The organism is Rhizobium sp. BR 250, assembly GCF_047445855.1.
Classification (GTDB): Bacteria; Pseudomonadota; Alphaproteobacteria; order Rhizobiales; family Rhizobiaceae; genus Agrobacterium; species Agrobacterium tumefaciens_I.
The window spans coordinates 173,015-214,479 of the sequence record NZ_JARWKW010000012.1; the positions used below are offsets into that span (position 1 = coordinate 173,015).

43 protein-coding genes and 2 pseudogenes (1 of these 45 cut by a window edge) are annotated in these 41,465 nt (G+C 60.5%); 15 read left to right on the forward strand and 30 right to left on the reverse strand.

Annotated elements, in window-relative coordinates:
- The 5 genes from QD336_RS19200 to QD336_RS19220 all read left to right on the forward strand — a co-directional run.
- Positions 1–130, forward strand: the end of a protein-coding gene (locus QD336_RS19200; RefSeq protein ID WP_269343083.1) for a putative quinol monooxygenase. It extends 173 nt beyond the left edge of the window; the window shows 130 of its 303 coding nt (coding positions 174–303); its start codon lies beyond the left edge, outside the window; it ends in the stop codon at positions 128–130.
- A gap of 12 nt (positions 131–142) precedes the next feature.
- Complete coding sequence (locus QD336_RS19205) at positions 143–1,045, forward strand: NAD(P)-dependent oxidoreductase (protein ID WP_499171779.1); 903 nt, start codon at positions 143–145, stop codon at positions 1,043–1,045.
- Between the two features lie 21 nt (positions 1,046–1,066).
- Positions 1,067–2,062 (forward strand): DctP family TRAP transporter solute-binding subunit, encoded by a 996-nt coding sequence (locus QD336_RS19210; protein WP_499171780.1) that lies wholly within the window; start codon positions 1,067–1,069, stop codon positions 2,060–2,062.
- Between the two features lie 129 nt (positions 2,063–2,191).
- Complete coding sequence (locus QD336_RS19215; RefSeq protein WP_269343088.1) at positions 2,192–2,743, forward strand: TRAP transporter small permease; 552 nt, start codon at positions 2,192–2,194, stop codon at positions 2,741–2,743.
- A 3-nt stretch (positions 2,744–2,746) separates the two neighbouring features.
- Positions 2,747–4,027, forward strand: coding sequence for a TRAP transporter large permease (locus QD336_RS19220; protein ID WP_269343090.1), 1,281 nt, complete (start codon positions 2,747–2,749; stop codon positions 4,025–4,027).
- 24 nt (positions 4,028–4,051) lie between these two features.
- Here QD336_RS19220 and QD336_RS19225 read toward each other — a convergent pair whose 3' ends face one another.
- Together QD336_RS19225 and QD336_RS19230 are read right to left on the reverse strand one after the other, a co-directional pair.
- Positions 4,052–4,948 (reverse strand): LysR substrate-binding domain-containing protein, encoded by an 897-nt coding sequence (locus tag QD336_RS19225; protein ID WP_269343091.1) that lies wholly within the window; start codon positions 4,946–4,948, stop codon positions 4,052–4,054.
- 85 nt (positions 4,949–5,033) lie between these two features.
- Positions 5,034–6,230: an MFS transporter gene (locus QD336_RS19230; protein WP_269343093.1), complete on the reverse strand. Its 1,197-nt coding sequence runs from the start codon at positions 6,228–6,230 to the stop codon at positions 5,034–5,036.
- A 124-nt stretch (positions 6,231–6,354) separates the two neighbouring features.
- On the opposite strand from QD336_RS19230, the gene QD336_RS19235 reads away from it, so the two are divergent.
- Positions 6,355–7,209, forward strand: coding sequence for an AraC family transcriptional regulator (locus QD336_RS19235; protein WP_269343095.1), 855 nt, complete (start codon positions 6,355–6,357; stop codon positions 7,207–7,209).
- 69 nt (positions 7,210–7,278) lie between these two features.
- Here QD336_RS19235 and QD336_RS19240 read toward each other — a convergent pair whose 3' ends face one another.
- The 5 genes from QD336_RS19240 to QD336_RS19260 form a co-directional block, all read right to left on the reverse strand.
- The gene (locus QD336_RS19240) at positions 7,279–7,995 is read right to left on the reverse strand and encodes an ABC transporter ATP-binding protein (RefSeq protein WP_269343097.1); all 717 of its coding nucleotides are present in this window, start codon (positions 7,993–7,995) and stop codon (positions 7,279–7,281) included.
- Entirely contained in the window at positions 7,976–8,740 is a 765-nt protein-coding gene (locus tag QD336_RS19245; protein ID WP_499171781.1) for an ABC transporter ATP-binding protein, read from the reverse strand. The genes QD336_RS19240 and QD336_RS19245 overlap by 20 nt, the downstream gene beginning before the upstream one ends.
- Positions 8,737–9,744, reverse strand: a complete 1,008-nt coding sequence (locus QD336_RS19250; protein WP_499171782.1) for a branched-chain amino acid ABC transporter permease — start codon at positions 9,742–9,744, stop codon at positions 8,737–8,739. Before QD336_RS19250 ends, QD336_RS19245 begins: the two co-directional genes overlap by 4 nt.
- Position 9,745: 1 nt before the next feature.
- A complete protein-coding gene (locus QD336_RS19255; protein ID WP_004445147.1) occupies positions 9,746–10,609 on the reverse strand; it encodes a branched-chain amino acid ABC transporter permease in 864 nt (287 codons plus the stop codon).
- 119 nt (positions 10,610–10,728) lie between these two features.
- Entirely contained in the window at positions 10,729–11,901 is a 1,173-nt protein-coding gene (locus QD336_RS19260) for an ABC transporter substrate-binding protein (protein ID WP_499171784.1), read from the reverse strand.
- A gap of 332 nt (positions 11,902–12,233) precedes the next feature.
- Here QD336_RS19260 and QD336_RS19265 point away from each other — a divergent pair, with 332 nt between their 5' ends.
- Positions 12,234–12,605, forward strand: coding sequence for a hypothetical protein (locus tag QD336_RS19265; RefSeq protein ID WP_269343104.1), 372 nt, complete (start codon positions 12,234–12,236; stop codon positions 12,603–12,605).
- An 87-nt stretch (positions 12,606–12,692) separates the two neighbouring features.
- On the opposite strand, the gene QD336_RS19270 is transcribed toward QD336_RS19265, so the two are convergent.
- From QD336_RS19270 to QD336_RS19300, 7 genes are all read right to left on the reverse strand, one after another.
- A complete protein-coding gene (locus QD336_RS19270; protein WP_499171812.1) occupies positions 12,693–12,854 on the reverse strand; it encodes a GyrI-like domain-containing protein in 162 nt (53 codons plus the stop codon).
- Complete coding sequence (locus QD336_RS19275; protein ID WP_499171785.1) at positions 12,847–13,488, reverse strand: AraC family transcriptional regulator; 642 nt, start codon at positions 13,486–13,488, stop codon at positions 12,847–12,849. The genes QD336_RS19270 and QD336_RS19275 overlap by 8 nt, the downstream gene beginning before the upstream one ends.
- A gap of 213 nt (positions 13,489–13,701) precedes the next feature.
- Entirely contained in the window at positions 13,702–15,435 is a 1,734-nt protein-coding gene (locus tag QD336_RS19280; protein ID WP_499171786.1) for a M14 family metallopeptidase, read from the reverse strand.
- Between the two features lie 5 nt (positions 15,436–15,440).
- Positions 15,441–16,289, reverse strand: coding sequence for an ABC transporter permease (locus tag QD336_RS19285; protein WP_020811984.1), 849 nt, complete (start codon positions 16,287–16,289; stop codon positions 15,441–15,443).
- Between the two features lie 6 nt (positions 16,290–16,295).
- Positions 16,296–17,219 carry an ABC transporter permease gene (locus tag QD336_RS19290; protein WP_499171787.1) on the reverse strand — a complete coding sequence of 308 codons (924 nt, stop codon included), beginning with the start codon at positions 17,217–17,219 and terminating at the stop codon, positions 16,296–16,298.
- An 88-nt stretch (positions 17,220–17,307) separates the two neighbouring features.
- A complete protein-coding gene (locus QD336_RS19295; RefSeq protein ID WP_499171788.1) occupies positions 17,308–18,843 on the reverse strand; it encodes an ABC transporter substrate-binding protein in 1,536 nt (511 codons plus the stop codon).
- Positions 18,844–18,884: 41 nt separating this feature from the next.
- Positions 18,885–20,699, reverse strand: coding sequence for an ABC transporter ATP-binding protein (locus tag QD336_RS19300; protein ID WP_499171789.1), 1,815 nt, complete (start codon positions 20,697–20,699; stop codon positions 18,885–18,887).
- A 635-nt stretch (positions 20,700–21,334) separates the two neighbouring features.
- On the opposite strand from QD336_RS19300, the gene QD336_RS19305 reads away from it, so the two are divergent.
- Positions 21,335–21,628: a putative quinol monooxygenase gene (locus QD336_RS19305; protein ID WP_499171790.1), complete on the forward strand. Its 294-nt coding sequence runs from the start codon at positions 21,335–21,337 to the stop codon at positions 21,626–21,628.
- Positions 21,629–21,691: 63 nt separating this feature from the next.
- Here the strand turns inward: QD336_RS19305 and QD336_RS19310 are convergent, their stop codons facing one another.
- On the reverse strand, positions 21,692–23,593 hold the full coding sequence (locus QD336_RS19310) for a bifunctional sugar phosphate isomerase/epimerase/4-hydroxyphenylpyruvate dioxygenase family protein (protein WP_499171813.1): 1,902 nt from the start codon (positions 23,591–23,593) through the stop codon (positions 21,692–21,694).
- 121 nt (positions 23,594–23,714) lie between these two features.
- Here QD336_RS19310 and QD336_RS19315 point away from each other — a divergent pair, with 121 nt between their 5' ends.
- Entirely contained in the window at positions 23,715–24,407 is a 693-nt protein-coding gene (locus tag QD336_RS19315; RefSeq protein ID WP_400821040.1) for a TetR/AcrR family transcriptional regulator, read from the forward strand.
- Here the strand turns inward: QD336_RS19315 and aroQ are convergent.
- The 12 genes from aroQ to pcaD form a co-directional block, all read right to left on the reverse strand.
- Positions 24,382–24,825, reverse strand: coding sequence for a type II 3-dehydroquinate dehydratase (gene aroQ / locus QD336_RS19320; protein ID WP_499171791.1), 444 nt, complete (start codon positions 24,823–24,825; stop codon positions 24,382–24,384). The two genes, QD336_RS19315 and aroQ, sit on opposite strands and share 26 nt — an antisense overlap.
- Complete coding sequence (locus QD336_RS19325) at positions 24,822–25,691, reverse strand: shikimate dehydrogenase (RefSeq protein ID WP_499171792.1); 870 nt, start codon at positions 25,689–25,691, stop codon at positions 24,822–24,824. Before QD336_RS19325 ends, aroQ begins: the two co-directional genes overlap by 4 nt.
- Positions 25,692–25,761: 70 nt before the next feature.
- Positions 25,762–26,520: an amino acid ABC transporter ATP-binding protein gene (locus QD336_RS19330; protein ID WP_499171793.1), complete on the reverse strand. Its 759-nt coding sequence runs from the start codon at positions 26,518–26,520 to the stop codon at positions 25,762–25,764.
- 29 nt (positions 26,521–26,549) lie between these two features.
- On the reverse strand, positions 26,550–27,386 hold the full coding sequence (locus tag QD336_RS19335; protein ID WP_499171795.1) for a transporter substrate-binding domain-containing protein: 837 nt from the start codon (positions 27,384–27,386) through the stop codon (positions 26,550–26,552).
- 36 nt (positions 27,387–27,422) lie between these two features.
- The gene (locus QD336_RS19340) at positions 27,423–28,262 is read right to left on the reverse strand and encodes a transporter substrate-binding domain-containing protein (protein WP_499171796.1); all 840 of its coding nucleotides are present in this window, start codon (positions 28,260–28,262) and stop codon (positions 27,423–27,425) included.
- A gap of 43 nt (positions 28,263–28,305) precedes the next feature.
- Positions 28,306–28,956, reverse strand: a complete 651-nt coding sequence (locus QD336_RS19345) for an amino acid ABC transporter permease (protein ID WP_269343126.1) — start codon at positions 28,954–28,956, stop codon at positions 28,306–28,308.
- Positions 28,957–28,966: 10 nt separating this feature from the next.
- Entirely contained in the window at positions 28,967–29,635 is a 669-nt protein-coding gene (locus tag QD336_RS19350; protein WP_006316551.1) for an amino acid ABC transporter permease, read from the reverse strand.
- Between the two features lie 368 nt (positions 29,636–30,003).
- On the reverse strand, positions 30,004–31,065 hold the full coding sequence (locus QD336_RS19355; protein ID WP_499171797.1) for a 3-carboxy-cis,cis-muconate cycloisomerase: 1,062 nt from the start codon (positions 31,063–31,065) through the stop codon (positions 30,004–30,006).
- Between the two features lie 12 nt (positions 31,066–31,077).
- Positions 31,078–31,698, reverse strand: coding sequence for a protocatechuate 3,4-dioxygenase subunit alpha (gene pcaG / locus QD336_RS19360; RefSeq protein WP_499171798.1), 621 nt, complete (start codon positions 31,696–31,698; stop codon positions 31,078–31,080).
- A 2-nt stretch (positions 31,699–31,700) separates the two neighbouring features.
- Positions 31,701–32,441 (reverse strand): protocatechuate 3,4-dioxygenase subunit beta, encoded by a 741-nt coding sequence (gene pcaH / locus QD336_RS19365; RefSeq protein WP_077984025.1) that lies wholly within the window; start codon positions 32,439–32,441, stop codon positions 31,701–31,703.
- Positions 32,438–32,872: a 4-carboxymuconolactone decarboxylase gene (gene pcaC, locus QD336_RS19370; protein WP_404504479.1), complete on the reverse strand. Its 435-nt coding sequence runs from the start codon at positions 32,870–32,872 to the stop codon at positions 32,438–32,440. Before pcaC ends, pcaH begins: the two co-directional genes overlap by 4 nt.
- A 3-nt stretch (positions 32,873–32,875) precedes the next feature.
- Positions 32,876–33,673 carry a 3-oxoadipate enol-lactonase gene (pcaD, locus tag QD336_RS19375; RefSeq protein ID WP_499171800.1) on the reverse strand — a complete coding sequence of 266 codons (798 nt, stop codon included), beginning with the start codon at positions 33,671–33,673 and terminating at the stop codon, positions 32,876–32,878.
- Positions 33,674–33,767: 94 nt separating this feature from the next.
- On the opposite strand from pcaD, the gene pcaQ reads away from it, so the two are divergent.
- Positions 33,768–34,709, forward strand: a complete 942-nt coding sequence (pcaQ, locus tag QD336_RS19380) for a pca operon transcription factor PcaQ (RefSeq protein WP_499171801.1) — start codon at positions 33,768–33,770, stop codon at positions 34,707–34,709.
- A gap of 107 nt (positions 34,710–34,816) precedes the next feature.
- On the opposite strand, the gene pobA is transcribed toward pcaQ, so the two are convergent.
- The gene (gene pobA, locus QD336_RS19385) at positions 34,817–35,989 is read right to left on the reverse strand and encodes a 4-hydroxybenzoate 3-monooxygenase (protein WP_499171802.1); all 1,173 of its coding nucleotides are present in this window, start codon (positions 35,987–35,989) and stop codon (positions 34,817–34,819) included.
- 117 nt (positions 35,990–36,106) lie between these two features.
- Here pobA and QD336_RS19390 point away from each other — a divergent pair, with 117 nt between their 5' ends.
- Positions 36,107–37,030: a helix-turn-helix domain-containing protein gene (locus QD336_RS19390; RefSeq protein WP_269343141.1), complete on the forward strand. Its 924-nt coding sequence runs from the start codon at positions 36,107–36,109 to the stop codon at positions 37,028–37,030.
- On the opposite strand, the gene QD336_RS19395 is transcribed toward QD336_RS19390, so the two are convergent.
- A complete protein-coding gene (locus QD336_RS19395; RefSeq protein WP_499171803.1) occupies positions 37,000–37,761 on the reverse strand; it encodes an IclR family transcriptional regulator in 762 nt (253 codons plus the stop codon). The two genes, QD336_RS19390 and QD336_RS19395, sit on opposite strands and share 31 nt — an antisense overlap.
- Before the next feature lie 139 nt (positions 37,762–37,900).
- Between QD336_RS19395 and QD336_RS19400 the strand changes: the two genes are divergently transcribed.
- Genes QD336_RS19400 through pcaF form a run of 3 tightly spaced genes read left to right on the forward strand, consistent with a single transcriptional unit; the run spans position 37,901 to position 40,516 of the window.
- On the forward strand, positions 37,901–38,608 hold the full coding sequence (locus tag QD336_RS19400) for a 3-oxoacid CoA-transferase subunit A (protein WP_499171804.1): 708 nt from the start codon (positions 37,901–37,903) through the stop codon (positions 38,606–38,608).
- Entirely contained in the window at positions 38,605–39,300 is a 696-nt protein-coding gene (locus tag QD336_RS19405; protein ID WP_499171806.1) for a CoA transferase subunit B, read from the forward strand. The genes QD336_RS19400 and QD336_RS19405 overlap by 4 nt, the downstream gene beginning before the upstream one ends.
- A 10-nt stretch (positions 39,301–39,310) precedes the next feature.
- Positions 39,311–40,516 carry a 3-oxoadipyl-CoA thiolase gene (gene pcaF / locus QD336_RS19410; RefSeq protein ID WP_499171807.1) on the forward strand — a complete coding sequence of 402 codons (1,206 nt, stop codon included), beginning with the start codon at positions 39,311–39,313 and terminating at the stop codon, positions 40,514–40,516.
- Positions 40,517–40,671: 155 nt separating this feature from the next.
- On the opposite strand, the pseudogene uppM reads toward pcaF, so the two are convergent.
- Positions 40,672–41,221: pseudogene (gene uppM, locus QD336_RS19415) on the reverse strand (polysaccharide biosynthesis protein UppM); the annotation flags it as partial.
- 53 nt (positions 41,222–41,274) lie between these two features.
- Between uppM and QD336_RS19420 the strand changes: the two are divergent.
- A pseudogene (locus tag QD336_RS19420) lies at positions 41,275–41,465 on the forward strand (phosphomannomutase); the annotation flags it as partial.

Below are 41,465 nucleotides of genomic sequence, written 5' to 3' on the forward strand. Positions count from 1 at the left end.
GGTCTATGACAGTCGTCACGCTTTCGACAACCACCTGAAAACACCGCATCTCGACCGGTTTCGCGAGGCTTTTCCCGCTCTTATCGAAGAAGAGCTGCCGGTGCGCTTTTTAAACCGGCAATGGCTCTGAAAGATGGAAACGATGGCTGACATTCGCCAGATCGCCGTTATCGGAACGGGTATTATGGGTGCCCCCATGGCGGGGCGTCTGGCGGAGGCCGGTTTTTCCGTCAAGGCCTGGAACCGTAGCGCTGAAAAGGCTGCGATTCTGGCGGGAAAGGGCGTGCAGCCGGCGGTAACGGCTGCCGAGGCCGTGGCCGTGGCCGATGTCGTGCTCTGCATGCTGAGTTCCGGGCCGGTCTGCGACGAGGTTCTGCTCGGTGCTTCTGGTGTCGTTTCCACCATGAAGCCCGGTGCTATCCTGCTGGTGATGAGTTCCATTCCCGTCGATAGCGCGCGGGAACAGGCGGAGGCGGCAAAGGCTCATGGCGTCGCTTATGTCGACGCTCCGGTTTCCGGCGGTGAAGAAGGGGCGATCGAAGGAACGCTCGCCATCATGGCTGGCGGTGAACAGCGGGATGTGGATGCATTGCGGCCACTCCTCAATTGCCTCGGCCGCGTCACCCATGTCGGTCCGGTGGGTTGCGGCTCTCTCGCCAAGCTCGCCAACCAGCTGATCGTCGCCTCGACGATCTGCGCTGTCGCCGAAGCTTTGACGCTGGTTGAAGCGGGGGGAGCCGACCCGGCGCAGGTGCGGCAAGCTTTGCTTGGTGGCTTCGCCGATTCCACCGTTTTCCGCCAGCACGGAAAACGCATGGTGGAGGGGGATTTTCGCCCCGGCGGGCCGGCGAAATATCAGGTGAAGGATACGTCCACGGCACTGGCCTTCGCCAGAAGCCTTGGCCTCGGTTTACCGGTCGGCGAGGAGGTTGACCGGCTGTTCCGCTCCATGGTCGAGCATGGCGCGGGCGAGCTTGATCACAGCGGTGTGATCCTTGAAATTAAGCGCATGAATGCGTTCGGAGGAACGCTCGAAACCATCTAGAGACAACAAAGGGAGGAACACATGAAAATTTCAAAATTTTACGGGCTGGCTCTGGCCGCCACCATTCTGGTCGCATCGATTGCACATGCCGAGACGCTGACGCTTTCGACACCGGACGCGGACAATTCCGAAATCACTCTCGCGGCCAACAAGTTTGCCGAGATCGTTTCGAAAAAGACGGACGGCAAGCTCAAGATCAAGGTGTTTCCGAACGGTACGCTTTACGGCGGCGATCCCTCCGCGGGCGTCAAGCAGCTGGCCGGTGGCTCGCTGGACATGCTGTTGAACTCGACCTCGCTTTACGCGACGTTCAATCCGAAGTTCACGGCCATCGCCATTCCCTATCAGTTCCGCGATATCGACCAGCTCCGGGTCTATCTCGACAGCGATCTCGGCAAGGAGCTTTCCACCGATCTGAGCAAGATCGGCATTCTCGGGCTCGATCTCTGGTCGCGGCCGCTGCGCCAGATCACCAATTCCAAGGCACCGATCAAATCGCCAGCCGATTTGAAGGGCATGAAGCTGCGCGTGCCGAACAACCCGCTCTGGGTCGAATTCTTCGGCGCCATGGGGGCCGCCCCGACGCCGATGGCCTTTGCCGAAGTCTATAATGCGCTCCAGCTCAAGGTCGTCGATGGCCAGGAAAACCCGGTCAACGTGCCGGTCAGCGCCAAGCTTTACGAAGTGCAGAAGTATCTGACGATCAGCAATCACATTGCCGACGCTTGGGTGCTGGGCATGAACCCGGGGCGCTTCGAAGGTCTCGACGAGAACTTCAAGACCGCGCTTAAGGAAGCGGCCGTTGAGACGGAAGCTTGGAAGGCCCAGAACGACGCTGCCGATATCGACAAGTCGCTCGAAACGCTGAAGAAGAACGGCATGGAGGTCAACACGCTGACCGACGATGAGCGCAAGGCTTTCGTGGCGGTGGCGGCCGGCCTTTCGGCGAAGTTCTCCGCACTGGTGAAAGACCAGGCGTTCTTCGACAAGACGCAGGCTTTCCTTAAGACGAACTGACGTTTTCGCGCATGGAGGGCCGGATTTTGATCCGGCCTTCCCCGACGTCATGCAAGGTTGCCTTGTGGTTATGGCAGGGTGGCATTCGTTTTACCGGGTATCCGGTTTCAGCAGTGGAAGGGTATTGTCATGAACGATACGAAACCTTCGGTGCTCGGCACCATCATCAAACTCATCGCCGATGTAGCCGCAGGGGCGGCCTGTGCCGGCATTCTCATCGTCGTTCTTCTTCAGGTCATCGGCCGCCTCGTCGGCAGTCCGCTTCCCTGGACGGAGGAGGCGACGCGCTTTCTCTTCATCTGGATGGTCTTCCTCGGCCTTGCCGCCGGTTTTCGCACCGTTGAAAGCGCCCGTGTCGTAGTGTTTCTGGTGTTGTTTCACCGCTTCTTCCGGCGGCTGGCGGTGCCGATCTATGTCGGTTCATCCGTGTTCTTCTTCGGTATGATGGGCTGGACGGGCCTGACACTGGTGCGCCAGCAGATCATGATGAACGAGGCTGCCGCCACCCTGCCGATCCCGATGTGGGCCATCGGCATCGTGTTGCCGGTCTCCGCCATCATCGCTGTGCTCGCGATCATCGAATCGCTACGCAGCCGCCGGGAGCTCATAGCGCTTCCCGAGCTTGGCCTGCCGGCGGACGAGATCGCCCATGCCGATATCTCCATTTCAGCAGGACATTGATCCATGTCGGTCTTTCTTCTCATCGCCTTTTTCGGTCTCAGCATGCTTGGTGTGCCGCTTGCCATTGCGCTGGCGCTCGCCAGCGTCGGCACACTCTGGCTCTTCACCTCCATGCCCATGGACCTGCTGTCTCAGACAATGTTCTCGTCGATGAACTCCTTCCTCCTCGTCGCCGTGCCGCTTTTCATCCTCGTCGGTACCGTCATGGAGCGGGGGCGGGTGGCGGAACGCATCTTCGATTTCGCCGAGGCCATGGTCGGCTGGCTTCCCGGCGGGCTTGGCCACGTCAACGTCATCTCCTCGGTGATCTTCTCCGGCGTCTCCGGCTCATCCGTCGCCGATATCGCCTCGGTTGGGGCCATCGAGATCAAGGCGATGGAGCGCCATGGATTTCCGAAGGGTTATGCCGTCGGCATGACGCTCTGCACCTCGACGCTCTCCTCGATCATTCCGCCGTCGATTCTGATTGTGATTGCCGGCTCGATCGCCAATGTGTCCATCGGCACGCTGCTGATCGCAGGCCTGGTGCCCGGCCTTTTCATCGCCCTCGCGTTTCTGGTCTTCAACCACTTCTATTCGGTGCATTACGGCTACAATCCGCCGACCCCGTTTAATTTCCGTCTGGTCGTCGTCACCGGTTTGCGTGCCATCCTGCCGATGCTGACCCCGCTTATCCTGATCATCGGTATCGCCAGCGGCCTGTTCACGCCGACGGAAGCAGCAGCCATCGCGGTGGTCTATGTGGCGGTGCTGGGTGTGCTGGTCTATCGCACCCTGCCGGCGCGGGAACTGCCGGAAATCCTGATTTCCACGGCGCGCATTTCCGGCACCATCCTGTTCATCGCCGCCACCTCGCAGCTTGCCGCCTGGGTTTTCACCTTCGATGGGCTGCCCGAACAGGTGGCCGAGCTTTTGAAGGCCATGAACCTCGGTCCCATGACCGGCATGCTCGTCATCTTCGTCTTCCTGCTGATCATCGGCATCTTTATGGAAGCGATCCCGGCCATGTTCATCCTCATCCCGGTGCTGATGCCGCCGGTTGAGGCGCTGGGTATCGATCCGATCCATTTCCTGATCGTGACTGTCATGACGCTGACGCTCGGGCTGGTGACGCCGCCGGTGGGGGTCTGCCTGTTTGCGGCGGCACAGGTGGCGAATATGAAGATCGAGGATGTTATTCGCGGTTCGCTAGCGCCGATGACGGTGCTGACGCTCGCCATCTTCGCGCTGGTGCTTTTCCCGGTGCTGACGCTCGGGCCGATCAGGCTTATGGGGCTTTATTGACGAGAAAACGGATTGCCTGAAACCTCACACAACGCGACGGGTTTGCCACTCGTCGCGTTGTTTTCGCATCCACTCCAGAAACAGCGAGACCTTTCTCTGCCGCAGATGGGAATGCGGGCAAACGATCCATTGCGTGACGAGCCTTATACGCGGCGCATCCGCCACGGCCGGGACCAGCATTTTGTCTTGCAGCTCCCGCTCCATCATCAAGGTGCTTTCCAGTGCCACGCCGATACCGAGAACGGCGGCGTCAATTGCCATGTGGCTTCGGTCGAACAGGACACGCCGCCAGCGCTTTTCGGCTGTTACTCCGGCCAATGGAAACCAATGGTTCCATTGCGCCTGTGCCTTGACCGAATGGATCAGCCGCTCATTCTGCAGCTCTTCCGGCAGAAACTTTCCTGCTCCCTGATAATTCGGTGAACAGACCGGCAGGAATTCCTCCTCCACCAGCCCTTCCACGAATAGGCCCGGCCAGCGGCCATCGCCATGGCGCAATTCAATATCGACAAGCTCCTGCGAAAAATCGGTGGGCTCGTTGGTGCCGTCGAGGCGCACTTCCAGTTCCGGATGTTCTTCTAGAAAGGAGCCGAGACGCGGCAAAAGCCATTTGTTGGAGACGGTGGGTGTTGCCCGGACCGTCAGCGTGGTTATCGAGCGGAAGCCACGAATATTGTCGGTGGCGTCGGATATCTGTTCGATCTGGGCGGTGATCATCGAGAAATACCGCTCGCCCGCTTCGGTCAGCGTCACCTTGCGGCCGGTCCGCGCCATTAGCGTCGTGCCGAGCTGGCCTTCCAGCAACTGGATCTGCTGGGAAACGGCCGAAGGCGTGACGCTCAGTTCCTCCGCCGCCCGCGAAATGCTGCCTGCCCTTGCCGCAACGTGGAAAACGAGGATCGATTTTATCGGGATTTGCATGGTTAAGTCTTCGCTAAACGGATCAAGGTGGTCACCTGAATATCACAGGTGACCGCCTTGATGGAAAGCGTTGAACGCGAGGCTTTTAGCGGTGGCTCGGCAGTTTTGGCAGGAACACCGTGAGCAGGCCGAGGAGCGGCATGTAGGAGCAGATGCGGTAGACGAATTCGATGCCTTCCTTGTCTGCATAAACGCCCAGAACCGCAGCCCCGATGCCGCCGAAACCGAAGGCGAAGCCGAAGAACATGCCGGCAATCAGGCCGACCCGTCCCGGCACCAGCTCCTGCGCGAACACGACGATGGCCGAGAAGGCGGAGGAGAAGACGAAGCCGATGACGACGACCAGAACCGCTGTCCAGAACAGGTTCGCATAGGGCAACATCAGCGCAAAGGGAATGACGCCGAGGATCGAGAACCAGATGACGACGCGGGAGCCGAAGCGGTCACCGATCGGGCCACCGAAGAACACGCCCAGTGCCGAGGCGCCGAGGAAGAGGAACAGCAGAACCTGCGCATCCTGCACACCAAGGCCGAACTTGTCGATGGTGTAGAAGGTGAAGTAGCTGGACAGGCTGGCGAGATAGGCGTTCTTGGTGGCAGTCAGAACCACCAGCACCAGAAGCGTCATCATGACCGTGCCGCGTGCCAGCGGCAGGGCGCGGCTGACGGGTGCCTTGCCGACGGTTGCGCGCCGGTGACGGGTATACCAGACGCTGACCCAGGAAAGCACGCCGAAGCCGAGGAGTGCGATCAGCGAGAACCAGCTGAGGCTCGACTGGCCGAGCGGGATGACGATGAAGGCGGCGAGCAGCGGACCGATGGCCGTACCGGTATTGCCGCCCACCTGGAAGAAGGACTGGGCAAGTCCATGGCGGCCGCCGGATGCCAAGCGGGCGACACGGGAGGCTTCCGGATGGAAAATCGCCGAACCGACGCCGATGAGGCAGGCGCCAGCGATCAGCACGGCGAAGCTGTGCGCGAAGGCGAGCGTGATGAGGCCGGCGCAGGTGGACAGCATGGCAACCGGCAGGGAGAATGGCATGGGCCAGCGGTCCGTCACCATGCCGACGACCGGCTGCAGCAGCGATGCGGTGACCTGGAAGGCGAAGGTGAGCAGGCCGATCTGCATGAAATCGAGTGCGTAATTGGCTTTCAGCAATGGATAAAGCGACGTCAGCAGCGATTGCATGATGTCGTTCAGCATGTGGCAGAAGCTGGCGGCTGCGATGATTGAAAACGCCGTGCGTTGCGGGTTGAAGCCGGCGCTGGTGACGGTGGCCATGATGAATCCTCTCGAGATTCCCGCCCGATCAGCGGGAAACATGTCTTTCTTTCTTCCCGCTTTTATTCATATTGTTTCTGGCCTGCATTTGTGTTCTGGACGATTTTCTTTGTGAGTGGGCCAAATGGCAAAAATCAAATCGTTGACCTACGGCTCCTTCTCGGCCGAAGACCACGACTATATGCTGAACCTGATCGATGGCACCAACGAACCGGTGCTGGCGCTTTGCCGTACCTACTCCAAGGGGCACCGGGGCCCGATCCACAGCCATCGCAGGACGCAGATCTGGTACGCCCATCGCGGTGTGGTTCTGGTCAGCACCGCAGATGGCCGCTGGATGATACCGCCCGGCCACGGGCTCATTATTCCCGCCGGGCTGGAACACGAATCGGAGACCATCTCGACGGTGGAAATGCATTCGATCTACGTGCATCCCGATCTGTTTCAGGCCGAGGTGCCGAGAGTGGTGGAAATCACCGCACTTGCCTCCAGCCTGATTGCGGAGTTGCTGTGCGAAGAGCATCAGCCGGTCGCCTTCCATCGGCGAGGTCTGGTGCGGGCACTGTTGCTGGATGAAATCAACCGCTTGCCGGAACGCCCGCTCGGATTGCCGTTTCCCGGTAATCAGCGTCTTGCCGGATTATGTCGCGATTTCCTGAATAAGCCTGTGGCGCGGGTGGAAATCGATGACTGGGCCGCCGCCATGGGCATCAGCCGCCGCTCCTTCACGCGGCTTTTCCGTCAGGAACTCGGGGTGAGTTTTGTCACCTGGCGCCAGCAGGCCTGCATCTTCGCCTCCCTGCCGCGACTGGCCGCAGGGGAGGCGGTGACCAATGTGGCGCTGGATGCCGGCTACGAAAACATCCCGGCCTTCACCACCATGTTCCGGCGGATGCTGGGCAGCTCACCGCGTGCCTATCGCCAGGCGGCGCGACGGCGAGGCGGGGCCTTTCCAGATTTGGAAGAGGTTGGGGGCTAGGCTTTCCGATGCGCTCTCTTTTCTCATGCCTGTGACAGGCAAACCCCTTCTGGTTTCACTCCGATGCACTCAGTGCAGCCCGCCAACCCCGAGATGCGTATCGACAATATCCGGGTTCTCCGCCAGTTCGCTCGACGGCCCTTCCCAGACGATGCGGCCGCGTTCCATGATGATGGCGTGGTCGGCGAAGTCGATGGCCATCTGGATGCGCTGTTCGACGAGGAGAATCGTCATTTCGCCGGATTGGGCGAGTTTGGAGAAGGCGGCCATCAGTTCTTCGCAGATGACGGGGGCGAGGCCTTCGAGCGGTTCGTCGAGCAGCAACACGCGCGGCTGGCCGAGAATGGTGCGGGCGGTGGAGAGCATCTGCTGTTCGCCGCCGGAAAGTTGCGAACCGAGATTGCGGCGGCGCTCCTTCAGGCGCGGAAACAGCGTATAGGCTTCCTCGATGGCCGATTTCGGCCGGGTCTTGAGGCCGACGAAGAGGTTTTCCTCGACTGTGAGGGTGGGAAACACATCGCGGGTCTGCGGCACGTAACCGAGGCCGGCTTTGGCACGGGCAGCGCTCGGCAGAGCGGCGATGTCCTGTCCGCCGATGCGGATATCGCCGGCAAAACGTTTCGTCTGGCCGGCCAGCGTGGCGAAGAGGCTGGTCTTGCCGACGCCGTTGCGGCCGAGCACGGCAAAACGCGAGCCCGACGGCACGGAAAGCGACAGGCCCTCGATGACCCTTGTCGGCCCGTAACCGGCGGTGAGATTGACGATTTCAAGCGGCGCTGCGGGCATCGGCGTAACTTCCCAGATAAGCTTGGCGGACTTCCGCATTGCTGGTGACGTCTTCCGGCGAACCGTCGAAAATGACGGCGCCGGCAGCCAGAACGATGACGCGTCTGGCGAAACGGAAGACCAGATCCATGTCGTGCTCGATCATCAGGATCGCGAGGTCGGCGGGCAGCCGGTCGAGCGCCTGTTCGATGCGCGCCGTCTCAGTGGAAGGCACGCCGGCCGCCGGTTCGTCGAGAAGCAGAATTTTCGGGCGAAGCGCCATGGCAAGCGCGATTTCGATCAGCCGCTGCTGGCCATAGGCGATTTCACGCACCCTTGTTTCTGCAAGCGGCAGAAGGCCAAGCGTGCCGAGAATGTCGCGGGATTCGCTCATGACCGAGGGCATGGCGCGGTAACGGCCGAAAATCCGGCCCGTCTTGCCTTCCCGCTGGAGGATGGCGAGTGCGACATGTTCCTCGGGCGTCATGTCCTGAAACAGCCGGGTGACCTGGAAGGAGCGCACGAGGCCGCGCTTCACGCGCTGGCTGGCGCTGAGACCCGTCACGTCCTCGCCGGCGATGCGCGCCGTGCCTGCCGAGGGTTTGATATTGCCGGTGACGAGATTGACGAAGGTCGTCTTGCCGGCGCCATTCGGGCCGATCAGCACCGTGCGGTCTCCCGGCGAAAGCGACAGCGAGACATTGTTGGTGACGACGAGGCCGCCGAAATTCTTCTGCAGGCCGGAGACTTCGAAAATGGCACTCATTTGCGACCTCCACGGATGCGCGCAATGATCTGCTCACCCGCGCCATAAAGCCCGCGCGGTGCGAAGAGCACGACGGCAATCAGCAGCAGGCCGACTATGGTGAGCCAGTGGAACGGATTGGCGGCGGAAACGACATCCTCGAACCACATGAAGGTGACGGTGCCAATCAGCGCGCCGTAAAGCGAGCCCGCGCCGCCGAGCACCAGCATGACCAGCCCCTCGGCCGAAAGCGTGAAGCTGAGGCTGTCGAGGCCGACGACCTGGGTGGAAATGGCGTTGAGCGCACCGCCAATGCCGGCGACGATGCCTGATATCACGAACATCTTCAAAATCGTGCCGTTGACGGAGCCGCCCATGGCCTGAATGCGGACGCTGTCCTGCTTGACGCCGCGGCACAACATGCCGAAGGGCGAATTGACCACCACCTTGAGGGCGAGGAAAACGAGGAGCAGCAAACAGACGCCGTAGATATAGGCGGTGCAGCCGAAAAGATCGAATTCAAAGGTGCCGAACAGCGCGTCCGGGGAAACGCCTGATAGCCCGTCGCTGCCGCCGGTCCAACCGGATGCCTTGTTGGCCGCCTCGTGGAACAAATGGATGACGGCAATGGAGAGAACGAGCTGCGGCAGGCCGTGGGCGCGCAGCAGCACCGTGCCGGAAAGCAGCCCCGCCACGCCGCCCGCCGCCGCGCCGATCACGGTCATCAAAAGCGGATCGGTGATCTCGAAATGGGCAGCGGCGATGCCGGCCGCATAAGCGCCCGCGCCGAAGAGGGCGGCATGGCCAAGCGTTGCGACGCCGCAATAGCCGGTGACGAGATCGATCGACAGCACCAGGAGCGCAATGGCGATGATGCGGGTCAGAAGCGCCAGATTATCCGGAAACAGGTAATAACCGGCAATCGCGGCGGCGATGATGATGAGCGGTCCCGCAAGCGTGCGCAGCGGCGAGCGCGTCTTCGGAGTGTCTGCCGTTTCAGTCACGTCGTTCATGAGCACCGCCATCTCATTTCGCCCTTCCGAGAAGGCCGCGCGGGAACAAGGTGATGATCACGATGACCGCCAGATAAAAGAAGAATTCGCCATATTCCGGGGCGAGATATCGCCCGGTCGTATCGATGGCGCCGAGCAGCAGGCAGGCGATCAACGCGCCGGGAATGGAGCCCGCGCCGCCAACCGAGACCACCACGAGGAAAGTGACCATGTAGCGCAGCGCATAATAGGGTTCCACCGGCAGCAGCTCCGCGCCGATGACCCCGCCCATGGCGGCAAGGCCGACGGCAATGGCGAAGCTGACGGCGTAGATAATCTCGGTGCGTACGCCGAGTGCCGCCGCCATGGCGGCATTATCGACCGCCGCCCGCAGCTTGATGCCGAAGGCGGTCTTTTCGAAGGTGAACCACAGCGCGCCGGCCACGGCCAGACCGCAGGCAATGGCGAAGATGCGGTGGGTGGCGATGGTGCGGAAGCCGAGATCGGTGGGGCCGGCCAATTGTTGCGGCAAGGGAATGGTTTTGAGTGTCGGCCCGAACACAAAATTGGCGATGCCGATGATGCAGAAGGTGATGCCGATGGTCATCAGCACCTGTGTCAGCTCCGGCGCGCCATAGATGCGGCGATAGAGGAAACGCTCAAGCGGAATGGCGATGACGATGGTACCGACAATGGCGACAAGGATCGCCGCCGCATAACCGAGGCCGAGGCCATGGGCGGCGTAGGAGGCGAGATATCCGCCGATCATGGCGAAGGCGCCATGCGCCAGATTGACAACCCGCATCAGCCCCATCGTCACCGAAAGGCCGATGGAGATGATGAACAGGACCATGCCATAGGCAAGCGCATCGATGAGGATGCTGAAGACCGTCTGCATGCTGAAAAAACTCCTCCCGGTGCTGCAACGCCCGTCCGGGCCGGAACCGAACCGCCATAGGGGCGGTTCGACCGTTTCAAGAATGGCCGCTATGGTGGCGGCGAGGCCGGTGTCGCCGGTTATTTCGCGGCGGCGAGACCCGGATCGCCCTGCTTTTCGAAGGTCTGGACTTCCTTGTTGTAATAGCTGCCGTCATCCGCCTTGGCCACTTCGCGCAGATAGATGTTCTGCGTGATGTGGCGGCTTTCCGGATCGATGCTGACAGGGCCGCGCGGGCTTGTCCAGGAAAGACCCTTCACTGCGTCCACCGCCTTTTCCGCATCCTGTTTGCCGCCGGTGGCCTCGATCATCTTGCTGATGACATACATGCCGTCAAAGGCGCCAACTGCGGGGAAGGACAGTTCCTTGGGATTGCCGATCGCCTTGGCGGCGGCTTCCACGAAGGTCTTGTTCTCAGGCGAATCATGCGAGACGGCGTAATGGAAGGTCGTCTGCATGCCGAGTGCGGCTTCGCCCAGCGCCGGCAGGTCGGATTCCTGCGTGAGGTCACCAGGTGCGAAGAGCTTGACGCCTGCGGATTTCAGGCCGTTATCGTTGAAGGCCTTGACGAAACCGAGCGTGGTCGGGCCCGACGGCAGGAAGGCGAAGACGCCTTGCGCGCCGGAATCTTTCACGCGCTGCATGATCGGGCTGAAATCGTTGGTGGAAAGCGGCATGCGGATGGTTTCCACCACCTCGCCGCCGGCGGCGGTGAATGCCGCCTTGAAGGCGTTTTCGGCATCGACGCCCGGGCCGTAATCGCTGACCAGCGAAATGACCTTCTTCACGCCGCCGTCAAAGGCCACTTTGGCGATGGGGGTGGAGGTCTGCCAGGTGGTGAAGGAGGTGCGCACCACATAGGGGCTCTTGGTCACGATGGCCGAGGTGGCGGCATTCATGATGACCATCGGCACATTGCCCTGCTTGAGCAGCGGCGTGACGGCCATGGCATCGGGGGTGAAATAGAAGCCGGCGAGATATTGCACGCCTTCCTTCACCACCAGTTCCTGCGCCAGCGCCTTGGACTGAGCAGGATCCGCCTGCGGCACATCGCGATAAAGGACCTCGACCGTGTCATCGCCGACCTTGTTGCCGTGAAGGGCGAACCAGGCGTCAATGCCGGCCTTGAAGTTCTTGCCCTGCAGCGCAAACGGGCCGGAGAACGGACCGACCACGCCGACCTTGATCGTCTCGGCATAAGCAGCGGAACTGAAGCAGATGGCCGCGATTGCGGCGGTGATCCGTAATTTCATGATTTCCTCCCAATTGATCCGTGGCTCCCATCCACCGATCCAGTCTGCAAGATTGGTGAGTGCGATCATTAAAGTAAAATGAAATAAGGGCGGCAATAAATAACCTGACGGTTATCAATACCCCGTCGTTTTGTTCTACCCATGCCGGATCGAGCATAAGCGTCGCTCTGGCGATTCTCAAATCGGGCTGGCAATTCCTGCCGCGAAATCAGCTTCGGGCAAACTCGGCGCGCGATAGTGCCCATGCCGAGGCGAACCCCTGCCTTAACCAGTTCTAAGGGGATTGTTCGTAGTCTCGCAAAGCATATTTTGGAACTTTATTTGGTGTCTTGATGGGCGAATATCAGAACAAAGCTGTTGAGCTGATGCGAAATCGCGTCGGGGAAAATATGCTCAACAACAGGATCGAGCGTCGTGAAGGCTTCCTGCGCAAGGCGCTCACGCTTTATTATGCGATGGGCGGGACGGCAGGTGACATCCAGGCTGCGGTGAAGGATGCGGCGGCCGCGCCGGCGCCAACCATCGACGTGGCCGTCGGCGACGTCATGTACAAGCTCGCGGCGATCGGGCACGTTGCCGATCTCGATATTATCCAGGCGGGTTATAACAAGCTCGATGCGGCGAACCTGCATATTCTCAGCAAGGGCAAACAGCTGTTGCAGAAGCAGCGGGAACAGAAGCCCGCCATCACGCCGGCGAAATAGGCTTCCCTTTCTCTGTCTTTTGCTGGCTGCGATTAAAGATATGCCCCAACATCCGGTTGGGGCACAGGCTCTTGATCACCACCTGCCTCAGGTGGCGACTGGTATCCAGATTTCCACGATTCCCCGCCCCGTTTGTGGATCGAAGCGTCGGTCGTACAGCTCAAAATCAGGGGAGGGGGCGGTTTTCAGTCCGGCATCCGCCAGCGCCTTGTTCCAGATCGTATAAACCGTTTTGGGAAGATCAGAGATGTGGCCGTTGTGGACAAAAACCGCGTAGGATTGCGCGGGTCTTCAGTGCTTTGACACCGGCGAGATATTTGCAGTTGCCGGCTTCATCGGCAATGCTGCATACGCCGTAAGCAGCTCCGGCCACCGCTTCTTCGACCTCGCTTTCGCGTATATTGAAGCTCTGCCACAGGGCTGGAATGGCACCGTTGTTTTCCAGTGAACACGGGGTGCTGAGACCGACCACCATAAAGGCGTCGCACCGGCGCATTTCCGGCGGCTGGACTTCGATGAACATGTCTTTCTTCATTTTTAATGGCTCCATGAGATCAAGGGATGAGGTTGATCGGGCCTTGCGAACAGTGCTCGGTAATATGTTGAAATAATTCGCGAAGGCTCGCGTGAACGCCTCATGGGACCCGTATCCCGCATCAAGCGCGACAGCGAGGATGTCACCATCGCATCTTGCCATCGTTTTGGCCGCCTCGGATAGTCGACGAGCCCGAACATAGGACATGATCGACAGGCCGGTGGCGAGCTGAAACAACCGGCACATGTGATGTGTGCTGATCGCGCAGCGGTCGGACAGGGCTGTCAATGTCAGGTTTTTATGCAGATCGGTTTCGATCTGCCAGATGAGCTTGTCCAGGGCGGGCATGGGGTCTCCTGTGGTTCACGCCCGCACCATGCAAAACCGTTCCGCTTCCTGCTTGATCGGGTTTGACTTGTTATCGCGTGCGCGGCCAACAATACAGGAGGACCCTGAACCGGTCTGGGAACCGCTAGGCCGTTTTCATTCCCGCCGTTTCGTTTTCATGATAGCGCGCCCGGAAAAGCGGGCGCGCCGGCAGTGCCGTTTCCAGCAGAGATATCAGGCGACCTGTGGTGACAGAATTTCCTGCCAGGCCTCATAGGCGGAAAGAACCGTCTCCATCTGCGCGGTATGGCCGGTGATGAAATCATCGCCATAGATCGTTTCATCGGGATATTCGGTGATCAGCGTCATCGGCACGGTGTGGCGGTCGTCGATGGAGGACAGGCACGGGAAGCCGTTGATGATGCGGAAACCGGTTTCGCCGGCGTGGATTTCATAAAGCGCGATCTGGCGGTTATTGTAGTCGAGCAGGCCGGGAATCGCACCGAGATGGCGGGTTACCTTGTCGAGCAGGGCTTCCGCCTGGCTTTCCCAATCCGCATGGTGGCGGATGATGAGGAAGAAGCCCTTCGGCAACGTCCACATGGCGAAATTGCGCGGCACATATCCGGATAGAGGCCGGGTCCACTCGTGAGAGGGATAACCGTGCAGGTTCACATGCAGGCTCGCGCCGCTGATCTCCTGCGCCTTGAAGCGGATTTCCTTCTCGTTGAGATGGACTCCCGAATTTTCCCGCGTGCGATATTCGAGATCGTCGCCAAGTGCGGTGTAACGCGCCGCATGGTGCATGTGACGCGGATTGTCGACGCGCAGGCGTTGGTGCAGGGCGTAACCGTCAGGATTTTCCAGCGGCCAGATGGTGAAATGCGCGCCCTTGCGCCGCGCGAGTTTGCGGGCGGCACGGATTGCGCCGACGATGCCTGTGGTTTCGTTCGGGTGCTGACCGCCGCTCACCATCACGGCGGCATCGCTGCCGACGACATAACGGGCGGCAAGAATACGGCCGGAACGGGAGCGGGCATCGAAGGCCTCGCCGCCGATCTCTTCAAGCAGCTTCGCGAGCTGGCCTGCCGCAACCGGTTCGCTGGCCATATCGATCTGCTGTTCGCGGCCATCGAGAAAGGCGGTGGTGAGCGTGCGTGCCTCGATGCGGACTGAGACTTCGCCTTCGCTTTTGACGATTTCCGGCACGATCTGGCCGGGCTTCAGGCCCCGGTCACCCAGCGGCCGGCCGGATTTTTTCTGGAAGAACTCCAGGAGCGAGAAGTAGAAATCCTCATGCAGGGCTTCGCGCAGGCTGACGACCTCATCGCCGAGGGAGAGCGGCAAATCTTCGGCCGGATGCGCGACGCGGATGTTCAGTTCCTCGAAATAGGGCTCTTCATCGCCCCAGCCGTGGTTGACGACGGCATTGATCGCCGCTTCGAAAAGCTGCTCGTAATCCGTCTCCAGCCGCTCGCCCGTAGCATTACCGGCAGGCCGGAACCAGCCGGTTGGCGAGACATTGGTTTCGCCGACGATATCCGTATGAACCCGGTTTGGGGCGAGAACCTTCAGGGTTTCCTTCTTGCCGTTGCGGCTCAGCGCAACGTCATAGTGGAAGGCGTCATCTTCGCGGGCGATGAAATCGATCTTCGCATCGCCCACCAGCGCCGCCAGCGGATAGGCCTCCAGCCGGAAACGGTTGGCGGGGGCGTTCGCGTGCACGGGGTAACGCACCTCGATGGTGTCGACGCCATCCAGATTGATCTCTTCCAGAAAGGTGAAGAGAAGCGGCTTGTAGGCGCTGCGGATGCGAGCGCTGACGCCTTTTTTCTTTAGCCTCTCTTCGGCTTCGCGGCGGCTTTTGGCGTCATCGAAGGTCCATGCCTCAAAGGACTGGCCGGGCTCGGCATTGGCGAGAAGCGTATCCAGCGTGCGTTCGAAAGTCTGGTCGAAAATCTGGCTCATCTGGATTACCTCGAGGTTCTGCCTGTTGGGTCAAGGCTGTCGCGCAGCCAGTCGCCGAGAAGGTTGAGGCCAAGCACAGTCAGAAGAATCGCAAGACCCGGGAAGACGCTGACCCACCATGCCGTCTGCAAATAGGTACGTCCATCCGCCAGCATGCCGCCCCAGCTCGGAATGGTCGGATCAACGCCGAGGCCGAGGAAGGTGAGGCTGCTTTCAAGCAGGATGTTGTTGGCGACATTGAGCGTCATCAGCACGATGACGGGGCCGATGAGGTTTGGCAGCAGGTGCTGGAGAATGATGCGCCAGTCCTTCACACCGATGGCGCGGGCAGACAGGATGAATTCGCGTTCTCTCAGCGTCAGCACCGAGCCGCGCACGAGGCGGGCATATTGCACCCATTGCGAGACGATCAAGAGGATGATCGTGTTGGTGAGGCTGCCGCCGACAATGGCGATGAAGGTGATGGCCAGAAGAATGAAGGGCATGGCGAGCTGGATATCGGCAAAGCGCATGACCAGCATATCCCAGAAGCCGCGATAATAACCGGCGACCAGACCGACGGCGACACCGAAGATGACCGCACCGATGACCGAGGTGAAACCGACCAGCAGCGAAATCTTGCCGCCGGCGACAACACGGGCGAGCACGTCACGTCCGAGCGGATCGGTGCCGAGCGGATGGGCGGCATTGGCGAAGGGCTTGGCAAGGCGCGCCATCAGGTCGATCTTGTCCGCACCGCCCGGAAACAGCACGTCGGAAAAGACGACGGCAAGGCAGATGACGGTGGTGAGAAACGCGCCGAGGACGAATTCCAGATTGGTGAAGCGCGCGAGACGCGAGGTTTTGGCAGCCATCGTCACTTACTCCGTGCGGATGCGCGGATCGACAAGCCCATAGGCGATATCGACCAGAAGGTTGATGCCGACGATCATCAGCGACAGCACGGTGATGACGGCCTGAAGCACGGGATAGTCACGCGCGCCGACCGCATCGAAAGCCAGCGTGCCGAGGCCCGGCCAGTTGAAGACGCGCTCGATGACGACGATGCCGCCGAGCAACCCGCCAAATTGCAGGCCGAAATAGGTGATGAGCGGAATGGCGCAATTGCGCAGCGCATGTTTGTAGAGAACCTTGCTTTCGCTGAGGCCCTTGGCGCGCGCAACCATGACATATTGTGAACGCAGCGTATCGAGCATGGCGGTGCGCACCAGGCGGACATTGGTTGCCGTCAGGATCACACCCATCGTCACTGATGGCATGACGTAGCTGGCAAAACCGCCCATGCCGCTTGGCGGCAGCCAGCCGAGCGTGATGGAGAACAACAGCACCAGCATGGTGGCGAGCCAGAAATTCGGGAAGGACAGACCGACGAGCGAGAAGATGCGGATCACCTGATCGGCCGTCTTGCCGCGCGAGGTCGCGGCCTTGATGCCGAGCGGGATGGAAAGCGCGATCGAGACCGCCATCGAGATGAAGGCCAGGAGCAGCGTGGCGGGCAGGGCATCGGCAATCAGTCGCGAAACCGGCGTGCTACCGGTGAAGCTGCGGCCGAAATCGAGCGTCACGAGGCCCTTCAGGAAGCTGAAATATTGTACGAAGAACGGCCGGTCGGTGCCCAGCGCCGCACGGATGCGCGCCAGATCGTCTTCCGTCATGCTGCCGCCGCCCTGGAACATGGTGACGGCCGGATCGCCGGTGAGGCGGATGGCGAAAGAAACGAGAAGGGTGATGGCGATGACGACAAAAATCGCCTGCAGCAATCGCTTGATGAGGAAACCGGCCACGTTTTTTACCTTGCGAGGAAACGGGGGAAGAGAAATCCCGCCTTGCCCGCGAGAGGCGGACAAGGCGGCGTGTCAGAGGATCACCCGCCTATTCGACGGTCACGTCGGTCAGCTTCAGGCGGTTATCCGGCGGTGCGACAAAACCCTTGACCCGCTTGTTGATGCCGTAAATGGCATTGGTGTTGTAAAGCGGGATTTCCAGCGCGCGTTCGGCGGTATAGCTGCCGATTTCCTTGAGGATCTTTTCGCGCTCGGCACGGTCGGTCAGCGGACGCTGGGATTCCAAGAGCTTGTCGAGCTTCTCGTCCTTGTCATAGGGGTTCCACTTTTCACCCGAGTGGTACATGGAATAGGCCGTGTTGTCGTAATCGAAGGTCCAGCCGCCCCATTTCTGCTGGAACATCGCGCCGGTCTTGCCCTGCGGGATGATGTCGTTCAGCAGCACGTTGGTTTCATAGGGCTTGATGGTGGCGGTGATGCCGACCATGGAGAGGTAGCTGGAAATGACCTGTGCCACTTCGTTCATCGTCGCGTCATTGCCACGGATATCGATCTGCAGCGCCGCACCCGGCTTGACGCCGGCTTCTGCGAGAAGCTTTTTCGCGCCTTCCGGATCGTAAGGCAGCGGCTTCAGTTCCGGATCGTAACCGAAGGACAGCGCGCTCTGGAAGCTCGCGATCTCCGATGCCTGGCCGGCGAGGATCGACTTGACGATCGTGCCGCGGTCGACCGCCATGATGATCGCCTTGCGCACCTTCGGATCGGCGGTAATGCCGTCGTGGGTGTTGAAACGCAGCGCATCGACGGTCGGGCCGGGAACGCTGACGATCTGAAGCTTGGAATCGCCTTCGATAACCGGGATCATACCAATCGGGATGGTGGGCGGAATGACGAGATCGACGCGGCCGGCCTGCAATTCGGCAACGGCGGTCGCCGGCTCGGCGATGAAGCGATATTCCAGTTCGGAAAGCTTTGGCGCGCCGCCCCAGTAATCCGGGTTGGCTTCGAGCTTGATGTTGTTTTTCGGCGCGTAGGACACGAATTTGAACGCACCGGTGCCGACAGGGTTGAGGTTGAAATTGTCCTCACCCTTTTCCTGAATGTACTTGGGCGGAACGATCATGCCGCCGTAACCGGCAAGCTTGGTCAAAAGCACCGGATCGGGTGCCTTCAGCTTCATGTCGACGGTATAGTCGTCGATGACATCGACGCTTTCGATGGCAACATAGTTGGAGCGCTGCGGGCCCTTGGCACCCTGTTCGCCGAGAAGGCGCTCGAAGGTGAACTTGACGGCGGCGGCGTTGAAAGGTTCGCCATTGTGGAACTTGACGTTCTGGCGCAGCTTGAAGCGGATGCGCTTGCCTTCATCGAGCTCTTCCCAGGATTCGGCAAGGCCGGGCACAACCTTCAGGTCCGGGCCGCGATAGGTCAGGCCGTCGAAGATATTGGTGGCGACGGCAGCCCACTGCACGAGGAACGTGTCGATCGGATCCCAGCTGCCGGGGTCCTGCGGGCTGGAAATGGTCATCTTGCCGGCGGCGAAAGCCGGTGCGGCGGTAAAGGCCGTGGCGGCCATGGCAAGCGCGACGAACGTTGTCGTCATCCCCTTCTTGATTATTGTCATCTACCTGTTCCTCTTCAGATGGTTGCGGTTCTGGTTGTTATTCAGGCGCTCTTCGCGATGAAGTGGCCCGGATTGATTTCCTCATGAGCGAGAACGGCTCGCTCGTCGCCGACACGGCGCACGGGATTGGGAATCTCGCCCTCGAGCATGGGGATGCGGCGCTCGATGGTCGGATCGGCAACCGGCACGGCCGACAGCAGGCGGCGGGTATAATCATGCATCGGTGTTTCGAAGACCTGCCGGCGGCTGCCCATTTCCATGATCTGGCCAAGATAAAGCACGGCGACGCGGTGGCTCATCTTTTCCACGACAGCCATGTCATGGCTGATGAAGAGATAGGCGAGACCGCGCTCGGCCTGCAGGTCCATGAACAGATTGATGATCTGCGCCTGAATGGAGACATCGAGCGCCGACAGAGCCTCATCGGCAATGATGAGCTTCGGATCGGAAGCCAGCGCGCGGGCAATGCAGACGCGCTGGCGCTGGCCGCCGGAAAACTCGTGCGGATAACGCGCGGCATGTTCGGAGCCGAGGCCCACGCGTTCCAGCAATTCATCCACGCGCCGGCGTACGGCCTTCTGATCATTGATCAAACCATGGGTGTTGATCGGCTCGGCTATGGAAAAGCCGACCGTCTTGCGCGGATCGAGCGAGGCGAAGGGGTCCTGGAAGATATATTGCACTTCCTGACGCATGCGGAACCGCTCTGCCGACGACATCTGCGAATAGCTGCGGCCATTAAAGGCAATTTCGCCTGATACGGCCGTTTGCAACTGCTGGATGGTACGGCCGATGGTGGATTTGCCTGACCCGGATTCGCCCACCAGCGCCAGCGTTTCGCCGGCGTGAATATCGAAGCTCACCTTCTGTACGGCGCTGCAACGGTGCGTCGCCTTGCCGAACAGGTTCTTGCGGATATCGAAGCGCACGAACAGGTCCTTCACCGACAGCAGCGGCTTGTCGTCATATTTCGCGGTGTCCTGCACGCGCTCTTCACCGATCACCACCGGCTGGCCATCCTGCAACACGGTAAGCGGCAGGCGCTTCGGAAACTCTTCACCTTCCATGCTGCCGAGGCGCGGTACGGCGGAAAGCAGGGCACGCGTGTAAGGGTGCTGCGGATTGGCGAAGATATCCTTCACCGGACCTTCCTCAACCTTCTTGCCCTTCCACATGACGACGACGTCATCGGCCATTTCCGCCACCACGCCCATATCATGGGTGATGAAGACCATGCCCATGCCGAGTTTCTTCTGCAGGTCGCGCATGATGTTGAGGATCTGCGCCTGAATGGTCACATCGAGCGCCGTCGTCGGCTCGTCGGCGATCAGAAGCTTCGGCCGGCAGGCGAGCGCCATGGCGATCATCACGCGCTGGCGCATGCCGCCGGAAAGCTGATGCGGATAACGCTTGAGAAGTTCGGCGGCATCGGGCAGGCGCACCATTTCGAGAAGCTCGCGGGCTTGCGCCATGGCAGCCGTCTTGCCGAGCTTCTCATGCAATATCAGCACTTCGCAGATCTGATCGCCGATGGTGAAGACGGGGTTGAGCGAGGTCATAGGCTCCTGGAAGATCATGGCGATCTCCTTGCCGCGGATCGAGCGCATCTCTTTCTGCGAAGCCTTCAGCAAGTCCTTGCCTTCAAAGACGATTTTGCCGGTGGGGTAGGTCGCGCCCATCATGTCCGCAAGGCGCATGGTGGAGAGCGAGGTGACCGATTTTCCCGATCCGGATTCCCCGACGATCGCAACGGTGCGGCCAGGCTCGACGCGGAAGGAAATATCGTCCACGACGCGGCTGTTACCAAACTCGACGCTCAGGCCTTCGACGGACAGGAGGGAGTTTGCGGCAGTCATATCATCGTCTCCGGCATGGCCTGCGCGGCAATTCTGGCGCAGTCATCTGAAATGGAAAGGGGGAAAAGGTCGCGGGCAGGCATGCGCCGGGCGGCGTCATGCGGACAGGACGGGAATGTCACGAGGGGCTGCATGTTTCAGGCCGCTGTGCCGGCGGAAGGGGCCCGGCAATTCGAAGCCCGCAATGCCGCAGAAGCGCGGCTGATGACCTCACGGGTACCAGCCGGATAATTTGCGTCGGACGCAGATTCGACAATGCGCATGAAACTGTATTCTCCCCCACCCCTGTTTTGTGGAAAAAGCTAACAAAACAGAACAATCATGTCCAGAGTGTTGAACAATTTTTGTGTACTGCTCTACAAATGCGCAAGTGCATCGATTTTAAGCGCGGGTGTGCCTGAATGTGTGGGGCGCGCACCACGCTTCTTCAGGGCTTATTGTCGGGGAAGACTGTTGCCGGTCCGCGAGTGTCGAAGATAGGTGATGGCTCCGATATGGTCGACGTCATCCTCGGGTCAAGCCCGAGGATGACGGCGGAAGGATAAGCGGGCAAACTTTATCGCGATGTCGCAATGGAGGACGATTGTATCGTTGCCCGTGTCACAGGCGGATAATCAATAACAAGGATACCGAACATGACGAATAGAACGGGCGCGGTCAGATTATCCGGCTTCCTACGTTGCGCATCGGTGGAGGATATCCAGCTTGTGGAAACCTATCTTCCCGAACACATTCGCTTGACCAGAGCGGAACCCGGTTGCATTTCATTCGAGGTGTCCCAGACCGAAGATCCGCTGATCTGGCGGGTGGAGGAGCTTTTTGCCGATCGTCATGCCTTTGATTTTCATCAGCAGCGGACGCGGGCGTCTACCTGGTTTACGGTGACCTCCGCCATTCCACGCGACTATGAAATAACGACCTTGGCTTGAACGAAAACGGGCCGCAGCGGCATTTCTGCCGGCTGCGGCCCGATCGGATTTTGGTGCCGAGACTTATTCTTTCGGCATGCCGACCGGCGGCGCAAGGCGCCGTTGCGCGGCAATGCGGAAGGGGGCGTTCATGGCGCCATAACCGCCGTAAGCACCACGCCTTTCGATGATCTCGAAAAAGAAACCTTCCCCGAAGGTGCGGCTGTAGATCTGGAAATATTCGCCATTGTCGTCGCGGTCATAAAGAATGCTCGCGGCCCTCAGAGCATCGGAAAATTCCGGCTCCAGCCCGAAGCGGGCTTCGAGATCGTCGTAATAATTGCGCGAGATCGGCAGGGCTTGGAAACCGCGCGCCTGCATCGCCTTGGCCGTGGCGAAAATATCGTCGGTGGCGAAGGCAATGTGCTGGATGCTGGTGCCGAAACCCTCCGCCAGGAATTTGCCGGCGAAGGTCTTGCGGTTGTCCGCACCGTTCATGGTCAAGCGGAAATGCGGTTCCGGCACGCTTTCAATCGCCTGGCTGCGCACCAGCCCGCCCGGATCGACCACATCCACCATCGGCGTGCGGCGGGAGGAAAACAGCGAGGTGTAGAACAGAAGCCAGGTCAGCATTTCATCATAATGCGTTGTTTGCGCGAGATGATCGATGCGCGTCAGCCCGGTATCGCCTGCCGCCTTCTGCCCCTGCGTCGGTACGAATTCCTTGTCCCAGATGGAGGCGAGCGCCGGCGAAGCATCGAGGAAATAGATGACGCCGTTGCCCACGCCCTGAATGGCGGGAACGGCGACTTCACCCGTCTTGCGCGGTTCTGCGAAGGTCGGTGCGCCGAGGGCTTCGGCACGTGCCAGCGCCGCCTTGGCATCGTCGACCTTCAGCCCGAAGGCATAGGCATTGGTGCCGTGGATCGAATAGGAAGCACCGGCAAAGCTGTCGCCGTCATCGCTGGTATTGATGACGATGCGGATATCGCCCTGCGTATAAAGATCGACCGTGCGGTTGCGATGTTGCGCCGATTTTTCAAAGCCGAGCGTGGCGAGCAGCGCTTCCAGATTGGCCTTTTCCTCCGGCGCCGTGGTGAATTCGACAAATTCCACGCCCTGTGTCTCAACCCGTTCCGGCATGGCGGGCACGTCGATGTGGATATCGGGTTCGAGGCGGCGTACCTGGTCCATGAGGTTGATGAGCGAACGGTGGCCATCTTCAGCAAGCAGCCGGGCCGAGCCGCCGCGGAACTGGTCGTTGAAGATTTCCAGCGACAGCGGGCCGCTATAGCCGGTCGCGGCCACGGCGCGCATGAAATCCACGACCGGCAGATCGCCTTCGCCCGGCATGTTGCGGAAATGGCGGCTCCAGTAGAGCAGGTCCATGTCGATCAGTGGCGCATCGGCCAGCTGCACGATGAAGATCTTGTCGCCGGGGATTGAGCGGATCGAATTGGGATCGATCTTGCGCGACAGCGTGTGGAAACTGTCGAGAATGATGCCGACATTGGCGTGATCGGCACGACGCACCACCTCCCAGGCATCGCGATGATCGCTGATATGGCGGCCCCAGGCCAGCGCCTCGTAACCGACGCGCACGCCGTGTTTTGCGGCGAGTTCGCCAAGCTCGTGGAAATCGGTCGCCGCGCGGTCGATGCCGCCGAGCGACACCGGTGAGACATTCGAGCAGATCAGCATCAGGTCGGTGCCGAGTTCGCCCATGATATCGAATTTGCGCTGGGCGCGCTCAAAAGCGCGGGTCCGGTGCGGCTCCGGCATGCCCTCGAAATCACGGAACGGCTGGAAGAGGGTGATATCGAGACCATGATCGGCGGCCAGCGCCTTTACCTCGCGCGGGGAGGCGTCGTAGGTCAGGAAATCATTCTCGAAAATCTCCACGCCGGAAAAGCCGGCCTTGGCGATGGCCGCCAGCTTTTCGGGGAACTCGCCGCTGATGGACACGGTTGCAATGGATGTGCGCATTGGCATGCCGTGTCTTCCTGTGTCATAGCTCGCCATATTGCCTTCCTTTTCAGCCTTATGTACTAATTGGTTAATAAGCAGGGCGTGACCGCAGGCCGCCGCCGCATCGATGGAATGGATGATGACCAAAAGCGCGACTTCGAACGCAACCCGAGAAAGCCGGCAGGCGAAGCGTGATCCGGAAGGGGTTCGCCGCGACATTCTTTCCGTCGCCATGGAGGAGTTTTCGCAGAACGGCCTCTCCGGCGCGCGCATCGATGAGATCGCGGCGCGCACGCGCACGTCCAAGCGCATGATCTATTATTATTTCGGCGACAAGGAAGGCCTCTACAAGCGCGTGCTGGAGGAGGCCTATGCGCAGGTGCGCGGTGGTGAAGGCAACCTTGAGCTTGATGATCTGGAGCCTGTTGCCGCACTCGAGAAGCTCTGTCGCTTCACCTTCGAGCATCATCGCCGCAACCCCGCTTTCGTCCGCATGGTCATGACGGAAAACATTCACCACGGCAGGCACATCAGGGTTTCGGAAGCGATCCGCAACGTCAACCGGCCCGCCATCGAAATCATGCGTCGAATATTGAAGCGCGGGCAGGATGCCGGCCTGTTCCGGCCCGGACTGGATGCTCTTGAACTGCATTGGCAGATCAGCGCACTGTCTTTTTACAACGTCTCGAACACCGAAACCTTTTCGTTCAATTTTGGCGATACGCTTTTCAGTGAGGCCGGCCAGGAAGCGCTGTCCGCGCATGTGGCGGAGATGTTGCTGCGCTATGTGCTGAAGCCCGAACATATTACGCGGATCGGGAAAGACGGTTGATGAGGTGGCGTAACGCCACCCCGTAACCTTCGATGCCGAGGCCGGCAATCACGCCTTCGGCACGGGTCGACACATAGGAATGGTGTCGGAAGACCTCGCGTTTGTGGATGTTGGAAATATGGACCTCGATGACCGGCGCCTCGAAGGCGTTCAACGCATCGAGGATCGCCACCGACGTATGGGTAAAGGCGCCCGGATTGATGACGATGCCCGCGGACTTGCCGCGGGCTTCGTGGATCCAGTCGATCAGCTCATATTCCCGGTTGCTCTGGGCAAAAAACAGCTCGTGGCCGGCGGTTTCGGCGATCGCACGGCAATCGGCCTCGACATCGGCGAGCGTCTCGTAACCATAGATTTCCGGCTGTCGTTGGCCGAGCAAATTGAGGTTCGGACCGTTCAGGATTGTAAAAAGGCTCATGCCACGCCCTCCGCCATGCAAAGTTCGGTAAAATGCGCCGTCATGCGTTTCGCATCCGGTTCGCGGCCACAGAAGAGGCGGAATGCGCCGACAGCCTGAAACACGGTCATGCCGCCGCCGGGCAGGGTGCGGCACCCTTTGCGGGCCGCGGTTGCCAGAAGCTCGGTCACCAGCGGCATATAGACGATATCGGCGACCCAGTGCTTTGGTTCGATCAACTCGGCCGCAACCGGCATGCCGGGATGGGCGGGCATGCCCATCGGCGTGGCATGGATGAGGCCATCGGCAAAGGGCAGTGAGCCGGCCGGGTCTTTGACCGCGAAGGCGCGGTTTTCACCAAAACGGGCATTGAGCTCGTCGGCGAGACGTTCGGCTCTTGGAAAATCCCGGTCGAAGATATCGAGACGGGTTATATCGAGCTTCAATGCGGCATGGGCCACCGCAACGCCGGCCCCACCCGCGCCGACCAGAAGCCCCCGGTCGCGCTTTGCGTCCGGCAGGCCGCGTACGAAGCTCTCGTAAAAGCCGTACCAGTCGGTATTGTGGCCGATGCGGCGGCCATCCCGGAAGACGACGGTGTTGACCGCGCCCAGCATGCGGGCGTCGTCGGAGAGCTCATGCAGGTGCGGAATAACGGCCTGCTTGAAGGGATGGGTGATGTTCGTTCCGGCAAAACCGCGCGCCTCCAGCTCGTCGAGAAGAGCGGGAAGGGCACTCTGCGGCAGTTTGCGGGCGGTGACATCCACAAGCTCATAGGAATAGTCGAGGCCATGGGCCGAGCCCTCGCGCATGTGCAGCGCGGGTGATTTGGAAAGCTGGATGTCGGCGCCTATCAGGCCGACCTTGTAGGTGGTTTTTTCTGTCATGATCACGTGTCGCTCATCGGACGGTGTGGGAGAGGCGGGACGTGCCCGCCTGTCTGTGAGCGCGCGAACCTCAGTGGTGGGCGAGAATTTCGCCGAGGAACGTGCGCGTACGCTGGTGCTTGGGGTCGCGGAAGAATTCTTCCGGCGGGCCTTCTTCGATGATCTCGCCTTCCGACATGAAGACGACGCGGTCTGCGACCTGCCGGGCGAAACCCATTTCATGGGTCACACAGATCATTGTCATGCCGTCGCGGGCCAGCCCAATCATGGTGTCGAGCACTTCCTTCACCATTTCCGGGTCGAGCGCCGAAGTCGGCTCGTCGAACAGCATCGCCTTCGGTTCCATGCACAGCGCCCGGGCGATTGCCGCACGCTGCTGCTGGCCGCCGGAAAGCTGCGCCGGGTATTTGTCGGCCTGGTTGAGGATGCGCACGCGCTCCAGATATTTGCGTGCCGTCGCCTCCGCATCGGCCTTGGAAAGACCTTTCACGCGCATGGGGGCGAGGGTACAGTTTTCCATGATGGTCTTGTGCGGGAAGAGGTTGAAGCTCTGGAATACCATGCCCACTTCGCGGCGAACCGCATCGATGGCGCGGCTGGAATCCGACAGCGTGGTGCCCTCGACCGTGATCTTGCCCTCCTGGATTTCCTCCAGGTGGTTGATGCAGCGGATGAGGGTGGATTTTCCCGAACCCGACGGGCCGCAAAGAACGATCTTCTCGCCCTTGCGAACCGTCATGTTGACGTTTTTAAGCGCATGGTAGGCTCCATACCACTTTCCAACCCCTTCAAGGGCGATCAGCGGAGCCTGAGCGGCGGATTGCGACATGGAACTTTCCTTCATGCTTGGCAGCAGTTTCAGTTGACGGTGTAGGGGATGTCCGGAAGCGAGGCCGGGAACTCCGGAACCGGGCGCTTCATCCATTTGGCATAGACTTTTGCGAGGTCGCCATTGGCCTTGGCCTTGTCGAGCCAGGCGTTGAGCGCCTCGTTCCAGTCCTTTTCACCGGGGCGCGTGGCGGCGCTGTTGTAGAGGGTCACGAGGTCGAACTTCACCTCGTAATCCTTGCCACCGGCCGCCGCGAGGCGGTCACCATAAAACTGGTTGCCGCCGATCGCCTCGATCTGGCCCGACAGGATCGCCTGGATGGTGGCGGCGTCGTCATCGAAACGAAGGATATTCGCTTTTGTCCCCGCACCAGCCGTCAAGGCCGTATCCATCGGGCTGGATTTTGGTGCGCCAACGGTCATTCCGGTCAGATCGTCGAAATTGGCGATCTTCTTGTCCTTGGTGGCGTAAACCGACATGACGTTATGCGCGTAAGGCTGTGCATATTGCACGTTCTTGGCACGTTCCGGTGTCATCCCCATCGACGCGAACAGGGCGTCGACCTTGCCGGTGCGCAGCGACGGAATGCGGTTGGCGACGGCAAGCGGCACGAACTCCACTTTCAGGCCGAGATAATCCGCAAAACTCCGCGCCAGATCGGCATCATAACCTTCCTGGACGCCGCTGGAATTGATGAAGCCCCAGGGCGCATTGTCACCTTGAATGCCGATCACGATCTTGCCGCTGGATTTTGCTTCTTCCAGCGTTCTGGCCTCTGCGCCTGCGGGCGAAAGGATCGGCAGCAGGGCTGCCAATCCGACTGCGAGGGCTGTGCGCCAGGCAGTGTTTTTCTTAAAGATTCCCATTGGTCACTCCTCCCAATTTCAGTCTCGTCGGATCCTTCACTTCACGGTGAAAGGAATATCCGGCAGGCTTTCCGGGAAAGCGGGAACTTCGCGCTTCATCCACTTGTCGTAGATCTTGGCGAGCTGGCCATCGGACTTGATCTTGTCGAGGAAGGTGTTGATGGTCTCGTTCCAGTCCTTTTCGCCTGGACGTGTGCCGGCGCCGTTATACATCGTCGTCAGATCGAACTTCGATTCGTATTTGCCCTCGGCAGCCTTGTTCAGCCGGTCACCATAAAACATGTTGCCGCCAACCGCTTCGACCTGGCCGGAAATCAGCGCCTGGATATTGGCGGCGTCATCGTCGAAGCGCAGAATATTGGCCTTGGAACCCGCGCCGGCGGTGATGGCCGTATCCATGGCGCTTGATTTCGGCACGCCGACGTTGAGGCTGGTCAGATCGTCAAAGCCGGCGATCTTCTTGTCCTTCGGGCCGTAGACGGAAAACACGTTGCCGACGTAGGGCTTGGAATATTGGATGCTCTTGGCGCGTTCGGCGGTCATGGCCATGGTGGCGAAAAGCACGTCGACCTTACCGGTCAGAAGCGCCGGGATGCGGTTGGCCACGGCGAGCGGAACGAACTCCACCTTGACGCCGAGATAGTCGGCAAAAGCCTTGCCGATATCGGCATCGAGACCATCCTGCACGCCGCTGGAATTGACGAAGCCCCACGGCGAGTTGTCGCCCTGAATGCCGATGACGACCTTGCCCTTGGCCTTGGCTTCTTCCACCGTGCCGGCGAAAGCATCGGCCGGTGCGACGAAGGGCAGGGCGACGGTTACCGCGGCGAGCGCGAGTAGGGCACGGCGTGAGAATTTCGTGTTGGTAGTTTTCATCTTTTGCTCCTCCTTACAAAGCTGATGAGATGATTTTTGGTAATTAGCGGGACGCGGCCTGCAGCCGCTTTTCAACACCGGCGCCCCATAGCGAAAGCGGCCAGCAGATCAGGAAATAGATGATGCCGACGATGGCGAAGACGGTGAGCGGGCGGAACGTCTGGTTGGAGACGATCTGGCCGGCACGCGACAGCTCGACGAAGCCGACGATGGCCGCAAGCGAGGTGCCCTTGATGAGCTGCACGAGGAAACCGATGGTGGCCGGCAGCGAAATCTTGAAGGCCTGCGGCAGAACCACGTCCTTCATGCGCGATATGTAGTGCAGGCCGAGCGCATTGGCGGCCTCCGTCTGACCCTTCGGCACCGCCTGGATGCCGCCGCGCCAGATTTCGCCAAGGAAGGCGCTGGCATGCAGGGTAAAGGCGATGGCGACCGCAATCCAGGCATCGACGTTGAGGCCCGCAAGCGCCACGCCGTAATAAACCACGAAAAGCTGCATCAGGAGCGGCGTGCCCTGAAAGACGGCAATATATGCCGTGCTTGCGCGCTGGATCGCCGGGCTGTCCGCGACGCGGGCAAGCGCCACGCAAAGGCCGAAAATGCCGCCGCCGATAAAGCCGATAATGGTCAGGGCAAGGGTCCATTTCAGGCCTTGCATCAGGAAGAAAAGTTCGTTGGGACCGATGGATGCCATTGTCTTTTCCTCACTTGACCGGATAGCTGAAGGACGCACGCGAGATGAGCGCAAAAATGCCCATCATCAGCGAGGAAATGACCAGATAAAGCAGCGTGATCGAGAAATAGACCTCGAAGGAACGGAATGTATCCGCCTCGATCTTCTGCGCCACCGAGGTCAGTTCGTAAGCCGCGATCGACGTGCAGACCGAGGTGGTCAGCGTCAGCATGATGAACTGGCTGGTGAGCGAGGGATAAACCGCCCTCAATGCCGGCTTTAAGATGATATGGCGGAAGATCTGAGCGCGGTGCAGGCCGAGTGCCAGCCCCGCCTCCACCTGGCCCTTGGGAATGGAATCGACACCGCCGCGAATGATTTCAATCGCATAGGCACCGCCGTTGAGGGCGAGCGCGATGATGGCGGTGACCGTCGGGTTGAGCTTGATGCCAATCTGCGGCAGGGCGAAGAAGATGAAGAATATCTGCACCAGAAACGGCGTGTTGCGGATGGCTTCCACGAAGCCGATAACGAGCCCGCGCAGCAGCTTGAAGCGCGAACGGCGGGCAACGACGCCCAGAACGCCGATGACGGTGGCGAGCGACATGCCGGCAATCGCCAGGCCGATTGTCGCAAGACAGGCCAAAAGCAGCTCGGGCAGGCGTTCTATAACCGCCGAAAAATCGAGACTGTAAGACATACTTCCTCCCAACCCGTTCGGGTCCGAACAGGCGTTTCGCCTTGTCCGCATCGCTTTGGAACCTCGCGGTACCAAAGCCCTCCATTTGTCTGTTTCTGCCGCTGCTGGCTTGAAACCCTTGTCGGCGGCATGGTGTTAATCTTAATGTTTGTACCAGTTAGTTCATTTTTGTGTCAAGCGGTATGTCCGGTTAAAAAGCAGCTTTTGTGCTGTTTTTTCATTCTCTGGATTTCTGAATAAAGTCTTTTTTATCAATGGCTAATGCGAAGAATCGCAAGCGCTTTCCACGCGTCGCCACATCGTCTCCGGCCTGCCGCCCGGCAGTGCCCGGAAACCCCGTCTGCACATAAAATCGACCGGCCTTGCGGCTAGTTTTCGCCTGTGCCCAGCCTGTCTATCTGCTCGGCCAATCGCTCGGCGATCAGCAGCGAGGCACCCGTTGCCGTCACCATTTGCGGAAGCGACAGCCATTCCAGCATCCAGCTCGCGCCGGACCGTTCCTGCTCATGCACGAGCGACTGGTGCAGCGCGGAGATCTGCACGGCATTAAAGCGTGCGAGCGCCACCAGCGTTTCGGCATTGACCGGATTCTGCTTGTGCGGCATGGCGGAAGAACTGCCGCCGCCGGAGAGGCGGATTTCCGTACCGAGCTCGGCCATCAGCGCGATATCCTGCCCGAATTTGCCGAGCGCTCCGGTGACGAGTGAGAGAATATTGCCGAACTCGACGATGCCGTCGCGCTGGCTCTGCCATTGCGGCCTGTCGGCAAGGCCGAGCCGCCTGGCAAGATCGGTGCGGACGGTTCCGGCATTGTCACCGAGTTTTTCCAGCGTGCCGGCAGCACCGCCGAATTGCAGGGCAAAACCGTTCTGCGCGAAGGTTTCGAGCCTGAGAAGGTGGCGCTCGAGCGGCGCAATCCAGCTTACCGCGCGGTCGGCCACCGTTATTCCGATGGCGGCCTGCATGCGGGTATAACCGGTAAGCGCGTTATGGCCATCGCGGGAGGCCAGGTCGCCCAGGGTGTCGATGAGCCGGCCGAGCCGGGCGGCGATGATTTCGGTCGCAGCCTTCAGCCGCAGCATCAGGCTCGTATCGATGACATCCTGGCTGGTCGCGCCGAAATGCACTTTTTCCGCCGCCTTGCCGGCGACGGCTGCCCGCATCTGCCGGATAAGTTCGGGAACCACAACGCCGTCTTTCGCGACGCCCTGGCGAAGGGCGGTCAAATCGGCAGCAAAGTCCGAAAGCCCCGAGACGATCGCCTCCGCCACGTCCTCGGAAATGATGCCGGCTCCAACCTGTGCCTGCGCCAGAGCCGTCTCGAAACGGACCATGGCGTCGATATCCGCTTTTGCCGAAAACAGCTCGACGATCTCGCTGTCGCCGAAAAGGCCTGAGAGAAACGGATGCTCGAAGGGGGAAAGGCTCATCTTCCGTCTCGCTCAGATATCGAAGAACACGGTTTCGCCTTCACCCTGAAGGCGGATATCGAAACGGTAGACGTTGCCTTCCTCTTTTTTGGCGACAAGCGTGGCGATGCGGCTTTTCTGCTCGATGCGGGCAAGAACCGGGTCGGCCGCATTGGCCTCCTGTTCTTCCGGGAAATACATGCGGGTCTGCAGGCCGATATTGATGCCGCGGGCAACGATCCAGAAGGTGATGTGCGGCGCCATCGGCCGGCCATCGCGGAACGGCACCTTGCCGGGCTTGATGGTCTCGAAGACGAATTCGCCGGTATCCATGTCACCCGGCGAGCGGCCCCAGCCGATGAAATTCGGGTCGGCCTTGCCGCGGGTTTCGCTCAGGCTGTTGTAATAACCGTCGGTATCCGCCTGCCAGATTTCGATCAGGGCGTCCTTCAGCGCCATTCCGGCGCCATCATAGACCGTGCCGCGCACGCTGATGCGTTCGCCGTGGGCTTTGTCGTTATAAAGCGCACCGGAACCGAGATCCTTTTCGAACACGCCTTCGATACCGACGAAATTCGGCGTGCAGCCGATATGCACATAAGGGCCTGCCGTCTGCGAGGCGGTTTCCTTGAAATAGTTGAGCGGCTGAACCATGGTCAGTTGCCCTCCATGCGGTTTTCGAAAAGGGTCGAGCGGCGGCCACGCAGGACGATATCGAACTTATAGGCCAGCATGTCCATCGGCAGCGTCGCATTCATGTCGAGCGGCGCGATCAGCCTCTTGATCGCATCCTCATCCGGAATGGTCTTGACGATCGGACATTTCCAGATCAGCGGGTCGCCTTCGAAATACATCTGGGTGATCAGCCGTTGGGCAAAACCGTGGCCGAAGACCGAGAAATGGATATGGGCCGGGCGCCAGTCATTGACCCCGTTCGGCCAGGGGTAAGCGCCCGGCTGGATGGTCTTGAACCAGTAATAGCCGTTCTCATCCGTGATCGTGCGGCCGACGCCGCCGAAATTCGGATCGATGGCGGCGAGATAACTTTCCTTCTTGTGGCGGTAACGGCCGCCGGCATTGGCCTGCCAGAACTCCACCAGCGCGCCATCCACGCCACGGCCGCGCTCGTCCAGCACCCGGCCGTGCACCAGAATGCGCGGGCCGACGGGCATTTCGCCGGGGCGGGCATAGTTGAGGATGAGGTCGTTATCCAGCGGGTTGAGCATGCCATGGCCGAAGACGGGGCCGGTGATCTCGCTTTTCGTGCCTTCCAGCGAAATCAGCGCGCGCTGCGGTGAACGCAGGATCGAGGTTTTGTAGCCGGGCGCATAGGCCAGCGGATGGATATCGCGGTTGCGCGCGAAGAACGGTCCGGTTTCGGGCGGCTGGTTGCTCATTTCGTCTCCTCCCCATCGCCAGAATTATCAGGGGAACTATCGGCCTTCATGCTGGCGAGGGCAAGCTTGGCGATTTTGAAAGCATGGTTGGCGGCGGGAACGCCGGCATAGATCGCCACATGCAGCAGCGCCTCGCGGATGTCGGCTTCGGTGGCGCCGGTATTGGCGGTGGCGCGCACATGCATGGCCAGTTCCTCATCCTGACCGAGCGCGGCAAGCAGGGCAATGGTGACCATCGAACGCTCGCGCTTCGTCCAGTGATTTCCGGACCAGACGGTGCCCCAGGCGGCTTCGGTGATGAGCTGCTGGAAGGGCTGGTCGAAACCGGTCGTCACCGTCTGCGCGCGGTCGACATGGGCATCGCCCAGCACGGAGCGGCGGGTCTTCATGCCCTGTTCGAAACGTTCGTTTTTGTCGATATGGTCCGCCATCGGTCAATGCTCCGGCAAGGTCTTGAGAAAAATGGAGGCCGCCTGTGCGTAGACGAGCGGCTGTTCAAGGCAGGGGATGTGGCCGCAGCCGGCAATGGTGACGACGCGGCTCGCGGGGATGAGGCCCGCCAGCGACTGCACCAGTTCCGGCGGGGTGGAACCGTCCTGATCACCTGCAACACAGAGCGTCGGCACGGCGATGCGCCCGGCCTCTTCGGTATAATCCGCATCGCGGATGGCGGCGCAGGTGCCGCTGTAGCCGGCTTCCGGCTGTTGCGAGAGCATGTTGCGCGCGCCGGCATAGGCGGCATTCTCAGGCTGGCGGAAAGCGGGTGTGAACCAGCGCTCCATGACGGGGTCGATCAGCGAGGCGAGGCCATCGGCGGCGATTTTGTCGATACGGGCATTCCACATCTCAGTCGTGCCGATCTTGTGAGCGGTGTTGCTGAGCACCAAAGCGCGGACGAGATCGGGCCGGCGGGCATAAAGCCCCTGCGCAATCAGTCCGCCGACCGACAGGCCCCAGATGACGGCGCTTTTGACGCCGAGATGATCGAGAAGTGCGATCAGGTCACCGGCATGATCGTCGATGGAATAGGGAGCGCGCCCGACATCGGAAAGGCCATGGCCGCGCTTGTCGTGCAGCACATAGGCATAGTCATCGCCGAGCGCCTCGATCACCGCATCCCAGATTCGGAAATCGGTGCCGAGCGAATTGATGAAGGCAATCACAGGTTTGCCGCCGTCCAATCCCCTGACGCGATAATGGATCACAGTCTCGCCGCAGCGCAGAAAATGCATGGCATGCTCCTCCTATGAAGGATATTGCAAGCCGGTTCCGGTTAAGTAAAATGACATTATCGATGAAAATCATAACCTGTGGATTATATGAGCGATGGTCGATCAGCGTATCAAGTTCCGGCACCTGCAAACCTTCGTGGAGGTGGCGCGCCAGAAAAGCGTCATTCGCGCTGCGGAAATCCTGCATGTCAGCCAGCCGGCGGTGACGAAGACGATCCGCGAGCTGGAAGAGATTCTCGGCGTCTCGCTGTTTGACCGGGAAGGGCGCGGCATTCGCATCAGCCGCTATGGCGAGGTGTTTCTGCGTCATGCCGGTGCGACGATGACGGCGTTGCGCCAGGCGGTCGATTCGGTCTCGCAGGAGGCGGCGCGCGCCGGGCCGCCGGTGCGGGTCGGTGCTCTGCCCACGGTTTCGGTCCGCATCATGCCGAAGGCGATGGCCGGTTTTCTGGCCGAGAAGACCGGCAGCCCGGTGAAGATCGTGACAGGCGAAAACGCCGTGCTGCTGGAGCAATTGCGCGTCGGCGATCTTGATCTCGTCGTTGGGCGTCTCGCCGCGCCGCAGAAAATGGCGGGTTTTTCCTTCGAGCATCTTTATTCGGAAAAGGTGCGCTTCGTGGTGCGCGCCGGCCACCCGTTGCTGTCACCGGGCCTTTCGGTGTTCGACCATCTGCATGAATATCCGGTGCTGATGCCGACACGGCAATCCGTCATCGGCCCCGTCGTCGAGCAGTTTTTGATCGCCAACGGCGTGCCGGCTCTGCCGATCCGCATCGAAACCGTGTCGGATGCCTTCGGCCGCGCCTTCCTGCGCACCAGCGATGCGATCTGGATCATCTCGGAAGGTGTTGTGGCGGCGGATGTGGCCGATGGTATTCTGGCCATCCTGCCGGTCGAGACCGGTGATACCAGCGGCCCGGTGGGGCTGACGGTCCGCGCCGATACGCAGCCCTCGCTGCCGCTGTCGCTGTTGATGCAGGCCATTCGCGAGGCGGCGGGCGAGTTGCTGGATGGGAGGACGGAGGCCGGTTCCTGATACGAGGGGCGGCTGTGGGAAAATCTGAGAAGCTTTCCTCCGTCATGTCGGACTTGATCCGGCATGACGAACAAGCCGCTTGTCTCGTGCTGTTTGTGTCGATCCTCCTAATAAGGAAGTCCCACATAATTCTCCGCAAGCGCCGTGGAAGCGGCGCGCGATTGTACGAGGTAATCCAGCTCCGCCTCCTGAATACGCTGGCCGAAATCCTCCGTATCGGGAAAACGGTGCATCATCGTCGTCATCCACCAGGAAAACCGCACCGCTTTCCAGGCGCGGGAAAGCGCCCTCTGCGAATAGGCATCGATGCCGGCTTCAGACCTGTCACGATAAAACTCGATCAGCGCCTCGCTCAGATAATGCACATCGCTGGCCGCAAGGTTGAGGCCCTTGGCGCCGGTCGGCGGTACGATATGGGCGGCGTCGCCGGCCAGAAACAGCCGTCCGAACCGCATCGGCTCGCTGACGAAGGACCGGAGCGGCGCGATGGATTTTTCGAAGGACGGGCCGGTCACCATGGCATCCGCATGATTTTCCGGCAGACGGCGGCGGATTTCATCCCAGAAGCGCTCGTCGCTCCAGTCCTCCGGCCGGTCATCCAGCGAACATTGGATGTAATAACGGCTGCGCGTGTGCGAGCGCATGGAACAGAGCGCAAAACCACGCGGATGGTTGGCATAGATGAGTTCGTGGTTGACCGGCGGCACATCGGCGAGAATGCCGAGCCAGCCGAAGGGGTAGACCTTCTCGAATTCCTTGATCGCGCCTTGCGGCACGGATTTGCGGCTGATGCCGTGGAAACCATCGCAACCGGCGATGAAATCGCAATCGATCCGGTGGCTTACGCCGTCTTTCTGATAGGTGACATAGGGACTTGCGCCATCGAAATCATGCGGCTCGACATTTCCGGCGTCGTAAATGGTGACGAGGCCTGCCGCTTCGCGCGCATCCATCAGATCATGCGTCACCTCGGTCTGGCCATAGACCATCACACGTTTGCCGCCCGTCAGATCGAAGAGATTGATACGGTGGTCGCGACCATCGAAGGTCAGCGAAAACCCGTCATGCGGCAGGCCTTCCCGGTGTAGACGCTTATCCGCGCCGACCTTTTCCATCAGCTGCACGGTGCCTTCTTCCAGCACGCCGGCGCGGACACGGCCGAGGATATAATCCTTGCTGACCCGGTCAAGAATGACGGTCTCGACGCCGGCTCTCGCCAGAAGCTGGCCCAGCAGAAGCCCCGATGGGCCGGAGCCGATGATGACGACCTGTGTACGCATTGTTTCCTCCCGAACTTGTCTCCGGTCAAGAAATTGACCAAGGCGGGTCACAAGCTCAATGGACTTTCCGGTCCGTAAATTGCACAATCCGACCATCAGGCGGAGGAGTGGGGTGAGATGCGGGTAACTGCCAATGAAGGGCTTTACGGCGAAGAAGCCGCGCAGGGCACCGATTTTCGCTTCCATTGCGAGACGCTTTTTTCGCGGAGCAGTCTGCACCGCTTTGAAATCGGCCTGCACCGTCATGCCGCCTTTCTGCAAATCTTGTACATTTTTGGCGGTGAGGGCGATGCGTTGCTGGAGGGTCGCATCGAGCCGATCCGCCCGCCGGTCGCCATCATCGTGCCGCCGGGTTTCGAACATGGCTTCCGCTTCTCACGCGATATTGGCGGGGTGATCGTCACCATGCTGCCGGGTGCCTTGCCGGCATCGGTGCAGGCGCTTTTGCTGCGGAATTTCCAGCAGCCGGTGCTTCTGCCCCTGCGGGATTTTGCTGACAAAGAAGGCCTACGCAGCGGTTTCGAACGGATTTCCACGGAATATGAGGCCCGCGAGATCGGTCGCGACGCGATGATCGAAGGCCAGCTCGCCACTGTGGTTTCGCTTCTGTCACGGGCGGCGCGGCCGCTTCTGGAAACCAGCGGCGAAGGCCTTGCCGAACAGCGTTTTGAACGGTTGCTGTCGCTGATTGCCCGCCATATTCGCGAGCCGCAGAAAGCCGGGTTTTATGCAGGGAAGCTCGGCCTTTCCGAGACGCATCTCAACCGGCTCGTCCGTTCGGTCTCCGGCCTCAGCCTGCAAAGGCTGATCGCCAAGCGTCAGATCGAGATCGCCCAGCAGGAGCTGATCTTTACAGTCTCCAGCGTGCAGATGATTGCGGAAGGGCTGGGTTTTGCCGATCCCGCCTATTTCAACCGCTTCTTCAGGCGGGAGACCGGCATGACGCCGCGCGCCTGGCGTCTCGCCGAACAGCGCAAAATGGGCGATACCGGCGCGCGGCTGACACCGCCTCAGACCAGCATACGCGCCAGCTCCCGCTGAACGGAAAGAAGCGCCGGCAAATATCGCTCCACCAGATATTCCATCGAGGCGACCGAAGCGGCGAGCCCGACATTGAGGGCGGCGACCGTCTGGCCACGCACGCTTTTCAGCGGCACGGCGATGGAGCGAAGACCGATTTCAACTTCCTGATCGATCAGGGCATAACCGCGATGAGCGGTCACTTCGATTTCGGCGAGCAGGGCGTCCATGTCGGTGATCGTCTTTTCCGTGCGGGCGACCAGCCGGGAGGCTTCGAGAATGCCGCGCCGCCGCTCGGCTGGCTGCGCGGAAAGAAGGACGCGGCCCATTGAGGTGCAATAGGCGGGCAGGCGTGACCCCGGCATCAGCGCAATCGACATGACCCGCTGCTGGGCGGCGCGGGCGACATAAACGATTTCGGTCTCGTCCAGAATCGAAACGGAGGTGCTCTGGCCGATCTCCTCTGAGAGATGGTCGATGAGAGGCTGCACGATCTTCGGCAGCGGCATGGTGGCAAGGCAGCCGGTGCCGAGCCGCAGCACTTTTGGCGTGACGGTAAAGAACTTGCCATCATAGGCGGCATAACCGAGCTCCGAAAGGGTCAGCAGACAGCGGCGCGTCGTGGCGCGGTCCAGCCCGGTGATCTCGGCGGCATCGGAGATGGACAATCGCGGCCGCTCGGCGCTGAAGGCCTCGATCACCCGCAATCCCTTTGCGAGACCGCCCATCATGTCTCTTTCGCTGACGGCCATGCCTAAGCTCCATTTGTGCGATATACGAACAAAAATCATATAACGCACAAAACCCTTGCCGTCGAGGCAATTTCGGCTTTACCTCATGGCCACGCAGCCTTGCTGGTTCCATCCGCTCGGCTGGATGGAGGTTTTGAGAATGGACAAGACAATCAAGAGCGCGGAAGAGGCGCTTGCCGGCATCGGCGATGGTGCGACGATCATGATCGGCGGTTTCGGCGGCTCCGGCGCGCCCATCGAGCTGATCCACGCGCTGATCGACAAGGGGCCGAAGAACCTGACGGTCATCAACAACAATGCCGGCAATGGCCGCATCGGCATCGCCGCGATGATCGACGCGGGCATGGTCAGGAAGATGATCTGCTCCTTCCCACGCTCTTCCGATCCGCGCGCTTTTACAGATCGGTATCTGGCCGGCGAGATCGAACTGGAACTGGTGCCGCAGGGCACGCTTGCCGAGCGTATCCGCGCTGGCGGTGCGGGCATTCCGGCCTTCTACACGCCGACCGGCTTCGGAACGGAACTGGCACAAGGCAAAGTCATCGCGGAATTTGACGGCCGCTCTTACGTTCAGGAACGCTGGCTGAAAGCCGATTTCGCCATCGTCAAGGCCGAGCTTGGCGATACCTATGGCAACCTCACCTACAACAAGGCTGGGCGCAATTTTAACCCGCTGATGTGCATGGCCGCAAAGACCACCATCGCGCAGGTCTCAAAGATCGTCGCCGCCGGCGAGATCGACCCGGAGCATGTCGTGACGCCAGGCATTTTTGTGAACGGCGTGGTGGAAATCCCCGATCCGCAACAGGAAGAAGTTCTCATTCGTGCGGGAGTAGCCTACGCATGACAAAGACCATCGACAACCGCGAAGACATCAAGCTTTCCAACGCCCAGATCGCCTGGCGCGCGGCGCAGGACATCGAGGACGGCGCTTACGTCAATCTCGGCATCGGATTTCCGGAAATGGTGGCGCGCTACCAGCCGCCCGGCCGTCAGGCGATCTTCCACACCGAAAACGGTATCCTAAATTTCGGTGAAGCGCCGCCGGAAGGCGAGGAGGACTGGAACCTCATCAATGCCGGCAAGAAGGCCGTCACGCTGAAGCCCGGTGCGGCCTTCTTCCACCATGCCGACAGCTTCGCCATGGTGCGCGGCGGGCATCTGGATGTGGCGATCCTCGGGGCCTATCAGGTGGCGCAGAATGGCGATCTCGCCAATTGGCGCGTCGGCTCCAAGGGCGTGCCGGCCGTTGGCGGGGCCATGGATCTGGTGCATGGCGCCAAGCAGGTTTTCGTCATTACCGAACACGTCACCAAGAATGGCGAACCGAAGCTGGTTGAAAAATGCGCCTTCCCGCTGACCGGCGTCGGCTGCATCACCCGCATCTACACCAGCCATGCTGTGATCGACGTGGTGGATGGCCGTTTTGTGCTGCGCGAAAAACTGCCGGCAATGACATTTGAGGAATTGCAGGCCATGACCGGCGCGCCGCTGCATGTGGATGGTGCGGTAACCGATCTCGTCGCACCGGAACTTTGAGGAAACACCGATGACCGAAGCCTATATCTGCGATTATATCCGCACGCCCATCGGCCGCTTCGGCGGCGCGCTCTCCTCCGTGCGGGCCGATGATCTCGGCGCGGTGCCGCTGAAGGCGCTGATGGAGCGCAATACGTCCGTCGATTGGGAGGCCGTCGAGGATGTGATCTTCGGCTGCGCCAATCAGGCGGGCGAGGACAACCGCAACGTGGCGCGCATGTCGCTGCTGCTTGCCGGCCTGCCGGTTTCCGTGACCGGAACGACGATCAACCGGCTGTGCGGTTCGGGCATGGATGCCGTCATCGCAGCTGCGCGCGCCGTCAAATCGGGCGAGGCGGAACTGATGATCGCCGGCGGCGTGGAAAGCATGAGCCGCGCGCCCTTCGTTCTGCCAAAGGCGGAAAGCGCCTTTTCGCGCAATGCCGAAATTTACGACACCACCATCGGCTGGCGTTTCGTCAATCCGCTGATGAAGGCGCAATATGGCGTCGATTCCATGCCGGAAACGGGCGACAATGTCGCGGTCGATTATCAGGTCTCGCGTGAGGATCAGGACGCCTTTGCCGTGCGCAGTCAGCAGAAGGCGGCTGATGCGCAGGCCAATGGCCGTCTCGACAAGGAAATCGTTTCGGTGACGATCCCGCAGCGCAAGGGTGATCCGCTGGTTGTCGCCAAGGACGAACATCCGCGGGCGACCAGTCTCGAAGCGCTGGCGAAGCTGAAGCCGGTGAACAAGCGCGATGGCGCGACGGTGACGGCGGGCAATGCATCGGGCGTTAATGACGGCGCGGCCGCCCTCATCATCGCTTCAGCAGAAGCGGCGAAGAAATATGGCCTCACCCCCATCGCCCGCATCCTCGGTGGCGCCGCCGCCGGTGTGCCGCCACGCGTCATGGGCATCGGCCCGGCCCCGGCCTCTGCGAAGCTGCTGGCCCGGCTCGGGCTGAAGCAGGAGCAGCTCGATGTGATCGAGCTGAACGAGGCCTTCGCCAGCCAGGGTCTGGCGACGCTCCGCCAGCTCGGTATTGCCGATGACGACGCGCGGGTGAATGCCAATGGCGGCGCGATCGCGCTTGGCCATCCGCTTGGCATGTCCGGCGCCCGCATTGCCGGCACGGCAGCGCTCGAACTCTCGTTGACCGGCAAGCGGCTTGCGCTCGCCACCATGTGCATCGGCGTCGGGCAGGGTATCGCCGTGGCCTTGGAGCGGGTCTGACGGGATAGCGGCATTTGGTATCGGATAGGGGGCGAATGCCGCTGCCTCGATTTCCTCTTGAGTGACTACGGCTAGTCCGGCATTCGCTTGGCGATTTTCTCGTGTTGGTGCAGCCTCCCGCCTCATTCCCGTGCTTGTCACAGGAAGCCAGCCGACGCGCGTCCTTTCCTGAGTGAGGCGCTGCTGCGTCGCAAGCACCTGTGTATTCAGCTCATCGGAAGCACGATTGCTGACGAACTGGCCATTATTTTCCTGCAGGCCGTTTTCGCGACGGAAATCGGTCGCGCGCTTTTCGGCGGCAGGCACATTCTTGCGCATTTCCTCGAGTTGCTTCTTGAGATCGTCGACGACGCAACTGGCTGCTGTCGGAGGTCGTCTGGAACAGCTCGCTCTCGAAGGCCTTGACGATGGCGGCCTTGGAGACTGCCGCCGATTTTTTCCGCATCATTGGTCCAGACCGAAAGCGTCACGACGAAGGAACGCAGGTCGCGCTCAGCCGCCACCCGGTCGCCAAGTGAACGAAGCGCGCCGACCCGGTTGTCGCCATCGTCAGGTGCGGAAGAAAACATCGCCTTCAACTAGGCAAGCGGTGGTGGCGTTATGAATTCACGGGTCCGGATTGAGCTTCAACTCGTCCACCACCCGCGCCAGCACGTTGCGTGAAGTGATGGTGCGCAGCTTGCTTTCCAACTCGAGGATTTGTGTTATTCACATTATCGATTTGCACCTCAAAAGAATTTATGGAAACGGAGTTTGGTATGAGCCTGAAATTCGGAACAAGTGGCCTTCGCGGCCTCTCCGTCGATCTGAAGGGACAAGCCTCCGCCATTTATGCCACGGCATTTGCAAGGCACCTTCTCACATCGGGTCAGGCAAAAATGGGTGATCCCATTCTCATCGGCCGCGATTTTCGCGATTCGAGCCCGGATGTTTCAGCCACCTGCATCGC

Bases quoted from the DNA above. Each gene is read 5' to 3' on its own strand.
- QD336_RS19205 (WP_499171779.1), top strand. From the start codon at position 143: ATGGCTGACATTCGCCAGATCGCCGTTATCGGAACGGGTATTATGGGT.
- QD336_RS19210 (WP_499171780.1), top strand. From the start codon at position 1,067: ATGAAAATTTCAAAATTTTACGGGCTGGCTCTGGCCGCCACCATTCTG.
- QD336_RS19215 (WP_269343088.1), top strand. From the start codon at position 2,192: ATGAACGATACGAAACCTTCGGTGCTCGGCACCATCATCAAACTCATC.
- QD336_RS19220 (WP_269343090.1), top strand. From the start codon at position 2,747: ATGTCGGTCTTTCTTCTCATCGCCTTTTTCGGTCTCAGCATGCTTGGT.
- QD336_RS19225 (WP_269343091.1), bottom strand. From the start codon at position 4,948: ATGCAAATCCCGATAAAATCGATCCTCGTTTTCCACGTTGCGGCAAGG.
- QD336_RS19230 (WP_269343093.1), bottom strand. From the start codon at position 6,230: ATGGCCACCGTCACCAGCGCCGGCTTCAACCCGCAACGCACGGCGTTT.
- QD336_RS19235 (WP_269343095.1), top strand. From the start codon at position 6,355: ATGGCAAAAATCAAATCGTTGACCTACGGCTCCTTCTCGGCCGAAGAC.
- QD336_RS19240 (WP_269343097.1), bottom strand. From the start codon at position 7,995: ATGCCCGCAGCGCCGCTTGAAATCGTCAATCTCACCGCCGGTTACGGG.
- QD336_RS19245 (WP_499171781.1), bottom strand. From the start codon at position 8,740: ATGAGTGCCATTTTCGAAGTCTCCGGCCTGCAGAAGAATTTCGGCGGC.
- QD336_RS19250 (WP_499171782.1), bottom strand. From the start codon at position 9,744: ATGGCGGTGCTCATGAACGACGTGACTGAAACGGCAGACACTCCGAAG.
- QD336_RS19255 (WP_004445147.1), bottom strand. From the start codon at position 10,609: ATGCAGACGGTCTTCAGCATCCTCATCGATGCGCTTGCCTATGGCATG.
- QD336_RS19260 (WP_499171784.1), bottom strand. From the start codon at position 11,901: ATGAAATTACGGATCACCGCCGCAATCGCGGCCATCTGCTTCAGTTCC.
- QD336_RS19265 (WP_269343104.1), top strand. From the start codon at position 12,234: ATGGGCGAATATCAGAACAAAGCTGTTGAGCTGATGCGAAATCGCGTC.
- QD336_RS19275 (WP_499171785.1), bottom strand. From the start codon at position 13,488: ATGCCCGCCCTGGACAAGCTCATCTGGCAGATCGAAACCGATCTGCAT.
- QD336_RS19280 (WP_499171786.1), bottom strand. From the start codon at position 15,435: ATGAGCCAGATTTTCGACCAGACTTTCGAACGCACGCTGGATACGCTT.
- QD336_RS19285 (WP_020811984.1), bottom strand. From the start codon at position 16,289: ATGGCTGCCAAAACCTCGCGTCTCGCGCGCTTCACCAATCTGGAATTC.
- QD336_RS19295 (WP_499171788.1), bottom strand. From the start codon at position 18,843: ATGACAATAATCAAGAAGGGGATGACGACAACGTTCGTCGCGCTTGCC.
- QD336_RS19300 (WP_499171789.1), bottom strand. From the start codon at position 20,699: ATGACTGCCGCAAACTCCCTCCTGTCCGTCGAAGGCCTGAGCGTCGAG.
- QD336_RS19305 (WP_499171790.1), top strand. From the start codon at position 21,335: ATGACGAATAGAACGGGCGCGGTCAGATTATCCGGCTTCCTACGTTGC.
- QD336_RS19310 (WP_499171813.1), bottom strand. From the start codon at position 23,593: ATGCGCACATCCATTGCAACCGTGTCCATCAGCGGCGAGTTCCCCGAA.
- QD336_RS19315 (WP_400821040.1), top strand. From the start codon at position 23,715: ATGACCAAAAGCGCGACTTCGAACGCAACCCGAGAAAGCCGGCAGGCG.
- aroQ (WP_499171791.1), bottom strand. From the start codon at position 24,825: ATGAGCCTTTTTACAATCCTGAACGGTCCGAACCTCAATTTGCTCGGC.
- QD336_RS19325 (WP_499171792.1), bottom strand. From the start codon at position 25,691: ATGACAGAAAAAACCACCTACAAGGTCGGCCTGATAGGCGCCGACATC.
- QD336_RS19330 (WP_499171793.1), bottom strand. From the start codon at position 26,520: ATGTCGCAATCCGCCGCTCAGGCTCCGCTGATCGCCCTTGAAGGGGTT.
- QD336_RS19335 (WP_499171795.1), bottom strand. From the start codon at position 27,386: ATGGGAATCTTTAAGAAAAACACTGCCTGGCGCACAGCCCTCGCAGTC.
- QD336_RS19340 (WP_499171796.1), bottom strand. From the start codon at position 28,262: ATGAAAACTACCAACACGAAATTCTCACGCCGTGCCCTACTCGCGCTC.
- QD336_RS19345 (WP_269343126.1), bottom strand. From the start codon at position 28,956: ATGGCATCCATCGGTCCCAACGAACTTTTCTTCCTGATGCAAGGCCTG.
- QD336_RS19350 (WP_006316551.1), bottom strand. From the start codon at position 29,635: ATGTCTTACAGTCTCGATTTTTCGGCGGTTATAGAACGCCTGCCCGAG.
- QD336_RS19355 (WP_499171797.1), bottom strand. From the start codon at position 31,065: ATGAGCCTTTCCCCCTTCGAGCATCCGTTTCTCTCAGGCCTTTTCGGC.
- pcaG (WP_499171798.1), bottom strand. From the start codon at position 31,698: ATGGTTCAGCCGCTCAACTATTTCAAGGAAACCGCCTCGCAGACGGCA.
- pcaH (WP_077984025.1), bottom strand. From the start codon at position 32,441: ATGAGCAACCAGCCGCCCGAAACCGGACCGTTCTTCGCGCGCAACCGC.
- pcaC (WP_404504479.1), bottom strand. From the start codon at position 32,872: ATGGCGGACCATATCGACAAAAACGAACGTTTCGAACAGGGCATGAAG.
- pcaD (WP_499171800.1), bottom strand. From the start codon at position 33,673: ATGCATTTTCTGCGCTGCGGCGAGACTGTGATCCATTATCGCGTCAGG.
- pcaQ (WP_499171801.1), top strand. From the start codon at position 33,768: ATGGTCGATCAGCGTATCAAGTTCCGGCACCTGCAAACCTTCGTGGAG.
- pobA (WP_499171802.1), bottom strand. From the start codon at position 35,989: ATGCGTACACAGGTCGTCATCATCGGCTCCGGCCCATCGGGGCTTCTG.
- QD336_RS19390 (WP_269343141.1), top strand. From the start codon at position 36,107: ATGCGGGTAACTGCCAATGAAGGGCTTTACGGCGAAGAAGCCGCGCAG.
- QD336_RS19395 (WP_499171803.1), bottom strand. From the start codon at position 37,761: ATGGCCGTCAGCGAAAGAGACATGATGGGCGGTCTCGCAAAGGGATTG.
- QD336_RS19400 (WP_499171804.1), top strand. From the start codon at position 37,901: ATGGACAAGACAATCAAGAGCGCGGAAGAGGCGCTTGCCGGCATCGGC.
- QD336_RS19405 (WP_499171806.1), top strand. From the start codon at position 38,605: ATGACAAAGACCATCGACAACCGCGAAGACATCAAGCTTTCCAACGCC.
- pcaF (WP_499171807.1), top strand. From the start codon at position 39,311: ATGACCGAAGCCTATATCTGCGATTATATCCGCACGCCCATCGGCCGC.